The 41,778-nt window shown below is 59.8% G+C and carries 44 protein-coding genes; 23 read left to right on the top strand and 21 right to left on the bottom strand.

The window, feature by feature from the left end:
• Positions 1 to 12: 12 nt before the first annotated feature.
• Positions 13 to 1,524 carry a nucleobase:cation symporter-2 family protein gene (locus SNL23_RS20520; protein ID WP_318303297.1) on the bottom strand — a complete coding sequence of 504 codons (1,512 nt, stop codon included), beginning with the start codon at positions 1,522 to 1,524 and terminating at the stop codon, positions 13 to 15.
• Positions 1,525 to 1,696: 172 nt separating this feature from the next.
• Here SNL23_RS20520 and SNL23_RS20515 point away from each other — a divergent pair, with 172 nt between their 5' ends.
• Both SNL23_RS20515 and SNL23_RS20510 read left to right on the top strand, forming a co-directional pair.
• Entirely contained in the window at positions 1,697 to 2,647 is a 951-nt protein-coding gene (locus tag SNL23_RS20515) for a LysR family transcriptional regulator (RefSeq protein ID WP_318303296.1), read from the top strand.
• Between the two features lie 144 nt (positions 2,648 to 2,791).
• Complete coding sequence (locus SNL23_RS20510; protein WP_318303295.1) at positions 2,792 to 3,625, top strand: nucleoside-binding protein; 834 nt, start codon at positions 2,792 to 2,794, stop codon at positions 3,623 to 3,625.
• On the opposite strand, the gene punC is transcribed toward SNL23_RS20510, so the two are convergent.
• The gene (gene punC / locus SNL23_RS20505; protein WP_076017277.1) at positions 3,622 to 4,815 is read right to left on the bottom strand and encodes a purine nucleoside transporter PunC; all 1,194 of its coding nucleotides are present in this window, start codon (positions 4,813 to 4,815) and stop codon (positions 3,622 to 3,624) included. The two genes, SNL23_RS20510 and punC, sit on opposite strands and share 4 nt — an antisense overlap.
• Before the next feature lie 122 nt (positions 4,816 to 4,937).
• Between punC and punR the strand changes: the two genes are divergently transcribed.
• Positions 4,938 to 5,867 carry a DNA-binding transcriptional activator PunR gene (gene punR, locus SNL23_RS20500; protein ID WP_318303294.1) on the top strand — a complete coding sequence of 310 codons (930 nt, stop codon included), beginning with the start codon at positions 4,938 to 4,940 and terminating at the stop codon, positions 5,865 to 5,867.
• A 61-nt stretch (positions 5,868 to 5,928) separates the two neighbouring features.
• Here punR and SNL23_RS20495 read toward each other — a convergent pair whose 3' ends face one another.
• Complete coding sequence (locus SNL23_RS20495; protein WP_318303293.1) at positions 5,929 to 7,098, bottom strand: aspartate aminotransferase family protein; 1,170 nt, start codon at positions 7,096 to 7,098, stop codon at positions 5,929 to 5,931.
• A gap of 103 nt (positions 7,099 to 7,201) precedes the next feature.
• Between SNL23_RS20495 and SNL23_RS20490 the strand changes: the two genes are divergently transcribed.
• Entirely contained in the window at positions 7,202 to 8,107 is a 906-nt protein-coding gene (locus SNL23_RS20490) for a LysR family transcriptional regulator (protein ID WP_318303291.1), read from the top strand.
• Here the strand turns inward: SNL23_RS20490 and SNL23_RS20485 are convergent.
• Together SNL23_RS20485 and fabV are read right to left on the bottom strand one after the other, a co-directional pair.
• Positions 8,104 to 8,727: an HAD family hydrolase gene (locus tag SNL23_RS20485; protein ID WP_076017273.1), complete on the bottom strand. Its 624-nt coding sequence runs from the start codon at positions 8,725 to 8,727 to the stop codon at positions 8,104 to 8,106. The genes SNL23_RS20490 and SNL23_RS20485 overlap by 4 nt on opposite strands.
• A 100-nt stretch (positions 8,728 to 8,827) precedes the next feature.
• Positions 8,828 to 10,021 carry an enoyl-ACP reductase FabV gene (gene fabV, locus SNL23_RS20480; RefSeq protein WP_076017272.1) on the bottom strand — a complete coding sequence of 398 codons (1,194 nt, stop codon included), beginning with the start codon at positions 10,019 to 10,021 and terminating at the stop codon, positions 8,828 to 8,830.
• A 383-nt stretch (positions 10,022 to 10,404) separates the two neighbouring features.
• Between fabV and SNL23_RS20475 the strand changes: the two genes are divergently transcribed.
• On the top strand, positions 10,405 to 11,229 hold the full coding sequence (locus SNL23_RS20475) for an aspartyl/asparaginyl beta-hydroxylase domain-containing protein (protein WP_167662601.1): 825 nt from the start codon (positions 10,405 to 10,407) through the stop codon (positions 11,227 to 11,229).
• A 147-nt stretch (positions 11,230 to 11,376) separates the two neighbouring features.
• On the top strand, positions 11,377 to 12,750 hold the full coding sequence (gene ppnN / locus SNL23_RS20470; RefSeq protein WP_003218868.1) for a nucleotide 5'-monophosphate nucleosidase PpnN: 1,374 nt from the start codon (positions 11,377 to 11,379) through the stop codon (positions 12,748 to 12,750).
• A gap of 1 nt (position 12,751) precedes the next feature.
• On the opposite strand, the gene SNL23_RS20465 is transcribed toward ppnN, so the two are convergent.
• Positions 12,752 to 13,144: a RidA family protein gene (locus SNL23_RS20465; protein WP_076017270.1), complete on the bottom strand. Its 393-nt coding sequence runs from the start codon at positions 13,142 to 13,144 to the stop codon at positions 12,752 to 12,754.
• 114 nt (positions 13,145 to 13,258) lie between these two features.
• On the opposite strand from SNL23_RS20465, the gene SNL23_RS20460 reads away from it, so the two are divergent.
• Together SNL23_RS20460 and SNL23_RS20455 are read left to right on the top strand one after the other, a co-directional pair.
• Positions 13,259 to 13,513: a hypothetical protein gene (locus SNL23_RS20460; RefSeq protein ID WP_318303290.1), complete on the top strand. Its 255-nt coding sequence runs from the start codon at positions 13,259 to 13,261 to the stop codon at positions 13,511 to 13,513.
• A complete protein-coding gene (locus tag SNL23_RS20455) occupies positions 13,486 to 13,860 on the top strand; it encodes a hypothetical protein (protein ID WP_318303289.1) in 375 nt (124 codons plus the stop codon). Before SNL23_RS20460 ends, SNL23_RS20455 begins: the two co-directional genes overlap by 28 nt.
• A gap of 15 nt (positions 13,861 to 13,875) precedes the next feature.
• Here the strand turns inward: SNL23_RS20455 and SNL23_RS20450 are convergent, their stop codons facing one another.
• Together SNL23_RS20450 and SNL23_RS20445 are read right to left on the bottom strand one after the other, a co-directional pair.
• Complete coding sequence (locus SNL23_RS20450; protein ID WP_063032202.1) at positions 13,876 to 14,205, bottom strand: YXWGXW repeat-containing protein; 330 nt, start codon at positions 14,203 to 14,205, stop codon at positions 13,876 to 13,878.
• 157 nt (positions 14,206 to 14,362) lie between these two features.
• Complete coding sequence (locus SNL23_RS20445; protein WP_318303288.1) at positions 14,363 to 15,262, bottom strand: DMT family transporter; 900 nt, start codon at positions 15,260 to 15,262, stop codon at positions 14,363 to 14,365.
• A gap of 97 nt (positions 15,263 to 15,359) precedes the next feature.
• Between SNL23_RS20445 and SNL23_RS20440 the strand changes: the two genes are divergently transcribed.
• Positions 15,360 to 16,208: a LysR family transcriptional regulator gene (locus tag SNL23_RS20440; protein ID WP_076017267.1), complete on the top strand. Its 849-nt coding sequence runs from the start codon at positions 15,360 to 15,362 to the stop codon at positions 16,206 to 16,208.
• Here the strand turns inward: SNL23_RS20440 and SNL23_RS20435 are convergent.
• On the bottom strand, positions 16,205 to 17,101 hold the full coding sequence (locus SNL23_RS20435) for a LysR family transcriptional regulator (protein WP_318303287.1): 897 nt from the start codon (positions 17,099 to 17,101) through the stop codon (positions 16,205 to 16,207). The genes SNL23_RS20440 and SNL23_RS20435 overlap by 4 nt on opposite strands.
• 97 nt (positions 17,102 to 17,198) lie before the next feature.
• On the opposite strand from SNL23_RS20435, the gene SNL23_RS20430 reads away from it, so the two are divergent.
• A complete protein-coding gene (locus tag SNL23_RS20430; RefSeq protein ID WP_167662606.1) occupies positions 17,199 to 17,852 on the top strand; it encodes an NADPH-dependent F420 reductase in 654 nt (217 codons plus the stop codon).
• Between the two features lie 87 nt (positions 17,853 to 17,939).
• Here SNL23_RS20430 and mqo read toward each other — a convergent pair whose 3' ends face one another.
• Positions 17,940 to 19,586 (bottom strand): malate dehydrogenase (quinone), encoded by a 1,647-nt coding sequence (gene mqo, locus SNL23_RS20425; protein ID WP_076017264.1) that lies wholly within the window; start codon positions 19,584 to 19,586, stop codon positions 17,940 to 17,942.
• 276 nt (positions 19,587 to 19,862) lie between these two features.
• On the bottom strand, positions 19,863 to 20,489 hold the full coding sequence (locus SNL23_RS20420; protein WP_076017263.1) for a TetR/AcrR family transcriptional regulator: 627 nt from the start codon (positions 20,487 to 20,489) through the stop codon (positions 19,863 to 19,865).
• A gap of 109 nt (positions 20,490 to 20,598) precedes the next feature.
• On the opposite strand from SNL23_RS20420, the gene SNL23_RS20415 reads away from it, so the two are divergent.
• The 3 genes from SNL23_RS20415 (at position 20,599) to SNL23_RS20405 (ending at position 23,866) form a co-directional block, all read left to right on the top strand.
• Positions 20,599 to 21,675 (top strand): sugar phosphate isomerase/epimerase family protein, encoded by a 1,077-nt coding sequence (locus SNL23_RS20415; RefSeq protein WP_318303285.1) that lies wholly within the window; start codon positions 20,599 to 20,601, stop codon positions 21,673 to 21,675.
• Positions 21,672 to 22,562, top strand: coding sequence for an alpha/beta fold hydrolase (locus SNL23_RS20410; protein WP_318303283.1), 891 nt, complete (start codon positions 21,672 to 21,674; stop codon positions 22,560 to 22,562). Before SNL23_RS20415 ends, SNL23_RS20410 begins: the two co-directional genes overlap by 4 nt.
• Positions 22,563 to 22,678: 116 nt before the next feature.
• Entirely contained in the window at positions 22,679 to 23,866 is a 1,188-nt protein-coding gene (locus SNL23_RS20405; RefSeq protein ID WP_318303282.1) for an MFS transporter, read from the top strand.
• A gap of 100 nt (positions 23,867 to 23,966) precedes the next feature.
• Here SNL23_RS20405 and SNL23_RS20400 read toward each other — a convergent pair whose 3' ends face one another.
• The gene (locus SNL23_RS20400; protein WP_318303280.1) at positions 23,967 to 24,200 is read right to left on the bottom strand and encodes a hypothetical protein; all 234 of its coding nucleotides are present in this window, start codon (positions 24,198 to 24,200) and stop codon (positions 23,967 to 23,969) included.
• Positions 24,201 to 24,426: 226 nt separating this feature from the next.
• On the opposite strand from SNL23_RS20400, the gene SNL23_RS20395 reads away from it, so the two are divergent.
• From SNL23_RS20395 to tal, 3 genes are all read left to right on the top strand, one after another.
• Positions 24,427 to 24,564 (top strand): hypothetical protein, encoded by a 138-nt coding sequence (locus SNL23_RS20395; RefSeq protein ID WP_167410166.1) that lies wholly within the window; start codon positions 24,427 to 24,429, stop codon positions 24,562 to 24,564.
• 104 nt (positions 24,565 to 24,668) lie between these two features.
• A complete protein-coding gene (gene dusA / locus SNL23_RS20390) occupies positions 24,669 to 25,664 on the top strand; it encodes a tRNA dihydrouridine(20/20a) synthase DusA (protein ID WP_318303278.1) in 996 nt (331 codons plus the stop codon).
• A 315-nt stretch (positions 25,665 to 25,979) separates the two neighbouring features.
• The gene (gene tal, locus SNL23_RS20385) at positions 25,980 to 26,906 is read left to right on the top strand and encodes a transaldolase (protein WP_318303276.1); all 927 of its coding nucleotides are present in this window, start codon (positions 25,980 to 25,982) and stop codon (positions 26,904 to 26,906) included.
• A gap of 199 nt (positions 26,907 to 27,105) precedes the next feature.
• Here the strand turns inward: tal and rssC are convergent, their stop codons facing one another.
• The 3 genes from rssC to SNL23_RS20370 all read right to left on the bottom strand — a co-directional run bounded on the left by rssC (position 27,106) and on the right by SNL23_RS20370 (position 29,805).
• Positions 27,106 to 27,588 carry an anti-sigma factor antagonist RssC gene (gene rssC / locus SNL23_RS20380; RefSeq protein WP_003218919.1) on the bottom strand — a complete coding sequence of 161 codons (483 nt, stop codon included), beginning with the start codon at positions 27,586 to 27,588 and terminating at the stop codon, positions 27,106 to 27,108.
• Positions 27,588 to 28,769, bottom strand: a complete 1,182-nt coding sequence (rssB, locus tag SNL23_RS20375) for a two-component system response regulator RssB (protein ID WP_017477221.1) — start codon at positions 28,767 to 28,769, stop codon at positions 27,588 to 27,590. The genes rssC and rssB overlap by 1 nt, the downstream gene beginning before the upstream one ends.
• Before the next feature lie 346 nt (positions 28,770 to 29,115).
• Entirely contained in the window at positions 29,116 to 29,805 is a 690-nt protein-coding gene (locus SNL23_RS20370; protein WP_167662614.1) for an MlaA family lipoprotein, read from the bottom strand.
• Positions 29,806 to 30,001: 196 nt separating this feature from the next.
• Between SNL23_RS20370 and SNL23_RS20365 the strand changes: the two genes are divergently transcribed.
• Together SNL23_RS20365 and SNL23_RS20360 are read left to right on the top strand one after the other, a co-directional pair.
• Positions 30,002 to 30,613: an HAD family phosphatase gene (locus tag SNL23_RS20365; protein WP_318303275.1), complete on the top strand. Its 612-nt coding sequence runs from the start codon at positions 30,002 to 30,004 to the stop codon at positions 30,611 to 30,613.
• A 110-nt stretch (positions 30,614 to 30,723) separates the two neighbouring features.
• The gene (locus SNL23_RS20360; protein ID WP_076017253.1) at positions 30,724 to 30,990 is read left to right on the top strand and encodes a DUF4404 family protein; all 267 of its coding nucleotides are present in this window, start codon (positions 30,724 to 30,726) and stop codon (positions 30,988 to 30,990) included.
• Positions 30,991 to 31,116: 126 nt separating this feature from the next.
• Here SNL23_RS20360 and queF read toward each other — a convergent pair whose 3' ends face one another.
• Together queF and copI are read right to left on the bottom strand one after the other, a co-directional pair.
• Positions 31,117 to 31,947: an NADPH-dependent 7-cyano-7-deazaguanine reductase QueF gene (gene queF, locus SNL23_RS20355; protein ID WP_318303274.1), complete on the bottom strand. Its 831-nt coding sequence runs from the start codon at positions 31,945 to 31,947 to the stop codon at positions 31,117 to 31,119.
• Between the two features lie 57 nt (positions 31,948 to 32,004).
• Positions 32,005 to 32,535, bottom strand: a complete 531-nt coding sequence (copI, locus tag SNL23_RS20350; RefSeq protein ID WP_318303273.1) for a copper-resistant cuproprotein CopI — start codon at positions 32,533 to 32,535, stop codon at positions 32,005 to 32,007.
• Between the two features lie 156 nt (positions 32,536 to 32,691).
• Here copI and SNL23_RS20345 point away from each other — a divergent pair, with 156 nt between their 5' ends.
• Together SNL23_RS20345 and SNL23_RS20340 are read left to right on the top strand one after the other, a co-directional pair.
• Positions 32,692 to 33,372 (top strand): heavy metal response regulator transcription factor, encoded by a 681-nt coding sequence (locus SNL23_RS20345; RefSeq protein WP_318303271.1) that lies wholly within the window; start codon positions 32,692 to 32,694, stop codon positions 33,370 to 33,372.
• On the top strand, positions 33,372 to 34,724 hold the full coding sequence (locus tag SNL23_RS20340; protein WP_318303270.1) for a heavy metal sensor histidine kinase: 1,353 nt from the start codon (positions 33,372 to 33,374) through the stop codon (positions 34,722 to 34,724). The genes SNL23_RS20345 and SNL23_RS20340 overlap by 1 nt, the downstream gene beginning before the upstream one ends.
• A 115-nt stretch (positions 34,725 to 34,839) precedes the next feature.
• On the opposite strand, the gene SNL23_RS20335 is transcribed toward SNL23_RS20340, so the two are convergent.
• Genes SNL23_RS20335 through SNL23_RS20325 form a run of 3 tightly spaced genes read right to left on the bottom strand, consistent with a single transcriptional unit; the run spans position 34,840 to position 38,084 of the window.
• Entirely contained in the window at positions 34,840 to 36,084 is a 1,245-nt protein-coding gene (locus SNL23_RS20335; protein ID WP_076017248.1) for a lipoprotein-releasing ABC transporter permease subunit, read from the bottom strand.
• 58 nt (positions 36,085 to 36,142) lie between these two features.
• Positions 36,143 to 36,826, bottom strand: coding sequence for a lipoprotein-releasing ABC transporter ATP-binding protein LolD (gene lolD / locus SNL23_RS20330; RefSeq protein WP_167662618.1), 684 nt, complete (start codon positions 36,824 to 36,826; stop codon positions 36,143 to 36,145).
• Positions 36,827 to 36,833: 7 nt separating this feature from the next.
• Positions 36,834 to 38,084 carry a lipoprotein-releasing ABC transporter permease subunit gene (locus SNL23_RS20325; protein ID WP_076017246.1) on the bottom strand — a complete coding sequence of 417 codons (1,251 nt, stop codon included), beginning with the start codon at positions 38,082 to 38,084 and terminating at the stop codon, positions 36,834 to 36,836.
• A 94-nt stretch (positions 38,085 to 38,178) separates the two neighbouring features.
• Between SNL23_RS20325 and SNL23_RS20320 the strand changes: the two genes are divergently transcribed.
• Together SNL23_RS20320 and SNL23_RS20315 are read left to right on the top strand one after the other, a co-directional pair.
• Positions 38,179 to 38,763, top strand: coding sequence for a PilZ domain-containing protein (locus SNL23_RS20320; protein ID WP_003218944.1), 585 nt, complete (start codon positions 38,179 to 38,181; stop codon positions 38,761 to 38,763).
• 66 nt (positions 38,764 to 38,829) lie between these two features.
• Entirely contained in the window at positions 38,830 to 39,552 is a 723-nt protein-coding gene (locus SNL23_RS20315; protein WP_003218946.1) for a glycerophosphodiester phosphodiesterase, read from the top strand.
• 42 nt (positions 39,553 to 39,594) lie between these two features.
• Here the strand turns inward: SNL23_RS20315 and sthA are convergent, their stop codons facing one another.
• On the bottom strand, positions 39,595 to 40,989 hold the full coding sequence (sthA, locus tag SNL23_RS20310) for a Si-specific NAD(P)(+) transhydrogenase (protein WP_076017245.1): 1,395 nt from the start codon (positions 40,987 to 40,989) through the stop codon (positions 39,595 to 39,597).
• Positions 40,990 to 41,224: 235 nt separating this feature from the next.
• Here sthA and SNL23_RS20305 point away from each other — a divergent pair, with 235 nt between their 5' ends.
• Entirely contained in the window at positions 41,225 to 41,767 is a 543-nt protein-coding gene (locus SNL23_RS20305) for a chalcone isomerase family protein (protein ID WP_076017244.1), read from the top strand.
• The last annotated feature ends 11 nt before the right edge of the window (positions 41,768 to 41,778 follow it).

Here is a 41,778-nt window from a genome sequence, read left to right as displayed (position 1 = left end):
GCGTTGTGACTATTACACCTCGCTGGTCTGCGCCCTGCCCTGCACCACCGCTTTCTTCGGCACGTCTGCCAGTAACGGAATCTCCTTGCCCTCGGCATCAAACAACTTGCCGCCGCTGAAGTAATCCCCGTCCCGCAACGCCGCCACGTCCTGAAAGCACAGGCTGCGCTCAGTCCCGGCAACAAACACCGACTGCTGGTCCGAGTTGCCAGTAGTGAAATGGTTGAACGCCAGGTTCAACAGGATCGCCATGATCGCCGACGAACTGATCCCCGAATGGAAAATGGTCGCGAACCAGCTTGGGAAGTGGTCATAAAAACTCGGTGCCGCAATCGGGATCATGCCAAAACCGATGGAAGTGGCGACGATGATCAGGTTCATGTTGTTGCGGTAATCAACCTTGGACAAGGTCCGAATACCACTGGCAGCCACGGTGCCGAACAGCACGATTCCGGCCCCACCCAGCACTGAAGTCGGCACTGCAGCAATCACTCGCCCCATAAACGGCAGCAGGCCGAGGATCACCAGAAATATCCCGCCGGTGGCGACCACATAGCGGCTCCTGACCCCGGTCACCGCCACCAGCCCGACGTTCTGGGCAAAGGCACTTTGGGTAAACGAACCGAAGATCGGTGCAAACATGCTCGACAGCATGTCCGCGCGCAGGCCATTGCCGAGGCGCTTGGAGTCGACTTTGGTGTCGATGATTTCACCCACCGCGAGAATGTCCGCCGAGGTTTCCACCAGCGTCACCATGACCACGATGCACATGGAAATGATCGCCGCCAGATGGAAGGTTGGCATGCCGAAATGGAATGGTGTGGGAAAGCCGAACATCGGGCCCTGGGTCACGCTGGAGAAGTCCGCCATGCCGAGGAACACCGCGATCACCGTACCGATCACCATCGCCAGCAGGATCGACAGCCGCGAGATGGTCGCGCTGCCGATCTTGCTCAGCAACAACACCAGCACCAGGGTCAGCGCCGCCAGGCCGATGTTCGGCATGCTGCCGAAATCCGCCGCGCGGCTGTTGCCACCCATGGCCCAGCGAGCGGCGACGGGCATCAGGGTCAGGCCGATGGTGGTGATCACAATCCCGGTGACCAGCGGCGGGAAGAATTTGGTTATTCGCGAAAACACCGGGGTGATCAGCAAGCCGATCAAGGACGCAGCCATCACCGCCCCGAGTATCGCCGGGATACCGCCCGCGCCGTCGCTGCCGACGATCGCCACCATGGTCGCCACCCCGGCAAAGGACACCCCTTGCACCAGCGGCAACTGGCAGCCGAAGAACGGCAACCCCAGGGTTTGCAACAGCGTGGCGAGGCCACCGGCAAACAGCGAAGCGGCGATGAGCAAGCCAATATCCGCCGGCGACAACCCGGCAGCCTGGCCGACGATCAACGGTACGGCCACGATGCCGCCGTACATGGTGAGCACATGCTGCAGGCCGTAAGCCATGTTGGCTGCGACGCCGAGATTCTCATCTTCTGGCCGCTGCGGTGACGCCTTCGGGATAGTCATGGTGAGGGGTTCTCTGTTTTTGTTGTGCGCTCACTGTATGCAATAGAAAGATTGGATGTCCATAGAGTTGTATACAATCAATTTCACAAAGAGACCTCCAGCGGCGTTACAAAAACCCATTCAGCCGCCCTGCCCCGTGGCTCGAAGTGCTGCGCACAAGGACTTGAAAAAAATGCTCAACCGCAAGCTGCGCATCCACGCTCCGGCGATTTACTACTTCGACATGGTTCGCCGTTGCCACTCGATCCGCGAAGCCGCGCGCCGCCTGAACGTGGCGTCTTCGGCGGTGAACCGGCAGATCCTCAAGCTGGAAGACGAAGTGGGCGCGGCGCTGTTCGAGCGCCTGCCCGGCGGGCTGCGCCTGACGGCAGCCGGCGAGATCCTGACCCGTCACGTGAGTGCTCTGTTGCAGGATGTCGAGCGTGTGCGCGGCGAACTCGATGGCTTGAACGGCGTGCAGACCGGCCATGTTGAAATCGCCACGGTAGAAGGCGCCACCGTGGAACTGCTGCCCGCCGCCCTCAAGCGCATGCGTGAGCGTTATCCGAAAGTGACCATTGGCGTCACGGTGCAAGGTTCGCAGTCGATTCCCGGTGCGGTGATCAACGGCCAGGCTGACTTGGGGCTGGCTTTTGCGTTACCGCGCAGCAGCGAAACCATCCAGGTGTGTGTCGGCCATTTCCGCTTGGGTGCGCTGATGGCGCCGGGGCATCCATTGGCCGGCGAGGCGTGCGTGAGTTATGCACGTTGCTGTGAACACGGGGTGATCCAGGCCAAGAGCGAACTCTCGGTTCATCACCTGATCGCGCCGCTGCACAAGCGTTCGGCGGCGGCGAACAAGCCGCTGCTGCAAAGCAATTCGATGGAGCTGGCCCGGCAACTGGCGCGCCAGCAACTGGGCATCGCGTTCCAGACACGCATCGGCGTGGAGGCTGATTTGGCCCGCGGCGAACTGTTGCACATCCCACTCAGCGACCAGGGCGGGATCTTCAGCGACCTCGGCTTGTACGCCCGCAAAGACCGGGACTTGCCGATGGCGGTACAAGCCATGGCCCATCTGCTCAGTGAAGAAATCAGCTTGCGCGAACATCAGGAAACATCCTCGGCGCCACGTATTTCCTGACTCTCAGGCCAGCTTCAGTGCTGCCGTTTCGGCATCGGCCCAGGCGAGATTCTGTTCTTTGGAACCCGCAAAGGATGTGCAGATACTGCGCCCGACGACCCTTGCGCGGTCGCCATGAGCCAAAACGCCAAAGGAATTAAAACAATGAAAAAGGCACTGCACGGCGCAACCGTATTACTCACACTGTTCGGCGGCGGGGAGGCTGTCGCGCTGGAATGGATGAACAACAGCGTAGGATTTCGCTACGGACAGCAGTTCACCAATCCGAACAACCCGGACGACTTCAGCAAGCGCATCTACAGCTTCACCCACGCCAGCGGCTACCAGTACGGCAGCAACTACCTGAACCTCGATGTGTTCCTGTCCGACAGCCGCGACCCGCGCAAGGGCACCGACCACGGCGGCAGCGAAGTGTATGCCGTGTACCGGCACCAGCTGTACGCCTCACGGGTATTCGATGTGCCGCTCGGCACCGGGGTGATCAAGGATTACGCGCTGACCTTCGGCTTTGATGCCAACCGCAACAACAACCTGGCCTCGGCGAAAAAACGTGCGCTGGTGATTGGCCCGACCTTGAAGTTCAACACCGTCGGCGTGCTGGACCTGAGCCTGATGTACTACAAGGAAAGGAACCATTCCGGCATCCCCGGTGCGAAAGAACCCGACCACACCTTCGACGATACCTACATGCTCAACGTGACCTGGATGCGGCCTTTCGAGATCGGCAACCACGGGGCGAAGTTTCAGGGGTTTATCAATCACGTAGGGGAAAAAGGCGAGGACTTCCATGGCCGCGATACAGCGCCTGAAACCCTGATGCGCACCGCGCTAATGGTGGCGGTGCGCCCGGGAAAGAGCGTCAAGCCGAACCTGTACCTGGGGGTGGGTTACGAGTATTGGCATAACAAGTTCGGCGTGGACGGCGGCCGGGGCAGCCGCACATCAACGCCGACGGTGAACATGGAAGTGACGTTCTAGCGGGCGCGCACCAGGTCGGCATCCGCATCGTCAACCTTCGGCCGTGCCATCCAGTAGCCCAACACGGCCAATGGCGCGGTCGCCAGCATCACAATCGCGGTGATCAACAGCGGCTGGTCGATCATCGACGACACAATCAGGCTCCCGAGAAAGCACAGGCCCAACTGCAAGGTGTTCTGCAAGGCTGCCGCTTTGCCGGAATTTTCCGCAAACGGCATCAGCGCATTCGCCACCACGATCGGATAGCTGGCGCCATTGACCAGCGCCATCAGGCAGAACGGAATCAGCAAGGTGGCAAGCGTCGGCACGGTCAAGGTCGCGACCAGGTACAGCGCGACCATGCTGATGCAGTACGCCAGCAGCAACCACGGCAACAAGGTCTTGCCCTGGAACCGCTGCAACGCGCTGCGGCAACTGTAGCCACCGATCAGGAACGACAGCGTTGGCAACACGTAGCTCAAGCCGATGTCGTTGGGGCTATAGCCCATGCCGCCGAGGATGAACGGCGAGGCGGTAAGCCAGGCGAAGAAGCTGGCCGAGCATGCGGCGAAGATCATCACGTTGCCGGTGAACACCCGCGACTTGAGCAGTTGCCCATAGCCGAGCCGGGAAGGTTCGGCATCGGTTGTCAGGCGTTTCGGCAGCGGCCGGAGAAACAACGTGGGCAGCAGCAGGAGCAACGACACCACCAACAACACACCGAAGATCGCCTGCCAGCCCCAATGATTCAACATCAGCGCCCCCAGCAGTGGCGCGAGGGCCGGAGACAGTGACATCAGCGGCATGATGCCGGCGAACACCCGATGCGCCTTGTCCGCCGGGTAGCGGTCGATCACCAGTGCCTGCCAACTGACAGCGGCGGAGCACACGCCAATCGCCTGGACAAAACGCAAGGCCAACAGCTGCGGCGCGGTCTCGACCCAGAACATGCCCAGGCAACCCAGAACAAACAGGGAAAGGCCGGTGAGCAGGACCGGCTTGCGCCCAAGCCGGTCGGACAACGGCCCCCACAACAACTGCCCGACGGCGAAGCCGGCGAGGAAAATACTCAGGCTTGCGCCCACGGCGCCGGGGGAAATTTGCAGTTGCTCGCCCATGGCGCCAAACGCCGGCAAGTACATATCCATGGCCAGATAGCCGAGCATGCTCAGCCCCGCCAGGTACCAGGTGAATCCAAAAGAATTTTTCATTGAAGCCTTGTATAAACTGCCATCAAACTATTTGCTGACTGGCGCCTATTATGAAGCTGAGCATTTCCCTGTGAAGCGATAATAATTGAACGCTCTTATCAATATTTTTGAAGGCAACTTTCATGTGGTCTGAATATTCCCTCGATGTGGTGGATGCGGTAGCCCGCCACGGTAGCTTCAGCGCCGCCGCCCAGGAACTGCACCGCGTGCCGTCGGCCATCAGCTATACCGTGCGGCAAATCGAAGAATGGCTGGCGGTACCGTTGTTTGTCCGACGTCATCGAGACGTAGAGCTGACGCCCGCCGGTAAATTGTTCGTCGACGAGGCCCGGGGCGTCATGAAAAAAATGCTCGGCACCCGTCGGCTGTGCCAGCAAGTGGCGAATGGCTGGAGCGGTCAGTTGAAAGTCGCGGTGGACTCCATCGTCAAACAGCAGCGCTGCCGGCAACTGGTGCTGGATTTCTATCGCCAGTTCCCGGAGGTGGAATTGCTGATGGAATACGAGGTGTACAACGGCGTGTGGGATGCCCTGGCCGATGACCGTACCGACATCGTGATCGGCGCCACCAGCGCGGTACCGGTGGCCAGTCAATTCACGTTTCGCGACATGGGCCTGTTGAACTGGCTGTGCGTGGTCAGCAGTCGGCATCCGCTTGCGTCCGTAGAAGGCCTGCTCAGCGATGACCAGTTACGGCCCTTCGCCTCCCTGTGCATGACCGACACCTCACGCAACCTGCCCAAGCGCGACACCTGGACCCTGGATAACCAGCGCCGGTTGGTGGTGCCGCATTGGGCTTCGGCGATTGATTGCCTGCGGGACGGCCTGTGCGTCGGCATGGCGCCGGCGCACCTGGTGCAGCCATGGATCGAGCGTGGCGAGTTGAGCGCCCTGCAACTGTCCCGGCCCTTCCCCGCCAGCCCGTCGTGTGTGGCGTGGGCGCAGAACAAACTGTCGCCGGCCATGGCGTGGTTGCTGGATTACCTGGGGGATACCGAGACCCTGAATCAGGAATGGCTGAACGGGGTGCAGGTGGGCTCCGGCTACCCCTGATCGTTCCCACGCTCTGCGTGGGAATGCAGCCAGTGACGCTCCGCGTCAGCCTCATCCATGTCTAGTCCAGCAACCGGGAAAGCGCACGCACGATCATTTCCACCTCCTTGCCATCGATAGTCAGCGGCGGCAGCAGGCGAATGATCTTGCCCCGCGTGACGTTGATCAGCAGGCCATGCTCTTGCGCCGCGCGCTGGGCCAGGTCGCGGTGAGGTGTTGCCAGTTCGATGCCGATCATCAGCCCTTGCCCGCGAATCGCCAGTACCTGGGGATGTTCGCTCAACTCCACCCGCAGGCGCGCCAGCAGCCGCTCGCCCTGTTGCGCCGCGTTGTACAGCAGGCCTTGTTCTTCGATGATTTCCAGCACTGTACAACCCACGCGACAGGCCAGCGGGTTGCCGCCAAAGGTGCTGCCGTGGCTTCCGGGCGTGAACAGTTGCGCAACAGCAGCCCGGGCCAGGCACGCGCCAATCGGCACGCCGTTGCCCAGGCCTTTGGCCAAAGTCATCACGTCCGGCACGATGCCTTCATGCTGGAAGGCAAACCAGCGACCGGTGCGGCCGACCCCGGTCTGGATCTCATCGAGCATTAACAACCAGCCCTGCCGGGTACAGTGCTCGCGCAAGGCTTTCAGATAACCCGGCGGCGCGACTTGCACGCCGCTTTCACCCTGGATCGGCTCCAGCAGCACCGCGACAATGCGCGCACCAAACTTCTGGGTCACGGCTTCCAGCGCCTTCAAGTCACCAAAGCCGACCTTGATAAAATCCCCCGGCAACTGTTGAAACCCTAGCCGCACGGAAGGTCCGTCACTGGCGGACATGGTGCCCAGGGTGCGCCCGTGAAAGGCATTCTCCATCACCACCACCAGCGGCTGTTCGACGCCCTTTTTCCAGCCATGCAGCCGGGCCAGCTTCAGTGCCGTCTCGTTGGCTTCGGCACCGGAGTTGTTGAAGAACGCCTGGTCCAGCCCGGAAAGCTGGGTCAGTCGTTGGGCCAGCCGCTGCTGCCAGTCGATGCTGTAGAGGTTGGAGGTGTGCAGCAGCAAGCCCGCCTGTTCACTGATGGCCGTCACCAGGCGCGGGTGGGAGTGACCGACGTTGGTCACCGCCACGCCCGCCACGGCGTCCAGGTATTCGCGACCCTGCTGGTCCCACAGGCGCGTGCCAAGGCCACGGGTAAAGCTCAGGGGCGACGGTTGATAAGTGGTCATCAGGCAGGCGGCGGTCATGGCATCAAGCTCCAGTGCATCGTAGTGATGGCGCCAGTATCGTTAGCCATCTGAGCTGGATAAACTGCGTAAATCTGCAATCACTTTAAACCAGGACTTGATAATGGATCTGTTCCAGGCGATGACGGTGTACGTGAAAGTGGTGGAAGCCGGCAGCATGACGGCCGCCGCGCAGTCATGCGGCATGTCCACCACCATGGTCGGCAATCACCTGCGTGCCCTGGAGCAAAGGCTGGGCGTCAGCTTGCTCAAGCGCACCACACGCAAGCAAAGCCTGACCGAGTTTGGCGGGATTTATTACCAGCGTTGCCTGGAGGTGCTGGGCCTGGTGGCCGACTCCGAGCAGATGGCCGAACAAGCCAACAGTGACGTGCCCAAGGGCCTGCTGCGGATCACCGCACCACCGGCTTTTGGCACCGAGCGCCTGGCACCCGCACTCAGCGAATTTTCCCAACGCTATCCACAGATCAAGCTGTACGTGGTGCTGAGCAACCAGCGGATGGACATGGTCGACAGCGGCTTTGACGTGGCCATCCGCTTGGGTGACCTGGACGCTCCAAGCCTGATTGCGCGCCCCATGCAGGATTACACCATCACCCTCTGCGCCTCTGCGGAATACCTGGCGCGACGTGGCACACCTCAACGCCCCGATGATCTGCAGCAACATGACTGCCTGGCGTTCGCTTACCCGGCGACCGACGATTGGCGCAACGCCGACAAGTTGTGGCGAATGCGCGGCGCAGAGGGCGACGTGGAAATCCCCGTTTCCGGCTCGTTGACCATTAACAGTTCGCAGGCCTTGCGCCAGGCTGCACTGGAAGGCATGGGCATCGTGATGCTGCCTGACGCCTTGGTCGAGCCAGACTTGCGGGCCGGGAAACTGGTGGCATTACTGACGGACTACCAACTGCCCAGCCGACCAATGCACTTGCTGTACGCCCAAGACCGTTATCGCCTACCCAAGCTGCGGGCATTTGTGGATTTCGTCATGGAGAAGTGGGCGCGCTAGAGGTCCACCCCGAGTTCGCGCAAGCGTTCGCGGGTCTGCCCGGCAGATACGTGGTGAATCCCTTGCCAGCCAAGCGCAATGGCCGCGTCGATATTGCCGACTACATCGTCAATAAACACCACCTCCCCCGGCTGGATATCCGGCAGATGGGCGCGCACCTGCGCCAGGCTGGCGTGGTAGATCGCGGGATCGGGCTTGATCAACTTGATTTCGCCAGACACCACGATGTCGCGAAAATATCGCAGGAACGGGTAGTTGGCTCGGGCATAGGGAAAGGTTTCGGCGGACCAGTTGGTCAGGCCGAACAGCGGCATCTTTGCCTCATGCAAGGCTTCGAGGATCGCCACGCCCTCAGGCAATGAACCACGCAGCATCTCGTGCCAGCGGTCGTAGTACGCCTGGATCAGTGGTTCATGCTGCGGATGTTCGGCAATCAGCGTGCGGGTCGCCTCGGCCAGGGTGCGCCCGGCGTCCTGCTCGGTGTTCCAGGCCTGGGTGCAGACGGTGTCCAGGAATTGCTGGCGTTCATGGTCGTCGGCAATCAGCTGGCGGTAGAGATGATGCGGGTTCCAGTCGAACAGGACACCGCCGAAATCAAAAACGACTGCACGAATCGTCATGAAGATCCTCCGTTAGCGTGGGTGTGATAACGGCCTCAGTCTGGCATGACGCGCACAAAAAAGCGGCCCCTGGAGGCCGCTTTTTCATTACCCGAAGCGCTTAAGCCTGAACCAGGCCCTTGATCTTCACGGTCGGATTGACGTCAGCGTCGTAGTCCACGCCGTCGATCTCGAAACCGAACAGGCGCAGGAATTCTGCCTTGTAGCCGGCAAAATCGCTGATCTCGTTGACGTTGTCGTCAGAGACCTGATTCCACAGGGCCGCTACCGCGTCTTGAACCTTCGGCTCAAGTTCCTTCAGGTCGGCACGCAGGCGGCCGTCGGCGTCGAGCTTGGGCTCTTTGCCATACAGGCTGTCCTTGAACAGGCCATAGACCTGTTCGATGCAACCTTCGTGGGTGCCCTGCTCTTTCATCACTTTAAACAGCAGCGACAGGTACAGCGGCATGATCGGGATCGCCGAGCTGGCCTGGGTCACCACAGCCTTGAGTACCGACACACGGGCGTCGCCCTTCAGTGCAGCCAGGTTGTCGCGCAGGGTCAGGACTTTCTTGTCGAGGTCCTTCTTGGCTTCGCCGATGGAGCCGTTCCAGTAGATATCCTGGGTCAGTTTCTCGCCGAGGTAGGTGAACGCGGTGGTCTTGGCGCCTTCGGCCAACACGTCGGCGTCACGCAGGGCGTCGATCCACAGCTGCCAGTCTTCGCCGCCCATGACTTTCACGGTGCCGTCGATTTCTTCCTGGGTAGCCGGCTCAAGGGTGGTGTCGACCACGATGCCCTTGTCGGTGTTGATACCGCGCAGGGTCACGGCCTTGCCGATCGGTTTCAGGGTGGAGGTGTGCACCACGCCTTGCGGGTCGGTACGGCGTGGCGCGGCCAGGCTGTAGACCACCAGGTCGATCTTGCCCAGGTCTTTCTTGATGGTTTCGATGGTCAGGCGCTTGATCTCGTCGGAGAACGCATCGCCGTTGATGCTCTTGGCATACAGGCCTTTTTCCAGCGCAAACTTCTCGAAGGCGGCGCTGTTGTACCAGCCGGCAGAGCTGAGCTTGCCTTCTTCGCCTTCTTTCTCAAAAAACACGCCCAGGGTGTCGGCGCCGCAGCCAAAGGCAGCGCTGATGCGCGCGGCCAGGCCGTAGCCGGTGGAAGCCCCGAGGACCAGCACCTTTTTCGGGCCGCCTGCGATGGCACCGTGTTCGGTCACGTAGTCGATCTGCTCTTTGACGTTCGCTTCACAGCCAACCGGGTGAGCGGTCACACAGATAAAGCCACGAACCCGCGGTTTGATGATCATAAAATTTCTGCCTCTTCCAAGGTGCCGAAGGCCAATGGTGGCCTTTACAGCGTCAATCGTACCGGTCTATGACGTCCGGAAAACCGAAGCGTCACGATAGTCGCAAATCTTCTGTTCACAAAATGCTATCCGCCAAGCGTTTGATCCGGCGCACAACTGCGGTGGTTTGCGGGGGCAGTGGTAAAAAACTGTGCTCGACCTTCACAATTTCGCAATATTTAAACCGCCCGGCGGCTAAATAACCCCTTATGATGGCGATATTATTTCGACATGTTTCAAATCCGGCACCCGCCATAGGGATTTACGTTCATCTGCCTGGCCTTGCCAGCCCAGGATCGGGCGATTTTGAAGCAATCGAAAACCGCCCGATGGAGCCCAGTTTCATGAGTAAGAGTGTCATCCGCAAACGCCTGGCGTCCGCCGCCTGGGTCCTTGGCGTATTGCTGTTCATTTATTGCTTCCCGCGTACCACCCTCGTGTTTCTGCTGTTGGTGGTGTTCTGCGGGCTGTATGACTTCCTGCGCAATGGCTTGTACGACGGCCCGACCATCAAGAAGTACTTCGTCGGCAACGGCCGCAATACCTGGCTGCTGGCACCGTTCAACACGCTGTTTGATTTGTTGAGCCTGCGCAATCGCCACGTTTACAAGATGAACGACCTGCCGCCAGCCTGGCGCGAAGACCTGCAAAAGGTGATCGACGACGCCATGGCCAACAAAGACGAAATCATCCAGTACCTGGATGAGCGCATGGCCGAGAAAAAACGCGGCATGCTGTTTTTCCAATGGTACGGTCGCCCGATCGAGACCACCCTGGATATCCCGCAACTGCGGGAAAAACTGCCCTACGTGAAAACCATCGGCGTGTCGGTATTCAACGAAAACCGTTCCACCTCGTTTCACTTCGGCCCGCTGCGCATGATGTTCCGCGTGCTCTACAACATGGCACCGGCGCCCCATCACGACGGCGTGTACATCCAGGTCGGCAAGCACAAGCACTACTGGCACGATGACCCGCTGTTTATCTTCGATGACACGCTGATGCACGCCTCCTTCAACAAGAACGACGCCAAGCGCTACTGCCTGTTTATCGATATCGTGCGGCCAACCCTGGTGCCGTCCTTGCTTAACGGCCTGATCGCGGGCTTTGCCGGAGCGGTCTTTACCTTGCGGCGGTTTTTCTACAAAAACTGGAAGCTGATTCAGTAACTTCTGCGGCATGATGGTGCGCGACGGTGTTTGCGCTCGGCTCCAGTGCCGGGGAAAATGCCAGTCCAATGCGACCGAAAACGGCGCGCACTATCCTCAAGCCACGGGCCTTCCATGGTCCGGTGGCTGTGCTTTCAGGGAATCAGAATGCCCCAAAGACAAGTCATCAATGCCTCCGTAAGCCCTAAAGGCAGCCTCGAAACGCTGTCGCAACGTGAAGTCCAGCAACTGAGCGAAGCCGGTACCGGCAGCATCTACACCCTCTTCCGTCAATGCGCCCTGGCCATCCTCAACACCGGCGCGCACATCGACAACGCCAAGACCATCCTCGACGCCTATAAAGACTTCGAAGTGCGCATCCACCAGCAGGACCGCGGCGTACGCCTCGAACTTCTAAACGCACCGGCCGACGCCTTCGTCGATGGCGAAATGATCGCCAGCACCCGGGAAATGCTGTTCAGCGCCCTGCGCGACATCGTCTACACCGAAAACGAACTGGACAGCCAGCGCATCGACCTGAGCAGCTCCCAGGGCATCACCGACTACGTGTTCCACCTGTTGCGCAACGCTCGCACCCTGCGCCCGGGCGTCGAGCCGAAGATCGTGGTGTGCTGGGGCGGGCACTCGATCAATACCGAAGAATACAAATACACCAAGAAAGTCGGCCATGAGCTCGGCCTGCGCAGCCTCGACGTGTGCACCGGCTGCGGCCCCGGCGTGATGAAAGGCCCGATGAAGGGCGCGACCATTTCCCACGCCAAGCAACGCATTACCGGCGGGCGCTACCTGGGCCTGACCGAGCCTGGGATCATCGCCGCCGAGGCGCCGAACCCGATCGTGAATGAGCTGGTGATTTTGCCGGACATCGAAAAGCGCCTGGAAGCCTTCGTGCGCGTCGGCCACGGCATCATCATCTTCCCGGGCGGCGCCGGCACCGCCGAAGAGTTCCTGTACCTGCTGGGCATCCTGATGCACCCGGACAACCGCGACGTGCCGTTCCCGGTGATCCTCACCGGGCCGAAACACGCCGCGCCGTACCTGCAACAGTTGCACGCGTTCGTCGGCGCAACCTTGGGTGAAGCAGCGCAGGCCCACTACCAGATCATCATTGACGACCCGGCCGAAGTGGCGCGGCAGATGACTGTCGGCTTGAAAGCGGTCAAACAGTTCCGCCGCGAGCGCAACGACGCGTTCCACTTCAACTGGCTGCTGAAGATCGACGAAGGCTTCCAGCGCCCGTTCGACCCGACCCACGCCAACATGGCCAGCCTGCAACTGAGCCACGCCCTGCCGCCCCATGAACTGGCGGCCAACCTGCGCCGGGCGTTCTCCGGGATCGTGGCGGGCAACGTCAAGGACAAGGGCATCCGCTTGATCGAGCAGAACGGGCCGTATGAGATTCATGGCGACCCGGCGATCATGAAGCCGCTGGACGAGTTGCTGAAGGCATTTGTGGAGCAGCACCGGATGAAACTGCCGGGCGGCGCGGCGTATGTACCGTGCTACCGCGTGGTGCAGTGAGTCAGCGCTGAACCGCTACGCACTTGATCTCCAGCAGCAAGCCCGGATTGGCCAGTTCTGATACGCCAATGACCGTCCAGGCGCACAACCCTCTCGGGAACAGGCGGTTTTTCACTTCACGGAAAACCGCCATGTGTTCGCTCAGGTTCACGTGGTAGGTGGTCATGTCGACCACGTCTTCGAAGGTACACCCACCCTCCTCCAATACCAGCCTCAGGCTCTCCCAGGCGGCGATGAACTGCGCCTCGGGGTCGGTGATGACTTCCAGGTTTTCCGTGCGGCCGACCTGGCCTGCGCAGTACAACGTCTTGCCGACTTTTACGGCCGGGACGTAGCCAGCGCGTTCGACGATGGGGTGCATGGAGGTGGGGATGATGAGGTGGCGGTCGGTCATATGTTGTATCTCTTTGAGCAGCAGTATTCGATGCCGGGAAGAAAGCGGTTGGGCTATCTTTTACCGCCTGGCGCTACTCAGCGCATCCAAAAGTTTGCCCAAGGAACCGGGTCAATGAACAACAAACCCGAGCCTCAACCAACAACAGTCAGCGTTCAAGCGCTGAAAGGTTTGATTCGTTGCCTCGACAAACCGATCAGCATTGATCAGATGACACAAGCCTGCGCCAAACAGGCGTCAAAATCCTCCTGGCTGGCTGGAACTCTCTTTCACGGTTCGCGTAACCTTCGGCCTATCCGCGTCATACACATGACGACTGACCCAAATCTGGAAGAACTAAAGTGCGCAAACTCACACTACTTTTCCTGACGCTGATCCCCACTCTCGCCCTCGCCGAATCCATCACCTGGCCCGACCTGCCCGTCACCTGCTTCGTCAGCGGTCGTTCCGCTACCAGCCAGGATGTGGACACCGGTTGTGCCGCGTTTCTGATCAATGTGAAGGGCAAGCCGGCAGGCACGCCGATCAAGCTGGATATCCCGCAATACGCGATGCATGTTGACGAAGGCACAGGGAAGGAAACACCGGTGATCCTCATCCAGGCGGAAGAGAACGGTGATGTAAAAGCCGTAGGTTACAAGGAGCTCGGCACCGGCCAGTTAGGCGCGGCGCTGCTCAGGGAAGTTCGGCTTCTGGGTATACAGAAGCCGATTTAAGCCATTGAAAAATGGTCAGCGAACCCAACCGCCGCCTTGCCAGTGATAGCCGTCATTGCGCTGTACCCAATGCGGATGCACGTAGCGATAACCCGGGCGCTCCGGCTCCCAGTGACCATGCACCGCCACATACCGCCCGCCTTCCCAACGCCAGTAGCCACGCGACCACAGGTAGCCAGGTCGCCCTTCCGGCTCGACCTCGATGACCTGCACCGGCGGCGGTTGCGGCGCGACGACTTCTACATATTCACGCTGCACCGGTCGTCGATCATGCACGACCCGCTCCTCTACACACCCGGAAGCCGCGACGACCAGAGCCGCCAATGCCGCATAACGTAACAACATACAGAATCCTCGGGCGTCACCGCCCAGCGTTTACACCAGTAAAAATGCCCCCTTGTTCCAGCCGCGCTCCTGCTTGGCTATAAGACTTTTTAACAGGTGCCAACTGTCAGATTGCTGAACCCACGGGCGGACGGCAGGTAAAGAAAAACTGACCATTTCAGGATGTACACGCTACGGCCGGTTGTTTCAAACGCACCAAAATCAGCCCCGCCACCACCACGGCGATACCTATGTACGTGGAGGCATAAATCACATCGCCAAACATCAGTGCGGCCCACACCAGTGTCACCGGCGGTTCCAGGTACACCAATGCCGCCACATGGGTGGCTGTCATGACCCGCAGCAACATCCACAAACTCAGGTAAGCCACGAAGGTTGAAAACACCGTCAGCCAAATGATGGAAACCAACACATTGGGAGCCCGGGGAATGCTCAGCGTATCGGTGTACAGCACTGCCGCCGCAAATCCGATCAAAGTCAGCAATGACTGAATAAACAGCGCCAGGCTGAGGTCACCGGACTGGGTCTGGGCCGACCGGCGTTCGTACAGCGTGGCCACGGTCAGACCGAGCGCCGACACCAGGGGCAGTAAATACATGACCAACCCGACTTCGGCTCCGCTGTTGCGGTATTGACCCGCGATCACAATCGACACGCCGGCGAAACCGATCATCAACCCCAGCCATTGCCAGCCACCACTGCGCTCGGCCACGCTGGCCGATGACAGTGCCGCCGTCATCAATGGCTGCAATGCGGCGATGATCGCCGCAATCCCCGGCGGCAAGCCGTTCTGGATCGCCACGTAGACACAGGTCAAATACAGAAACTGCGAGAGGAAACCGACCACCGCGTGATGGCGGATCTGCGCCCAGGAAACCTTCAGCAGTCGCACGTTCAAAAACAGCGCCAGGCACAACGACACCAATAAAAAACGCCAAAACAGCACATTGAAAATACCGTCACTCTGGGTCGCCAATTTCGCGCCGATAAAGCCCGAACTCCAAGACAGGACGAACACCATCTGTAACAGCAGCAGCCCTAAGGTTGATCGTTTCATTGAGCCTCCGGTTCGCTTGATTGACCAAAAGGCTAAGTGCCGCGCATGATTCTGTATATTTGAATAAGCCGCACCACTAATCCTGAAAAGTGGAATCATGAGCAAACAACTGAACATCGATCTATTGCGTACCTTCCACGCCGTTGCCCGCTTTCAGCGATTCAACGAAGCGGCCAATCACGTGCACCGCAGTGCTTCGACGGTGACCACGCAAATTAAAAAGCTCGAAGATCAGGTCGGCCAACGCCTGTTCAGCCGCAGCAACCAAGGGGTTGAGCTGACCATGTACGGCAAGAAACTTCTGGGTGAAACCACCGAGTTTCTCAAGAGCCACGACCGCTTGCTGGCCTCGCTCACGCCGCAACGCATGCAGGGCAAAATCCGCCTGGGTCTACCTGATTCATATGCCCCGGACTTCATGCAGGACTTCCTGCCCCGCCTGGTCGTCGACAACCCACTGTTGGAGCTGGAGGTAGAAGCGCGCTCCAGTGGCGAACTGCTGACGTTGTTCAGCAGCAAGCAGCTGGACCTGGCCCTGATTGTCAGCGCCCAGCCCTTGGAACAAGGCGAGCGCCTGGGGGAAATCCAGCCGCTATGGGTCGCCGCCGAACACTTCAGCTATCCACCGCAGGCGCCGCTGCCGATTGCCGTGCAACTGTCAGGTTGCCCCTATCGCGCCGCAGCGATTCGGGCCCTGAAGGAGCACGGCACTTACTATCGGGTGCTGCTGGAAAGCGCGAGTTCGCCGGCCGTTGAAGCCTGCATCCGCAGCGGGATGGCGGTGGGTTTGGTGGAAGAGAGCCGGATGGGCAAGGGATTGACGCGGGTGATCGCCGGGGCAGAATTGCCGCCGTTGCCGGTGCATCATCTGTATTTGCTCTGCGATAGCAGCAACCTGTTAGCGCTGCATGTGTATGAACAAGTCAAATCCGGCTACAGCGTTTAGGGCGGGCCGAAACGCAGCAGCACCGCGTCGATAAATCGCCGCAGCTTAGCGGTGCGCTGGCGGTTCGCGGTGTAGAGCAGATGCATCTGCCGGCTCGGCGCCTCGAAGTCCGGCAGCAGGCGTACCAGTTCGCCGCTGTTCAAGGCCGAACGTAAAAAATCCTCAGGCCCCAGCACAATCCCAAAACCATCCCGCGCGGCAGACATCAGGGCCCGGCTTTCATTCACGTGCAGGCGGCTGGCGACCTGCGCCTTGTGCAACACGGAGCCTTGGTAGAACGACCATTCACGGTCAGCCGGGCGTGACCAATAGGCGTATCCCAGGCACTCGTGGTGTTCAAGGTCTGCGGGCGTGAGTGGCGTGCCTCGCTCGGCCAGGTACTTCGGCGACGCGCAGACCACCAGGCGATAGGGCTGCAGCGGCCTTGCGGTGAGGCTGCTGTTCGCCAGCGGGCCGATGCGAAACGCCACTTCGTAGCCCTCCTCCACCAGGTCGACAAAGCGGTCGGTCAGGTGCAGGTCGATTTCGACCTCGGGGTTGTCCCGTAAAAATTCGGTCACCAGCGGCATCAGGCTGTAAGAGCCAAAGGTCACGGGGGCGCTGATTTTGAGTTTGCCCCGCGGCGTGTCATTCATGATCTGCGCGAGGGAGTCCGCCGCCTCTGCTTCCGTCAGGATATGTTTGCAACGCTCGTAGTACGCGCTTCCCAGCTCCGTCAGGCTTTGTCGGCGCGTGGTGCGGTTGAGCAAGCGTGCGCCCAGGCGCTGCTCCAGGGCCGCCACATGCTTGGCCACCATCTGTGGCGACATTTCCAGGCGCTCGGCGGCCCGGGCGTAGGACCCCAGCTCGGCAGCCATCACAAAGGCACTCATGCTTGAAAGGCGATCCATCATTCACCACTCCCAGTAACAACACTCAGACCAGAACGGCCATTTATCCTCATCCAGTAGCCAATCATCATAACGGCTCTCTCAACCAAGGAGCACCGACATGAAAATTGGCATCATCGGAGCAGGCTTTATCGGACGCGCTGTTGCGCAATTGGCGTTGGCCGCCGGCCATGAAGTGATGTTGAGCAACTCCCGTGGCCCGCAGTCCATGAGCAGCGTGCTGAGTGGCATTCGTGGGGTTCAAGTGGGCACCGCGCAAGAGGCGGCGCAATTTGGCGAATTAGTGCTGCTGGCCATTCCGTTCGAGCATTACCGCAGCGTGCCGGCGCAGTGGCTGGAAGGCAAAACCGTGATGGATGCCAACAACTACTACCCGAATCGCGACGGCCATATTCCGGTGCTCGACCGTTTCGAAACCACCACCAGCCGGTTGGTGGCCGAGCATCTGTCGCAGTCGAATGTAGTGAAAGTGTTCAATGCCATCCTGGCGCCGGACCTGACTCAGGACGCCCGCACCCGCGGTGCGCCGGACCGGCGTGCGCTCCCGGTCGCAGCGGATGACCCGGCAGCCAAGGCGCAAGTCATCGCCCTGTTGGACGAGATCGGCTTCGACGCAGTAGATGCCGGTGGGCTGGATGAGAGCTGGAGGTTTGAACGCGCCAAGCCGGCGTACTGCATACCTCTGGATAAAGAGGGACTGAAGGCAGCGTTGGCAGCTGCAGAGCGCCAGGTCGAGTTGCCCGCGCGCTGGTAACACCTGCAAAAAGCCCGCTGACCGTTACCGGTTCAGCGGGCTTTTTTTTACATCGGGTTGATCCTGAATCAGGACCTCGCCAACGTCTTACAGCGCGATGTCAGAAGCTGGCTTGCTCGGCTCAGCCGCAGGCTTGGCAGCCTCGGTGGCTTTAGGAGCAGTCAACTGCGGAATCGCTGGCGGAGGGGTCAGTTGCAGAATGTTGGCGGTGTAGGCCCATTCTTTTGCAACGGCTTCCGGGCTGTCGTTCAGCTTGGTGCCGTAGCTAGGCACGATCTGGTGCAGCTTTTCCTGCCACGCCGGGGAAGCAACCTGTTCCTTGAACACTTTCTGCAGCACGGTCAGCATGATCGGAGCCGCGGTGGACGCGCCTGGCGATGCACCCAACAGTCCTGCAATGGTGTTGTCAGCCGAGCTGACCACTTCGGTACCGAGTTTCAGGACGCCGCCCTGCTCTTCGTCACGCTTGATGATCTGCACACGCTGACCGGCTTGCCACAGGCGCCAGTCTTCTTTCTTGGCGTTCGGGAAGTACTCTTGCAGCGCCTTGAAGCGGTCGTCATCCGACAGCATCAGTTGGCCGGCGAGGTACTCGACCAGTGGGTATTCGCGGATACCCACTTTGGTCATTGGCCAGATGTTGTGGGTGGTGGTGCTGGTCAGCAGGTCCAGGTACGAGCCTTCTTTCAGGAACTTGGTCGAGAAGGTCGCGAATGGGCCAAACAGAATCACGCGCTTGCCATCCAGCACGCGGGTGTCCAGGTGCGGAACCGACATCGGCGGTGCGCCAACCGAAGCTTTACCGTAGGCCTTGGCCAGGTGCTGCTCGGCAATCGTTGCGTTATCGGTCACCAGGAACGAACCGCCAACTGGGAAGCCCGCGTATTCCTTGGCTTCAGGAATGCCCGACTTCTGCAGCAGGTGCAGTGCACCGCCGCCCGCGCCGATGAACACGAACTTGGCGTCGGTTTCAGTCTTGGTGCCGTCTTTCAGGTTCTTGTAGCTGACACGCCAGGTGCCATCGGCGTTCTTGGTGATGTCCTGCACTTCGCTCGACAGTTTCAGGTCGAACTTCGGCGTGGTTTGCAGGTGAGCGACGAACTGGCGGGTGATCTCGCCGAAGTTCACGTCCGTACCGATCGGGGTCCAGGTGGCCGCGATTTTCTGGTTCGGGTCACGCCCTTCCATCATCAGCGGAACCCACTTCTTGATCTGAACCGGGTCTTCGGAGTACTGCATGCCGGCGAACAGCGGGCTGGCTTGCAGCGCTTCGTAACGCTTCTTCAGGAACTTGATGTTGTCATCACCCCACACGAAGCTCATGTGCGGAGTGGAGTTGATGAACGAACGCGGGTTCTTCAGGACGCCCTGCTGAACCTGCCAGGACCAGAACTGACGGGAGATCTGGAACGCTTCGTTGATCTCGACCGCTTTCGGGATTTCAACGTTGCCGTTCTTGTCTTCCGGGGTGTAGTTCAGCTCAGCCAAAGCCGAGTGACCGGTACCGGCGTTGTTCCAGCCGTTGGAGCTTTCTTCGGCCACGCCATCAAGGCGCTCGACCATCTCCATCGACCAATCCGGTTGCAGCTCATTGAGCCACACACCCAGGGTCGCACTCATGATGCCGCCGCCGATCAGCAGCACATCGACTTTCTTTGCCTCTTCCGCGTGAACGGAAGTGATCCCCATCGACAAAGCCAGCCCCAGCAGGGCAGTGTTTACTTTTTTAAACATCAGTAGCACCTATGATAAAACGCCATCCGCCCCACCGCCCCTGATCATGGGCAACCTTCATCACGCTGCGCCAGGCAACGCACCGCGGGGTTTGCACATTCATTCGGGGACCGCAGGGTGGGCACACAAGGCCGACGTATCGACCTCACTTTTATGTCCCTTCTGCGCTGACTTCTTATCATTATTGGCTTCAGCTACCTGGGCGACAGCCAACCGCCGGGACGTATACGGATGTACGTACCCGATAGAGACTAGACCAAGATGGCGCGCAGAATATCACGCTCGGACGAGATCGGGCGTCTGTTCTAGACTCGGTGGTTCTACGGGCAGCAGGCTTAACGCCAGGTCGACCGACTGACGCAGGCGGTCGGCAGGCACACCATCCCGTGCCTGAATCGAAATACCGTGCAGGAAGGTCGCGTAAAAATCGCCCATGGCCTGCACATCTGCGTCCTCGCCAAGCTCCTGGCAGGCCTTGGCTTGCTGCAGCCTGGCGATGATTGAATCGGTGCGTTGCCTGCGGTGTTCACGCAACCATTGCTGAATATCGTCGCCGTCCGGGCTGGTACTGCTTGCGGCACTGACGACCAGACAACCACTGGGCCGACCGGGCTGCGTATAGGTGGTGATGGCATCGTCCAACATGCGCCTGATCGCCTCTCTCACACCCGTTATCTGCAGCGCGCGGTCAGCAAAACCACCTTCATCTTGTTCATACAAGGCCACGGCTTCGCGGAACAACGCTTCTTTACTGCCAAAAGCAGCATAGATCCTCGCCGAAGCAATCCCCAGGGCAGCTACCAACGCAGACATGCTCGTGCCCTCGTAACCTTGCTCCCAGAATAGCCACATGGCGCGCTCCAGAGCGGCTTCCCTATCAAATTCGCGCGGACGTCCGGCCATTAATCAGTTACCTGTCGGTGTAATTTCGTCACTTTAACGCATATCGGGTTGACGTTAACAAACCTGCGCCCCTATTCTTTGTCGACCGACAAACAATAGGAACATTTCGATGCGTACTCTTAAAGGCCCCAGCTTGCATCTGGCGCAATTCAGCCATGACGAACCGCCGTTCAACAGCCTGGACAGCATCGCTGGGTGGGCCAAAGCGAAGGGATTCAAAGCGCTGCAGATTCCCGCATGGGATACCCGCTTTTTCAACGTCGAACTGGCAGCCCGCAGCCAAAGCTACTGCGATGAGATCAATGACAAGCTCGCTGGTTACGGTTTGCAGATCAGCGAACTGACCAGCCACATCTTCGGCCAGTTGGTCGCCGTGCATCCTGCCTACGACGCGATGTGGGATGCGTCCATCCCTGCGCCTTTGCGGGGTAACCCCAAGGCACGCACGGAGTGGGCCATCGAACGCATGCGGATGAGCATCATCGCCTCCCAACGGCTGGGGCTCGCAGACCTGGGCACGTTTTCCGGCTCCCTCGCCTGGCCCTATTTGTTCCCCTTCCCCCAACGCCCGGAAGGGCTCATCGACGCCGCATTCGACGAGTTGGCACGACGCTGGCGACCACTTTTGGATTTGGCTGAAGAAAACGGCGTCAACCTTTGCTACGAGATCCACCCCAGTGAGGACCTGCACGACGGCACCAGCTTCGAGCGTTTCTATGAGCGCGTAGGCCAGCATTCGCGCTGCAAAATCCTGTTCGACCCTAGCCACTTTGTGCTGCAGCAGTTGGATTACCTGAGCTACCTGGACATTTACCAATCTTTCATCCGCATGTTTCACGTCAAGGATGCCGAGTTCAACGCCACTGGCCGCCAAGGCATCTACGGCGGCTACAGCCCATGGGCCGAGCGTGCTGGACGCTTCCGCTCGCTGGGGGATGGGCAGGTGGATTTCAAAGGCATCTTCTCCAAGCTTGCCCAATACGATTACCCAGGCTGGGCGACGCTGGAATGGGAGTGCTGCCTGAAAAACCAGGAGGACGGCGCTCGGGAAGGCGTTGATTTCATCAACCGCCACATCATCGGCGTCACCGAGCGCATCTTCGATGACTTCGCCGGAGCACCGGTAAACCCGCAGCAAATCCAGGCCATGCTCGGCCTGACTCAACCGCTTGAGGCACGCCAATGAACGCAGCGAATGCTACATCCCTGAGTTCCGCCGACGGGTTCACTCATCATTACGTGCGAGTTGATGGCAGGAAGCTCCACTGCGTGATGGCAGGCAGCGGCGCCCCCGTGTTGCTGATACCGGGCTGGCCACAAACCTGGTACGCCTTTCGACATGTCATGCAAGCCTTGGCTGATAAGGGCTTCAAGGCTATCGCCGTGGACCCGCCAGGGCTGGGCAATTCAGATCAGCCTGAAAAGGGCTACGACACCGGCAATATTGCCGATGTGCTGCACAGGGCCTTGCTGGCGCTTGATATCACGCGTTACCACGTCGTGGGACACGACGTCGGGATGTGGGTGGGTTATGCGCTGGCGAGTGACCAGCCACAGGCCGTGCGTACACTCACCCTAACCGAAGCCGTCATACCTGGCCTTGCCCCACCGCCCCCGATATTCGTCGCGCCGCAACAGAACATCTTTCTCTGGCACTTTCTATTCAATCAAGTCCAGGACCTGCCCGAAGCGCTGATTACCGGACGTGAAGAAACCTATCTCAATTTCATGTTTGATCGCTGGGCCTTTCACCGCGATGCCGTCGCCTCCGACGTCTACATCCGCGCCTATTCATCCCCAGGTGGGCTGCGCGCAGGGTTTGATTATTACCGCGCGATTCCCGAAACCATCCGACAAAACCAATGCCGAGCAACTCGCCTTTTGGAAATGCCGGTGTTAGCCATCGGTGCCGAACACGCCACCAACGACGCACCGCTGGTGACGCTGGAGGGGCGCGCATCTGACCTGCGCGGGGCGATCATTGCTGACTGCGGGCATTTCGTGATGGAAGAAGCGCCGCAAGTGTTTTGCGGGCATTTGCTGGACTTCCTGGAGGAGCACACATCGGAATGAAGGCTTTCGCCAAAGAGATGGAACGCTCGCGCAAAAGGCTGTTCTAGACACCCTAGCCGCTGCTTGCGTAGCATCGGCGGCTCTCCACCGTGTCATCCATCCAAACAGAGCGATCCATGTCTATCCACCAAACCCCCGGGCACCTGCTGCCCGCGCGCAGCGCCGCCAAAATGGAAGCTGCCATGGCCGTGGGCGCGTTCGCTATCGGCACCGGCGAATTCGCCATCATGGGCCTGATGCCCGACATCGCCCACAACCTCAATCTCAGCGAACCGCAAGTCGGCCACGCCATCAGCGCCTATGCGCTGGGCGTGATGGTCGGCGCCCCGCTGCTGGCGATCCTCGGCGCCAAGTTACTGCGTAAACACATGCTTCTGTTGCTGATGGGCCTTTATGCCCTGGGCAACCTGGCCACGGCGTTTACCCCGACGTTCGGCTCGCTGGTGGCCTTCCGCTTTATCAGCGGCCTGCCCCACGGTGCCTACTTCGGCATCGCCGCGGTGGTCGCCTCCAGCATGGTGCCCAACGACAAACGTGCCGGCGCTGTCGCGCGAGTGATGATGGGCCTGACCCTGGCCATGCTGCTCGGCAACCCCATCGCCACCTTCCTCGGTCAACACCTGGGCTGGCGCTCGGCGTTTGCACTGGTCAGCGCCATCGCCCTGTGCACCATCGCGCTGGTCTGGCAATTCGTACCGGATCGCCACGACGAACCCCGCAGCGACCCACGCAAAGAACTGCGCGCTTTCACCAAACCACAGGTGTGGATGGCGTTGTCCATTGGTGCTATTGGTTTTGCCGGGATGTTCTGCGTGTTCAGCTACCTGGCACCGACCATGCTCGAAGTGACCAAAGTCTCGCCGCAGTGGATTCCCTTCGGTCTGGCCGCGTTTGGCGTGGGCGGCATCATCGGCAACATCGCCGGCGGCAAGCTGTTCGATCGCCTGCAATTTCGCGCAGTGGGTTGGATTATGGTGTGGTCGATGGCCGTGCTGATCTTCTTCACCTTCGCCGCGAGTTCGCTGTGGAGCGTACTGCTGGGCATCGGCCTGGTCGGCACCATGATCGCCATGGCCGCGCCGCTGCAAATCCGCTTGATGGACATTGCGCATGAGGCACCGAGCCTGGCGGCGGCGTCCAACCACGCGGCATTCAACCTGGCGAATGCGCTGGGACCGTGGCTGGGTGGTATGGCGATTACAGCGGGGTATGGGTGGACCAGCACCGGCTACATTGGCGCGGCCACGGCACTGGTTGGCTTGGGCATCTACCTGATCGCCCGCCGCATGAAAGGCGGCCACTGACGCCACACCTCCAACGCCCGCCCACAATCCAATGTGGGAGCGGGCTTGCTCGCGAAAGCGGTGGGTCAGTCACCGAGTAAATGACTGCCCCCCCGCTCAGTCAGTCATCATGCAACAACCCCGAACCATACTCCCCGTAACTACTCCCCAGCGCATTGCCGCCAAAATTCATCTTGGCGGCTTTGCTGGGGCTATGGTCCCCAAAGGCCTGGCATCCCCCTGAAAAACACGGGTCGCTACTCAGGTCGCTACTCATGCCCGATGAACCCGACGAACAAGCGGCTAACAGCAAAGTGCCAGCGACCGTCACGACCTTGAAGATATTGGAGATCATTTTTCAGTTCCCTTTGGGCTTATGGGCTGAGCGTAGGCCTCAATGATGGTGGGAATTATGAAACTTTGCCGTGGGAAAGGATCGGTTCATGTTGATGTCGTTTTGGCGACGAATTATCCCGGCACATATTCTGATTGGCGATATCAACAGCTAGCCCCTACATATTAGAGCCGACCAGTTATCAATTCAGATGAACCGGCGGTCTACTTAGAGGGAAGCTCAAGTAATGGCTAAAGACGAAAAAACCAGTGAAAGCGTCGCTTCAAAAGCAGCCAAGCTGCTGGCGGATCCAACCACTCCGCCGGATGTGAAATCGGTGGCGGCTTCAGCGTTGACTCAAGCGCCGGACAAAAAGAAGAAATAAGCTGAACCGTGCCAGGGTGGCTGAAGCTCTGGCACTGACCACCACGGGACCAGGACCATTCCTGTTAAACTGTCCGCCCTTCGCCTTATCCATCTCAGATCCTAATGTCCTCACCTATAGCACCAACGCCATCGCTCTCCCGTCGCTTCTCTGTTGCTCCGATGATGGATTGGACTGACAGGCACTGCAGGTACTTCCTGCGCCTACTCTCCAAGAACGCCCTCCTCTACACCGAGATGGTCACCACCGGCGCAATCCTCCACGGCGACCACGAACGCTTCCTGCGCCATAACGAGGCCGAGCATCCACTCGCCCTGCAGTTGGGCGGTAGCGTCCCCGCCGACCTGGCCGCCTGCGCCCGCATGGCCCAGGACGCCGGCTACGACGAAGTGAACCTAAACGTCGGCTGCCCCAGCGACCGGGTGCAAAACAATATGATTGGCGCCTGCCTCATGGCTCACCCTGCCTTGGTGGCGGATTGCGTGAAGGCGATGCAGGACGCGGTCTCGATCCCGGTGACGGTAAAGCACCGCATCGGCATCAACGGCCGGGACAGTTATGCCGAGCTGTGCGATTTCGTCGGCCAGGTGAAGGACGCGGGCTGCACCAGTTTTACCGTGCATGCGCGGATCGCCATTCTGGAAGGGCTGTCACCGAAGGAGAATCGGGACATTCCTCCGTTGCGCTATGACGTGGCGGCGCAGTTAAAGCAGGATTTCCCTGAACTGGAGATCATCCTCAACGGCGGAATCAAGACCCTCGAACAGTGCCAGGAACATCTACAGACCTTCGACGGTGTGATGCTGGGTCGCGAGGCTTATCACAATCCGTATTTGTTGGCCGAGGTGGATCAGCAGCTGTTTGGCAGTACTGCACCTGTGATCACCCGCGCCGAGGCGCTCGCGCAGTTGCGTCCTTATATAGCCGAACACTTGGCGACAGGCGGCTCGATGCATCACATCACGCGCCACGTATTGGGGCTGGGGACCGGTTTCCCGGGGGCGCGGAAGTTTCGGCAGTTGTTGTCGGTGGATATTCATAAGGCCAGTGATCCGCTGGCGTTGCTGGATAAGGCTGGGGAGTTGCTGGAGGGGCGGTGATTTGGGTGTCAGTGGGTTTATTGGGTGGCTGACACGACGCCTTCGCGAGCAAGCCCGCTCCCACATTTGGATGGGGGGATGTCAGGAAGATGGGGGTGGCTGCAGAGGCAAGGCTGCTCCCAACGTTTGATCGGGTGGTCATCGGGCAGTTGGGTTGAACCTGCCGGCTGTTTTGGCCTCCTATTCAGCAGTGGCCGGTGATTCAAACGGCCGTTTTCAGGTTGTTGCCCTCGCAAACGATCGAATGCATTTGCGCCCTTGAGCGGCTGTCAGCGCTCGGGTAATGTCATCAGACCCACAGGACAGAGCACGCCCATGACTTCCAAGCTGGAACAACTCAAGCAATTCACCACCGTAGTAGCCGATACCGGCGATTTTTCTACCCTCGCCAAGCTCAAGCCGCAAGATGCCACGACCAACCCTTCCCTGCTGCTCAAGGCCGCGTCGATCCCAGGCTATGCCAAGCTGCTGGACGAGTGCGTTGCCGACTGCAATGGCGACGTAGGCCTGGCGAGCGACCGTTTTGCGGTAGCCGTCGGGCAGGAAATCCTCAAAGTGGTGCCCGGCCGTATTTCCACCGAGGTGGATGCCCGCCTGTCGTTCGACACTGACGCCGTACTCAAGCGCGCGCATCGTCTGATCGACCTGTACGACAAGGCCGGCGTTGGCCGCGACCGCGTGCTGATCAAGATCGCTTCCACCTGGGAAGGCATCCGCGCCGCCGAGCAGCTGGAAAAGGAAGGCATCCAGACCAACCTGACGCTGCTGTTCTCCTTCGCACAGGCCGTGGCTTGCGCTGAAGCCGGCGTGTTCCTGATTTCGCCGTTCGTGGGCCGTATCTACGACTGGTACAAGAAGGCCAACGGCAACGACTACACCGGTTCCGAGGATCCGGGCGTGCAGTCGGTGACGCGCATCTACAACTACTACAAGGCCAATGGCTACAAGACCGTGGTAATGGGTGCGAGCTTCCGTAACCTGAGCCAGATCGAAGAGTTGGCCGGTTGCGACCGCCTGACCATCAGCCCGGACTTGCTGGAAAAACTGGCTGCCGACAATGGCAAGCTGGAGCGCAAGTTGGCGCCAGGCCATGCCGGTGAGGCGCGTGTGCACCTGACCGAGGCGCAGTTCCGTTGGGAATCCAACGAAGACGCGATGGCCACCGAGAAGCTGGCCGAGGGCATTCGTCAGTTCGCCCGCGACCAGGAAAAACTCGAAGCGCTGTTGAGCGCCAAGCTCTAAAACGAGCGACGGCAAAAAGGGCGGCACCTGTGAGGGTGCCGCCCTTTTTTTGTATTAGCCGATTTCGAGCCGAACTCAGTTAAAAATGTGGGAGGGGGCTTGCTCCCGAATACAGGGCGTCAGTCGCTACATTCACTACTGACCCGCCGCTTTCGGGAGCACGCCCCCTCCCACACTTTGACAGTGTTTCAGCTGGGAATTAGTGCCGCTCCAGCGCATTCACCAGGTCGTGGAACGCCTCGCGGTTGGAGTCGTTCAAGCCCATCAGGATCTTGTGGGCTTCCAGCACCTTGACCCGTACCACTTCCTCGGACTGGTCCTGGGATGGCAGGTCGGTCAGGCATTCCGGGCACGGGATCGGGCGGTCAACGATGTTGAACACTTGATCGAAGCCCATGGACTGCAACAGACGGGTGATGTCTTCGTGGGTGGTGACGACAGTCGGCAGCAGTCCGACCTTCTGCCGAGACAGAATGGACAACTTGGCCAACAGCCCAAGGGTGGTGCTATCGATGCTGCGGGTTTCGGTCAGATCGATCACGATCGCCGAGAAATTCAAGGCTGTGAAGATCCGCTCAATCGTCGCATCCAGCGCCGAACACAAGGTCAGGCGCACTTCACCGACAAACTTCAGGACAAACGTCCCGTCTTGCTCGGCGAATTGGATTCTTCCGGTACTCATCAAAGATTCCTGCTCAACACCAATAGGGCGATATCATCCGGCATCTCCCCTAGCGTGGCCAATCCAAAAACCTGCCGCAGGCCATCCAGGCTGCCGCCCGCCGACCTGACCCGTTGGGGTAAGGCGGCTTCTTTCTCTTTGAGTGTAGGCTCTGGCAAAAGGTCCAGGATACCGTCGGACATCAGCGTTAAGCTGAAAGTCGGCGGCAATTCCAGGATGTGGTCTTCGTAGGTGGCTTCATTGAACAAGCCCACTGGCAAACCACGCCCTTCCAGGTAGCGCACACTGTCTGGAGTGTATAAAACCGGCAATGGCAGGTGACCGCCAATGCTGTAGGTCAAAAGACCTGTTTCTTCATCAATCACGCCGCCGACCATCGTCACGTGCTTGCCCAGCTTACAGCTGATCAGGCCCCGGTTGATGTGGCCCAGCACTTGCGAAGGGGTGAACTCCGGCAAGGTGCCATTGCGCTTGGATTCGAATAACAGCCGTGTGGTCATGAACTTCAACAACACGGTCACGAATGCCGAGGAGGCGCCGTGGCCGGAAACGTCGGCCAGGTAGAACGCGACTCGCCGCTCATCAACGCGGAAGTAATCGACAAAATCACCCGACAGGTACAGCGACGGGATGATCTGGTGGGCAAACTTGAACTCGTCGATGCTCCACGGGCTCACCGGCAGCATGTTCATCTGCACTTGGCGACCGGCGTTCTGGTCTTCCTGGAGCAGGTTCAGGCTGGCTTCGAGTTCGCGGTTGGCGGTTTCGAGCTTTTCACGGTAACGCTGGTTTTCCAGCAGCAAGCGTGCACGATCCAGGGCACGGCGTACCGAGTGCTCCAGTACGGCCAAATCTTCCAGGGGCTTGATCAGGTAGTCGGCGGCGCCCAGGCGCAAGGCCTCGACGGCATCATTCATCACACCGGCACCGGACACGACAATCACCGGCGTCTGCGGGGAAAGGTCAGTCACCTGGCGGATCAGCTCGAGGCCGCCCACCTGGGGCATGCGCAGGTCGCAGATCACAAGGTCGGGCTTGTCGCGCTCGAATACCTGGAGACCCTGGAGGCCGTTGCTGGCCTGCAGGACGCTGAAGCCACTGTCTTCCAAATAGGCCGCGAGACTCGCGCGCACTACTTCGTCGTCATCGATTATCAGCAGCGTGGCACTGGTTTTCTGCATGTGGGCAAACGGCGCCAGAATTAGGTTGGCGTAGGCAGCTCGACAATGGCCGGGCGTACTACTGGATTCGCTTTCTAGCCTCTCTGTCCTACAAAGTGCCGGGATATTGCCCATGCACAAAGGTAAAGCAGAGGTGCCCTTCTAAGGCGCAGACGGTACTCCCATCCGCCAGGGGTTTCAAGCTCACGGCGATGGTCGCCGGGCGTCTTTACATCGCAAATCACCGGTAGTTATAAGAACGCATAAAACCGCGACTTAAAGTAAGCACGTAACCCACGGATAAACCTCGAATGCCGCCCACAAAAAAGGCGACCCGAGGGCCGCCTTCCTGATTCAAGCCTGAAGCTTAAAAATCGTCTACAACCTTGCCATCCTTGACCTTGAACTCGCGGTTCTGCAGGTAAGCGTTGCGGATGAAGGTGTATTTATCGCCGCTGATCAGCTTCTCGGAGGACAGCAGGCTGGCACGCGTGTCGACGATATTCAGGCCGAAGGTGCTGTTGCGCCAGCCGATATCGTTCATGTAGCGGTATGGCTGGGTGTAGCTGTCCACATATTTGGACGGCGCGTCACGCAGGGTGCTTGGGCCCAGCAGTGGCAGCATCACGTAAGGACCGCTGTCGACGCCCCAGTGACCGAGGGTCTGGCCGAAGTCTTCATCGTTGCGTTGCAGCCCCATTTTGGTGCCGACATCAATGAAACCCAGCACGCCGAACGTGGTGTTCATCAGCAGGCGAGCCGTGTCGACGCCAGCCGCGTGCGGCTTGAGTTGCAACACGTCGTTGGCAAAGTTGCCGACGTCGCCGATGTTGCGGAAGAAGTTGTGCACGCCGTCCTGCACGAATTGCGGGGTCACGAACTGATAGCCTTGGGCCAAAGGCTTGAGGGCGTAGGTGTCAACGGTGTCGTTGAAGGTGAAGATCGGGCGGTTGACGCTTTCCCATGGATCATCTTCCGAGGCCGCCTGGGCCACGAAAGGAACCAGCAAAATACTGGCACATACGGACAGCTGAGCTAGACATTGGCTCCAGCGCATAGCTTGAACTCCTTGAATGGTCTGTCATGGGCGCTATGCCCTGAATGAGGCCGTCAGTATATGACGGAAGTGTCAGATTAGGCAGCCTTGCAGAAATGTCATTCGAGTAAATGCACAAAAATCCTACAAATGCCGCAGATGTAACTTGCTTGTCATCCGCGTTCGATAGCGTCACTGCTATTTCAGGGACGTCGAAATGCCACACGCCGAAATTGTTACTGCCAGCGCCCCGTCCTTGACGGCCGTACTGTTCGGGCTGAGTGGCTGCCTGGTGGATTTTGGTTCCCAGGCCCGTGCCGACTCCACACCTTCAAGCGATCCGCATGCCACTGTCGGCGCCCTGAAGATTCTGCGCAGCCTCGAAGAACAGCGCATCCCCTGCGCATGGCTGGACGAGCTACCTCTTTCGGTTTCCACACCTCTGGCTGCAGGGCTGCCACGCTGGATCAAGGCCGCCAAACCCTCCTCCACCCGCTGGCCCGCGCCCCATGCGTGCTGGCAGGCCTTGATGGAGCTGAATATTGAACGCCTGGAAGGCTGCGTCCTGGTCAGTGGCGAACCGCGCCTGCTGCAATCGGGGCTCAACGCCGGCCTGTGGACCATCGGCCTGGCGTCCTGCGGCTCACTGTGCGGGCTTTCCCCGGAGCAATGGCAAGCACTTACCGAGAAGGAACGCGAGCATAAGCGCGCCAAAGCCACTGTCGCGCTCTATGGCCTGGGCGTGCATTCGGTCATTGACCACCTTGGCGAGCTGCACACCTGCCTGGCCGACATCAGCCTGCGCCAGCTCAAAGGCGAGAAGCCCTGATCGAGATCATGCACAGTCGGCGCCAGTGGATTAATCTAAAGGTCAGCCCGTAGACCTTTCACGGCGTGCCGCGGTCTATGCCAGTGCCTATCGATAAAAGGAAGAACGCCATGCCTGCCCGCGAACAACTGCAAGAACAGGTCAAAACTTTGCGCGAGCAATTGGATCAGAATCCAGAAATGCCCCTGGAAAAGCGCGAAGAGCTGCAAACATTGATTGCTGAACTCGAAGTTCAGGAGCCACTGGAAGGCGCCATTCAGGATCCAAGCATCGCAGATGGTGTGAACCTGGCGGTAGAACGCTTCGAACTGGACCACCCGGGCATTGCCGGGACCTTGCGCAATATTGTGGTGACCCTGGGTAACATCGGGATTTAATAGCCGGACGCCTATCAAATGTGGGAGCGGGCTTGCTCGCGAATGCGGTCCGTCAGCTGATACATAGGCTGGCTGATACACCGCTTTCGCGAGCAAGCCCGCTCCCACATTTATTTTGTGTGAAGGCTACTGACGAGCCAGGCGCAGGTTCTGGAACTGCAGATCTTCAGTACTGCGATACGGGTTGATATCCAGCCCGCCGCGACGCACATACCGCGCATACACCGTCAGTTTTTCCGGCTTGAGCAAGCGTTGCAGGTCGAGAAAGATTCGCTCCACGCACTGTTCATGGAAGTCCGAGTGCTGACGGAAGCTCACCAGGTACTCCAGCAGGCTGGCGTGATCCAGCGCCGCGCCGCGGTACTCCACCGCCACACTGCCCCAGTCAGGCTGGCTGGTCACCGGGCAGTTGGATTTGAGCAGATGGCTGTGAACGCTCTCCTCCACCACGCGCGAATCGTCGCAACGCAGCAGCTCGGGACGCGGGTGCTCGTAGTTGCTGACGGTAATGTCCAGGTCATCAATGCACACACCTGGCAACGCGACCACGCCTTCGGCTTCAACCTCGCCCAGGCTGCGGATGCGCACGCCAACCGGCTTGCCGGCAGCGGCACTCAGGTCGGTACGCAAGGTGGCCTCAAGGCTTTGCACATCGGCAAACTCGGTCTGGTTCAGCGAATTGAGGTACAGCTTGAACGACTTCGATTCGATGATGTTCGGCGAGTCGGCCGGGATACTGAATTCACCGATGGCCACCACGGGCTTGCCGGACGGCAGCAGCCAGGACAGTTCGAAGCAGTTCCAGAAGTCCACGCCTTTATACGGCAGGGTCTCGGCGCTCAGGCCCAGCTCGGCCCACTTGGCAGCGCGGGGAATCGGGAACAGCAACGACGGGGTGTAGGTGGAGATGTATTCACTGGACTTGCCCAGCGGCGAATGTTCGGCTGCGGGATGCATGGCGGAAACCTGGCTAAATAAACGCGGCTATTCTACCCGCCTTTGCACCCCAGTTGCTTACTGGCTGACTGTCAGCTTGCCGACCATGCCCGCCTGGTAGTGGCCGGGGATGTTGCAGGCAAACTCCAGGCCGGTGGCTTGGGTGAAGGTCCAGGTCAGTTCGGCCGTCTTGCCGGGCTCTACCAGCACGCTGTTGGGATCGTCATGTTTCATGCCGCCCATGTCGCCGTGGCCCATCGCACTGTGGTCTATATCGCCCATTTTCATGCCGGTAGCCGTCAGCATGCCGCTGGCCTGCATCTTGAGCATTTCTTGCTGATGCGCGGCGTGCATCGCAGCGTCGCCAAGATTGAACTCGTGGAGCAACTGGCCTTTGTTGACCAGCACAAAGCGCACGGTCTCACCGGCTTTTACATCGATGGCCTTGGGCGAAAAGGAAATGTCCTGCAGCACCACTTCCACGGTGCGCGTGGCCTTGGCGGCGGGCGCAGCCTCACCGAAGGCGAAGGTGTCAGCCGGGGAAGCCAGCACCGGAAGACTCAGCGCCATCAGGCAGCCCGCCAACAGCCAGGATTTATGCAAAAACATGGTCACACTCCAAAGGTTCGGAATCAGTCTGTGGGACACTTTACGAACGCGCCGCTGCCAGCCAGCTGACGGCCAGATTACAACTTTGTCAGCTTGAGCCTGCCTCAGGACCTGCGCTGTATAAAGTCTGTGTTTACGTAAAGCCATGAGCCGCCCATGAAACTGCTGATCGTCGAAGACCAACCGAAAACCGGTCACTACCTGCGCCAGGGCCTGGCCGAGGCCGGGTTCAACACCGAACTGGTGGCCGACGGCACCACCGGCCAGCACCTGGCGCTGACCGGTCACTACGACCTGTTGATCCTCGATGTGATGCTGCCGGGTCGCGATGGCTGGCAGATCCTCCAGGCCGTACGCAACGCCGGGCTCGACATGCCGGTGCTGTTCCTCACCGCCCGGGACGCAGTGGAAGACCGGGTGCATGGCCTGGAACTGGGCGCCGACGACTATCTGGTCAAGCCCTTTGCCTTTTCCGAACTGCTGGCCAGGGTACGCAGCCTGTTGCGCCGTGGCAGCAGCCCGCCCCAGGAAACCAGCCTGCAACTGGCCGACCTGCGCATGGACCTGATCCGCCGCCGGGTAGAACGCGAAGGCCAGCGCATCGATCTCACCGCCAAGGAGTTTTCCCTGCTGGAACTGTTGCTGCGACGTCAGGGCGAAGTATTGCCCAAGTCGCTGATTGCCTCCCAGGTGTGGGACATGAACTTCGACAGCGACACCAACATCATCGAAGTCGCGATCCGCCGCCTGCGCCTGAAGGTCGACGATAACTTTCCCAACAAGTTGATCCATACCGTGCGCGGCATGGGCTATGTGCTTGAGGAGCGATTCAGTTGATGAAACGGATTTCCCTGGCCAGCCGCCTGGCACTGCTGTTTGCCGGTTGTACCGCCGTGGTCTCGCTGTTGGCCGGCGTGCTGTTCAACCATGCCAGCGAGGCGCACTTTATCGAGCTGGACCAGCAGTTGCTCGACGGCAAGCTGATAGCGCTGCGCAGCACATTGCAAGGTGCCGACACGCCCGAACGATTTGCCTTACGAGAAACAAAGCTGCGGGAGGAGCTCAATCGCCAGCCCGACCTGGCCCTGCGCATTACCGCTGACGATGAGCACTGGTTCGACGGTGCCCCCGGCATCAGCCTGCCCCAGGCGCCTGGCCTGCACAGCATGGAGAACGGCGGGACCGATTACCGCGTATACAACGTGCCGCTGGTGCCTGGTAACGCGGACTCTCCACGACTGACACTGATGCTCGACATCACCCACCATCAACACTTCCTGCAACGCATGCAGCATCTGATCTGGTTGACCGTCGGACTTTCCGCCCTGGCCACTGCCCTGCTCGGTGCCTGGGCCGCCCGCAGCGGGTTGCGACCACTGCGGCGCATGAGCGAAGTGGCCGGTAGCGTATCCGCCCAGTCCCTGACCCAGCGCCTGCCCCAGGAACAAATGCCGGTCGAGCTGGCGGAACTGGCCCAGTCCTTCAACGCAATGCTCGGGCGCCTGGACGATGCCTTTCAGCGCCTTTCGGCGTTCTCTGCCGACATCGCCCATGAACTGCGCACGCCACTGTCGAATTTACTGACACAGACCCAGGTCATCCTCACGCAGCCACGGGCGCTGGAAGACTACCGCGAGGCCCTGCACAGCAACCTCGAGGAACTGCAATGGATGGCACAGTTGGTCAATGACATGTTGTACCTGGCCAAGTCGGACCATGGGCTGCTGGCGCCCAAGCGCGAAACCCTGGTGCTGGCAGTCGAAGTGGATGCATTGCTGGAGTTTTTTGCGCCGTTGGCGGAAGACCTTCAGGTGCGGTTGGTTCGGGAAGGGGGTGCCAACACTTCAGGTGACCGCAGCATGTTGCGCCGGGCGATTTCCAATCTGCTGGATAACGCGCTGCGGTTCACCCCACCGGGTGGCGATGTCAGTGTGCGGATTGTCGAAGGTATGCAAGGCGTAACGTTGGGCGTGGAAAACACCGGGGAAGGTATTCCAGAGGCGTTGTTGCCAAGGTTGTTTGACCGGTTTTACCGGGCAGATCCGGCGCGTCACGAAGGGAGCAGCGAGCATGCGGGGCTGGGGTTGGCGATTACCCAGTCGATTGTGCGAGCCCATGGAGGGCGGATTTTCTGTGAGTCGGGGGCGGGCTGGACGCGGTTTGTGATGGTGTTGCCGCAAAGGCATTGATGCAAGCTGTACCGGCCCTTTCGCGAGCAAGCCCGCTCCCACATTTTGACCGAGTGCATTCAGGAAGAACGCGATCGAAATGTGTAGGGCTTGCTCGCGAAGGCGGTCTTAAGAATTACGAATACCTGAGGGCATGCGCCGGCTCAATCTTCGCAGCCCGATACGCCGGATAGATCGTCGCCAAAAAGCTCAACACAAACCCTGCCGAGCAAATCAGCAACACATCCCCGCCCTGCAACTCCGAAGGCAGGTTGCTGACGAAATACACGTCCGAACTGAAGATATGCTGCCCGGTCACCCGCTCCAGCCACCCCACCAGTTCACTGACGTTCAGCGCCGCAATTACACCGAGAATGCCGCCGATCAAGGTACCGACGATCCCGATCACCGTGCCCTGCACCATGAAGATCGCCATGATCTGCCGTGGCGTGGCGCCGATGGTGCGCAGGATCGCAATGTCGGCGCCCTTGTCGTTCACCACCATGATCAAGGTCGCGATGATGTTGAACGCTGCCACCGCGACGATCATCAGCAGGAGCAGGCCAATCATGGTCTTTTCCATCTTCATCGCGCTGAACAGGCTGCCCTGGGTGTGGGTCCAGTCATCGGCCTTGTAGTCGGCGCCGAGGCTGGCGGCGATATCCGCCGAGACCTTGGGTGCGGCATACAAATCTTTCACCGCCAGGCGCACGCTTTGCACCTGGTTCGGCTCCCAATGCTGTATCTCGGCGGCGTCGGCCATGTGGATCAAGGCCATGGAGCCGTCCAGCTCAGCCCCCACCTTGAATACGCCGACCACGTTCAAACGCTGCATGCGCGGGGTGATGCCACCGGGCGCGCTGCTGATTTCCGGCACGATCAGGGTCAGCTTGTCGCCAACGTTCAGGCGGAAACGCCGGGCGGTGATCTCACCGATCACCACGCCAAACTCGCCCGGCTTCAGGTCTTCCAGATGGCCCTGGACGATATGCTGGGCAACAATCGACACCTTGCCTTCCTGGGCAGGGTCCACACCGCTGATCTGGATCGGCTGCATCGCGCCCTTGTAGGAGAGCATGCCGTCCATCTCGGTGAACGGCACGGCGGCGGTCACTTCAGGGTTCTTCATTGCAGCGGCGGCCACCGGCTGCCAGTCGCTGATCGGCTTCACACCAACGATGGTCGCGTGGGGCACCATGCCAAGGATGCGTGAGCTCATTTCCCGCTGGAAGCCGTTCATTACCGACAACACCACAATCATCGCCAGCACGCCCAGGGCGAGGCCGATCATCGAGGTCATCGAGATAAACGAAACAAAACGGTTGCGGCGCTTGGCGCGGGTATAGCGCGTGCCGATGAAAATCGATAACGGTCTGAACATTCGCGGGCACCGTTGAAAAAATAGAAAACCCGGCGCCGGGCGCCGGGCTTGAAACAGGTCAGATGGCGACCAGATGACCTTCCTGCAGGTGCAGCACACGGTCCATCTGACGGGCCATGCTCATGTCATGGGTCACCACCAGGAACGCGGTGCGCATCTGGGTGCTCAGTTCCAGCATCAAGTCCTTGATGCCCTGGGCGGTGTGGGCGTCGAGGTTACCGGTGGGCTCGTCGAGCATTACCAGGCCCGGGTTGTTGACCAGGGCACGGGCAATCGCCACACGCTGGCGCTCGCCGCCGGACAATTCAGCCGGTTTGTGCTCCAGGCGATGGCCCAGGCCGACCCGCTCCAGCAACGCCTTGGCACGCTGGCGCGCCTCGGGAATCGCGGTCTTGCCGATCAACAGCGGCATGCAGACGTTTTCCAGGGCGGTGAACTCAGGCAGCAAGTGGTGGAACTGGTACACAAAACCCAGCGAACGGTTGCGCAACTGGCCACGGGCCTTCTCGCCCAGGGCCGACAGTTCTTCGCCAGCCAGCCAGACACTGCCCTGGGACGGCGTATCAAGGCCGCCCAACAGGTTCAACAAGGTACTTTTGCCGGAACCGGAACTGCCAACGATCGCCACGCGCTCGCCCGGATGCAGTTCCAGCTGCAGGTTGGACAGCACCACCACGGATTCCGGGCCTTCCTCGTAGGATTTGCCCAGGTTGCGGCAGCTCAGGATTGCTTTTTCAATCATGCCCGATTCACTCATAACGTAAAGCCTGCGCCGGCTGGGTACGTGCCGCGCGCCAGGCTGGATACAGGGTGGCAAGGAAACTCAGGACCAACGCGCAAGCGCCAACCATCAACACGTCCTGGCTCTGCACCTGGGACGGCAAGTAGTCAATGAAGTAGACGTCGGAGTTCAAGAATTTGTGGCCGATCAACACTTCCAGCCCGGCGATGGCGGCACTCACGTTCAACGCGGCGAGAATCCCCACCACGGTGCCAATCAAGGTGCCGACTACGCCGATCACCGTGCCCTGGACCATGAAGATCGCCATGATTTGCCCCGGCGTGGCGCCAAGGGTGCGCAGGATGGCGATATCGCCCTTCTTGTCATTCACCACCATCACCAGCGTGGAAATGATATTGAAGGCGGCGACGGCGACGATCAGCAGCAACAGCAGGCCGATCATGGCTTTTTCCATGCGGATGGCCTGGTACAGGTTGCCGTGGGTTCGGGTCCAGTCGCGGGCGTAGTACTGGTTTTCGCCCAGGTGCTGGGCGATTTCCCACGAGGTACGCGGTGCGTCGAACAGGTCGTTGAACTTGAGGCGCAGGCCCTGTACTTGATCCGGCTTCCAGCGATGCAGGCGGGCCAGGTCGGTCAGGTTGGTGAGGCCCAGGTAGCCGTCGATTTCACCGGCGCCGACATGGAAGATGCCGACCACGGTGAAGCGCTTCATACGCGGGAACATGCCGGCCGGAGTCACGGTGACTTCCGGCGCGACAAAGGTCAGCTTGTCGCCGATGCCCACGCCGAGCTTGGCCGCGGCCTTGTCGCCGATAGCGATGCCAAAGCTGCCGGGCGACAAGTCGTCCAGTTTGCCCTGTTGCATGAAGTTATCGATGATCGAGACGTTGCGTTCCTGCGCCGGGTCGATGGCATTGAGCAGGACTTTCTGCACCTTGCCGTCGTTGGTCAACAGGCCCTGCATCTGGGTGAAGGGCGCAACCGCCAGCACTTTGGGGTTCTGCTTGACCTTGGCGGCCAGGCTTTGCCAGTCGCTGATGGGCTCACCCGACTCGATGGTCGCGTGGGGCACCATGCCCAGCACGCGGGTGCGCATCTCATGATCGAAGCCGTTCATCACCGACAGCACCACGATCATCACGACAACGCCAAGGGCGAGCCCGATCATCGAGGTCAAGGAAATGAACGACACAAAATGATTGCGACGTTTTGCACGGGTATAACGCGTGCCAATAAATACGAAGAGAGGTCTGAACATGTCGGGGCTTGTTCGGAGGAAAAGAAGACGTCCTTGTGGCGGGGTCAGGTAAGCAGCTTTACACTCAGACCATCACCGCTGCCTTGGGTTCGCCATGTCGACATTAGATGAAGAAGATCGCCGCGAATACTACCGTATCGAGGACATGATCGCACTGGAAATTACCCCGCTGTCGGGCCCGGAAGCGCTGAGCAAGGAAGTGTTGCTGGATGATTCGCCGCTGTTCAATCTGCTCAGCGAGTTGCACCTGAGTGAATTCGAATCCCAGCACCTGCTGCGCCAGATCGGCGAGCGGGACCGCACCCTGGCCGCCTTCCTCAAAGTGCAGAACAAACGCATGGATCTGCTCAGCCAGATCATGGCGCAAAGCCTGCTGGGCGAGATCGGTACGCCGCAGCCCGTGGTCATTTCCGAAGGCGGCATCGAGTTTCTGAACCCCACGGCGATCCAGCCCGACAGCCACCTGGCGGTCAAGCTGGTGCTGATGCCACAAGCCCTCGGCCTGTTGCTGCGGGCCAAGGTCACCCATTGCGACGCCAAGACCGGCGGTTTTGAAATCGGCACGGAATTCGAAGCCATGACCGATGCCCAACGCCAGTTGCTGGCGCGCTATATCCTGCAGAAACAGGCCCAGGAACGGCGCCTGGCGCGGGAAAAAAGCGACGAATCCGACACCTGAACACGAACACTGAATGGCGCGTAGCGTCATCCATCCAGCCAGCAATCCTGGCGTAAAGGAGCAACTGTGACCCTGATTTATGGCCACCGCGGTGCCAAAGGCGAAGCACCGGAAAACACCCTGACCAGCTTCCAGGAATGCCTCAAGCACGGCGTGCGCCGTTGCGAACTGGATTTGCACCTGTCCATGGACGGCGAGCTGATGGTCATTCACGACCCGACGCTCAAGCGCACCACCGACCGGCGCGGCAAGGTCGTCGAGTATTCGGCTGCCGACCTGGTCAAGATGGACGCACGCAAAGGCGGCCCGGGCTGGGTCAATCCCTGCCCGATCCCACGCCTGGAAGAGCTGTTCGAACAGTGCGACTTCGATCACTGGCAACTGGAAGTCAAAAGTGCCTCGCGCACCCGCGCGGCAACCACCGTGCTGGCGATCCGTGAAATGGCGCAGCGTTTCGGGCTGATGGACAAGGTCACCGTGACCTCAAGCTCGCGAGAAGTGTTGAAAGCAGCGCTGGACCTCACTCCGGACCTGTCCCGAGGACTGGTAGCCGAATACGCCTGGCTCGACCCGTTGAAGGTCGCGGCCAACTATGGCTGTGAGATTCTGGCGTTGAACTGGACGTTGTGCACCCCTGAGCGTCTGGAAAAAGCCCAGCGCCAGGGTTTGCACGTGTCCGTATGGACAGTCAACGAACCCGCGCTGATGCGCAGGCTCGCCGACTTCGGCGTAGATAGCCTGATTACAGACTTTCCCGGTTTGGCCACTGCCACCCTCGGGAATTACTGAAATCGGTCTCCCCGGCCGGCTCAGGCCACCGGCCGGAGCCGCTCAAAAAAGCCGGTTGAGGCCGTCGTAGGCCGCTACCCGATAGGCTTCAGCCATGGTCGGATAGTTGAACGTGGTGTTGACGAAATATTTGAGGGTATTTTGCTCACCCGGCTGGTTCATGATCGCCTGGCCGATGTGCACGATCTCCGACGCTTGATAGCCGAAGCAATGCACGCCGAGCACTTCGAGCGTCTCGCGGTGGAACAGGATCTTCAGCATGCCCTGGGGCTCACCGGCGATCTGCGCACGCGCCATGCTCTTGAAGAACGCCTTGCCGACTTCGTAAGGCACCTTGGCCTTGGTCAGTTCGTGTTCGTTCTTGCCGATGGAGCTGATCTCGGGAATCGTGTAGATCCCGGTCGGCACGTCGTTGACGTAGCGCCAGCTGCCGTTGTCAACAATGCTGCCAGCGGCCGAGCGGCCCTGGTCGTGGGCGGCACTCGCCAGGCTTGGCCAGCCGATCACGTCACCGGCACCGTAGATGTTGGTCACGCAGGTGCGGTAGTTCTCGTCGACTTCGATCTGGCCACGGCTGTTGACCTTCACACCGATGTTTTCCATGCCCAGCTTGTCGGTGTTGCCGGTACGGCCGTTGCACCACAGCAAGGCGTCGGCCTTGATCTTCTTGCCGGATTTCAGGTGCAGGATCACACCGTTGTCCAGGCCTTCGACCCGCTCGTACTCTTCGTTGTGGCGCACAGTGATGTTGTTGTTGCTGAAGTGGTAACTCAACGCCTGGGAAATTTCCGAGTCGAGGAAGCTCAGCAACTGGTCGCGGTTATCCACCAGCTCGACCAATACACCCAGGCCGCTGAAGATCGAGGCGTATTCACAGCCGATCACGCCGGCGCCATAGATGATCAGTTTGCGCGGGGTGTGGCCCAGGCTGAGGATGGTGTCGCTATCGTAGATACGCGGGTGGTGGAAATCGATATCCGCCGGGCGATACGGACGCGAGCCGGTGGCGATGATGATGTGCTTGGCCACCAGCTTCTCGACCACGCCGTTGGCGCAGACCACTTCGACGGTTTGCTCGTCGGCGAAGCTGCCGGTGCCGAAGAACAGGTCGACGCGGTTACGGGCATAGAAGCCGGTACGCGATGCAACCTGCTTGGAAATGACTTTTTCAGCGCTCTTGAGCACGTCCGGGAACGAGAACCAGCGCGGCTCACCAATGGCCCGGAACATCGGGTTGGTGTTGAACTGCATGATCTGGCGCACCGAGTGACGCAAGGCCTTGGACGGGATGGTACCCAGGTGGGTGCAGTTACCGCCGACCTGGCGACGGCTATCGACCATCGCCACCTTGCGCCCTGCTTTGGCGGCGTTCATCGCCGCACCTTCTCCAGCTGGGCCGGAACCCAGTACCACTACGTCGTAGTTGTAGACAGCCATGCGTACTCCTCAGAACAGGCCAGGGCGCACGGTTGGGCGCCTGGCTAAATCATGCCGCGGCCAGCGGTCATGAAGGATCAATGTGGCTCAAGTGTGTGAGCCGGGGCACAGTCTATAGAAGGCTCAACGCCGCGCACATTAACCCTTGGTCGCGTCGTAGGCCAGTTTTGCCTTTACTACACAGCGTTCGTTATTGAATTAACCTGTAGGCAAGCACCTTTCAGGACGGGCCATTATGCGACATGTGATTGTTTGTTTATTGCTGATGTTTTCGATCCCGGCGCTGGCGAATGAGGCTGATCGCCTCAAACAGGCCGACTTTCCTGCGCACTCCCGTCAACTGATTCTAAAAAACCAGGCCGTCCTGACCTATTTGTGGGCGGATGTGTATGCCGCAGCGCTGTTCGCCCAACCTGACCTGAGCGCCAAACAGGCCCTGGACCAGCAAAAAGACCTGCGCCTGGAGCTGTATTACTTCCGCGATATCGACCGCAACGATGTCATCAAGGCCGCCACCGCCAGCCTTGAACGCCAGCAAACACCCGCCGCCCTCGCCCGCCTGAAACCTGAACTGGATCAATTGCACAAAAGCTTTCGCAACATCCGCAGCGGTGACCGTTATGCGCTGGACTTCCAGCCTCAACGCGGCCTGAACCTGGAAATCAACGGCACGGTGGTGTTCAGCAGTCGCAATGACGAGTTGGCCAAGGCTTATCTGGGAATCTGGCTGGCACCAAAGGGCTTGTCCGACAGCCTGCGAAACACCCTCCTCAACTGATCGCAAAAACC

The sequence above is a fragment of the Pseudomonas sp. SED1 genome (genome assembly GCF_034044025.1).
In the GTDB taxonomy this organism is placed as follows: domain Bacteria; phylum Pseudomonadota; class Gammaproteobacteria; order Pseudomonadales; family Pseudomonadaceae; genus Aquipseudomonas.
Note: the sequence above shows the minus strand (reverse complement) of the source record. Positions and strands in the feature narration are given on the sequence as shown.

Bases quoted from the DNA above. Each gene is read 5' to 3' on its own strand.
- punC (WP_076017277.1), bottom strand. From the start codon at position 4,815: ATGAAAAATTCTTTTGGATTCACCTGGTACCTGGCGGGGCTGAGCATG.
- rssB (WP_017477221.1), bottom strand. From the start codon at position 28,769: ATGCAGAAAACCAGTGCCACGCTGCTGATAATCGATGACGACGAAGTA.
- SNL23_RS20335 (WP_076017248.1), bottom strand. From the start codon at position 36,084: ATGTTCAGACCGTTATCGATTTTCATCGGCACGCGCTATACCCGCGCC.
- SNL23_RS20395 (WP_167410166.1), top strand. From the start codon at position 24,427: ATGGCTAAAGACGAAAAAACCAGTGAAAGCGTCGCTTCAAAAGCAGCC.
- fabV (WP_076017272.1), bottom strand. From the start codon at position 10,021: ATGATCATCAAACCGCGGGTTCGTGGCTTTATCTGTGTGACCGCTCAC.
- SNL23_RS20450 (WP_063032202.1), bottom strand. From the start codon at position 14,205: ATGTTGTTACGTTATGCGGCATTGGCGGCTCTGGTCGTCGCGGCTTCC.
- SNL23_RS20495 (WP_318303293.1), bottom strand. From the start codon at position 7,098: ATGACCGCCGCCTGCCTGATGACCACTTATCAACCGTCGCCCCTGAGC.
- sthA (WP_076017245.1), bottom strand. From the start codon at position 40,989: ATGGCTGTCTACAACTACGACGTAGTGGTACTGGGTTCCGGCCCAGCT.
- SNL23_RS20370 (WP_167662614.1), bottom strand. From the start codon at position 29,805: ATGCGCTGGAGCCAATGTCTAGCTCAGCTGTCCGTATGTGCCAGTATT.
- punR (WP_318303294.1), top strand. From the start codon at position 4,938: ATGTGGTCTGAATATTCCCTCGATGTGGTGGATGCGGTAGCCCGCCAC.
- SNL23_RS20410 (WP_318303283.1), top strand. From the start codon at position 21,672: ATGAACGCAGCGAATGCTACATCCCTGAGTTCCGCCGACGGGTTCACT.
- SNL23_RS20440 (WP_076017267.1), top strand. From the start codon at position 15,360: ATGAGCAAACAACTGAACATCGATCTATTGCGTACCTTCCACGCCGTT.
- ppnN (WP_003218868.1), top strand. From the start codon at position 11,377: ATGCCCCAAAGACAAGTCATCAATGCCTCCGTAAGCCCTAAAGGCAGC.
- SNL23_RS20345 (WP_318303271.1), top strand. From the start codon at position 32,692: ATGAAACTGCTGATCGTCGAAGACCAACCGAAAACCGGTCACTACCTG.
- SNL23_RS20430 (WP_167662606.1), top strand. From the start codon at position 17,199: ATGAAAATTGGCATCATCGGAGCAGGCTTTATCGGACGCGCTGTTGCG.
- SNL23_RS20445 (WP_318303288.1), bottom strand. From the start codon at position 15,262: ATGAAACGATCAACCTTAGGGCTGCTGCTGTTACAGATGGTGTTCGTC.
- SNL23_RS20510 (WP_318303295.1), top strand. From the start codon at position 2,792: ATGAAAAAGGCACTGCACGGCGCAACCGTATTACTCACACTGTTCGGC.
- SNL23_RS20320 (WP_003218944.1), top strand. From the start codon at position 38,179: ATGTCGACATTAGATGAAGAAGATCGCCGCGAATACTACCGTATCGAG.
- SNL23_RS20465 (WP_076017270.1), bottom strand. From the start codon at position 13,144: ATGACCGACCGCCACCTCATCATCCCCACCTCCATGCACCCCATCGTC.
- rssC (WP_003218919.1), bottom strand. From the start codon at position 27,588: ATGAGTACCGGAAGAATCCAATTCGCCGAGCAAGACGGGACGTTTGTC.
- lolD (WP_167662618.1), bottom strand. From the start codon at position 36,826: ATGATTGAAAAAGCAATCCTGAGCTGCCGCAACCTGGGCAAATCCTAC.
- SNL23_RS20405 (WP_318303282.1), top strand. From the start codon at position 22,679: ATGTCTATCCACCAAACCCCCGGGCACCTGCTGCCCGCGCGCAGCGCC.
- queF (WP_318303274.1), bottom strand. From the start codon at position 31,947: ATGCATCCCGCAGCCGAACATTCGCCGCTGGGCAAGTCCAGTGAATAC.
- SNL23_RS20490 (WP_318303291.1), top strand. From the start codon at position 7,202: ATGGATCTGTTCCAGGCGATGACGGTGTACGTGAAAGTGGTGGAAGCC.
- SNL23_RS20325 (WP_076017246.1), bottom strand. From the start codon at position 38,084: ATGTTCAGACCTCTCTTCGTATTTATTGGCACGCGTTATACCCGTGCA.
- dusA (WP_318303278.1), top strand. From the start codon at position 24,669: ATGTCCTCACCTATAGCACCAACGCCATCGCTCTCCCGTCGCTTCTCT.
- SNL23_RS20415 (WP_318303285.1), top strand. From the start codon at position 20,599: ATGCGTACTCTTAAAGGCCCCAGCTTGCATCTGGCGCAATTCAGCCAT.
- SNL23_RS20460 (WP_318303290.1), top strand. From the start codon at position 13,259: ATGAACAACAAACCCGAGCCTCAACCAACAACAGTCAGCGTTCAAGCG.
- SNL23_RS20435 (WP_318303287.1), bottom strand. From the start codon at position 17,101: ATGATGGATCGCCTTTCAAGCATGAGTGCCTTTGTGATGGCTGCCGAG.
- SNL23_RS20515 (WP_318303296.1), top strand. From the start codon at position 1,697: ATGCTCAACCGCAAGCTGCGCATCCACGCTCCGGCGATTTACTACTTC.
- SNL23_RS20420 (WP_076017263.1), bottom strand. From the start codon at position 20,489: ATGGCCGGACGTCCGCGCGAATTTGATAGGGAAGCCGCTCTGGAGCGC.
- SNL23_RS20305 (WP_076017244.1), top strand. From the start codon at position 41,225: ATGCGACATGTGATTGTTTGTTTATTGCTGATGTTTTCGATCCCGGCG.
- SNL23_RS20475 (WP_167662601.1), top strand. From the start codon at position 10,405: ATGAGTAAGAGTGTCATCCGCAAACGCCTGGCGTCCGCCGCCTGGGTC.
- SNL23_RS20520 (WP_318303297.1), bottom strand. From the start codon at position 1,524: ATGACTATCCCGAAGGCGTCACCGCAGCGGCCAGAAGATGAGAATCTC.
- tal (WP_318303276.1), top strand. From the start codon at position 25,980: ATGACTTCCAAGCTGGAACAACTCAAGCAATTCACCACCGTAGTAGCC.
- SNL23_RS20340 (WP_318303270.1), top strand. From the start codon at position 33,372: ATGAAACGGATTTCCCTGGCCAGCCGCCTGGCACTGCTGTTTGCCGGT.
- SNL23_RS20360 (WP_076017253.1), top strand. From the start codon at position 30,724: ATGCCTGCCCGCGAACAACTGCAAGAACAGGTCAAAACTTTGCGCGAG.
- mqo (WP_076017264.1), bottom strand. From the start codon at position 19,586: ATGTTTAAAAAAGTAAACACTGCCCTGCTGGGGCTGGCTTTGTCGATG.
- SNL23_RS20485 (WP_076017273.1), bottom strand. From the start codon at position 8,727: ATGACGATTCGTGCAGTCGTTTTTGATTTCGGCGGTGTCCTGTTCGAC.
- copI (WP_318303273.1), bottom strand. From the start codon at position 32,535: ATGTTTTTGCATAAATCCTGGCTGTTGGCGGGCTGCCTGATGGCGCTG.
- SNL23_RS20400 (WP_318303280.1), bottom strand. From the start codon at position 24,200: ATGATCTCCAATATCTTCAAGGTCGTGACGGTCGCTGGCACTTTGCTG.
- SNL23_RS20365 (WP_318303275.1), top strand. From the start codon at position 30,002: ATGCCACACGCCGAAATTGTTACTGCCAGCGCCCCGTCCTTGACGGCC.